49 protein-coding genes and 1 riboswitch (1 of these 50 cut by a window edge) are annotated in these 57,671 nt (G+C 47.2%); of the genes, 18 read left to right on the plus strand and 31 right to left on the minus strand.

Annotated elements, in window-relative coordinates; genetic code table 11:
- Nucleotides 1-1,756: the 3' portion of a putative bifunctional diguanylate cyclase/phosphodiesterase gene (locus J3U76_RS14615; protein ID WP_208005532.1), read on the plus strand. 542 nt of this gene lie to the left of the window's left edge; only the last 1,756 of its 2,298 coding nucleotides appear in the window; the start codon falls outside the window, past its left edge; the stop codon is at nt 1,754-1,756.
- A 24-nt stretch (nt 1,757-1,780) separates the two neighbouring features.
- On the opposite strand, the gene J3U76_RS08480 is transcribed toward J3U76_RS14615, so the two are convergent.
- From J3U76_RS08480 to J3U76_RS08505, 6 genes are all read right to left on the minus strand, one after another.
- The gene (locus J3U76_RS08480; protein ID WP_208005533.1) at nt 1,781-3,013 is read right to left on the minus strand and encodes a glycosyltransferase; all 1,233 of its coding nucleotides are present in this window, start codon (nt 3,011-3,013) and stop codon (nt 1,781-1,783) included.
- A gap of 89 nt (nt 3,014-3,102) precedes the next feature.
- Nucleotides 3,103-4,563 carry a mannose-1-phosphate guanylyltransferase/mannose-6-phosphate isomerase gene (locus J3U76_RS08485; protein ID WP_208005534.1) on the minus strand — a complete coding sequence of 487 codons (1,461 nt, stop codon included), beginning with the start codon at nt 4,561-4,563 and terminating at the stop codon, nt 3,103-3,105.
- A gap of 69 nt (nt 4,564-4,632) precedes the next feature.
- Nucleotides 4,633-5,328 (minus strand): pseudouridine synthase, encoded by a 696-nt coding sequence (locus J3U76_RS08490; RefSeq protein WP_208005535.1) that lies wholly within the window; start codon nt 5,326-5,328, stop codon nt 4,633-4,635.
- A gap of 18 nt (nt 5,329-5,346) precedes the next feature.
- Nucleotides 5,347-5,769, minus strand: coding sequence for a GNAT family N-acetyltransferase (locus tag J3U76_RS08495; RefSeq protein WP_208005536.1), 423 nt, complete (start codon nt 5,767-5,769; stop codon nt 5,347-5,349).
- A gap of 173 nt (nt 5,770-5,942) precedes the next feature.
- A complete protein-coding gene (locus tag J3U76_RS08500; RefSeq protein WP_208005537.1) occupies nt 5,943-8,270 on the minus strand; it encodes a Tex family protein in 2,328 nt (775 codons plus the stop codon).
- A gap of 342 nt (nt 8,271-8,612) precedes the next feature.
- A complete protein-coding gene (locus tag J3U76_RS08505) occupies nt 8,613-9,014 on the minus strand; it encodes a DUF4168 domain-containing protein (protein WP_208005538.1) in 402 nt (133 codons plus the stop codon).
- Nucleotides 9,015-9,108: 94 nt separating this feature from the next.
- On the opposite strand from J3U76_RS08505, the gene J3U76_RS08510 reads away from it, so the two are divergent.
- Both J3U76_RS08510 and J3U76_RS08515 read left to right on the plus strand, forming a co-directional pair.
- Complete coding sequence (locus J3U76_RS08510) at nt 9,109-10,713, plus strand: sensor histidine kinase (RefSeq protein WP_208005539.1); 1,605 nt, start codon at nt 9,109-9,111, stop codon at nt 10,711-10,713.
- Nucleotides 10,714-10,715: 2 nt separating this feature from the next.
- Nucleotides 10,716-12,101 (plus strand): sigma-54-dependent transcriptional regulator, encoded by a 1,386-nt coding sequence (locus J3U76_RS08515; RefSeq protein ID WP_208005540.1) that lies wholly within the window; start codon nt 10,716-10,718, stop codon nt 12,099-12,101.
- A gap of 156 nt (nt 12,102-12,257) precedes the next feature.
- Here the strand turns inward: J3U76_RS08515 and greB are convergent, their stop codons facing one another.
- The 4 genes from greB to J3U76_RS08535 all read right to left on the minus strand — a co-directional run bounded on the left by greB (nt 12,258) and on the right by J3U76_RS08535 (nt 16,661).
- A complete protein-coding gene (gene greB / locus J3U76_RS08520) occupies nt 12,258-12,743 on the minus strand; it encodes a transcription elongation factor GreB (protein WP_208005541.1) in 486 nt (161 codons plus the stop codon).
- A gap of 114 nt (nt 12,744-12,857) precedes the next feature.
- On the minus strand, nt 12,858-13,343 hold the full coding sequence (locus J3U76_RS08525; RefSeq protein ID WP_208005542.1) for an Lrp/AsnC family transcriptional regulator: 486 nt from the start codon (nt 13,341-13,343) through the stop codon (nt 12,858-12,860).
- Nucleotides 13,344-13,732: 389 nt separating this feature from the next.
- Entirely contained in the window at nt 13,733-14,266 is a 534-nt protein-coding gene (gene sodC / locus J3U76_RS08530; RefSeq protein WP_208005543.1) for a superoxide dismutase family protein, read from the minus strand.
- A 94-nt stretch (nt 14,267-14,360) separates the two neighbouring features.
- On the minus strand, nt 14,361-16,661 hold the full coding sequence (locus tag J3U76_RS08535) for an FdhF/YdeP family oxidoreductase (RefSeq protein WP_208005544.1): 2,301 nt from the start codon (nt 16,659-16,661) through the stop codon (nt 14,361-14,363).
- Between the two features lie 181 nt (nt 16,662-16,842).
- Here J3U76_RS08535 and J3U76_RS08540 point away from each other — a divergent pair, with 181 nt between their 5' ends.
- On the plus strand, nt 16,843-17,751 hold the full coding sequence (locus tag J3U76_RS08540; protein ID WP_208005545.1) for a LysR family transcriptional regulator: 909 nt from the start codon (nt 16,843-16,845) through the stop codon (nt 17,749-17,751).
- A 104-nt stretch (nt 17,752-17,855) separates the two neighbouring features.
- The gene (locus J3U76_RS08545; RefSeq protein ID WP_208005546.1) at nt 17,856-20,384 is read left to right on the plus strand and encodes a sensor domain-containing protein; all 2,529 of its coding nucleotides are present in this window, start codon (nt 17,856-17,858) and stop codon (nt 20,382-20,384) included.
- A gap of 41 nt (nt 20,385-20,425) precedes the next feature.
- Here the strand turns inward: J3U76_RS08545 and pckA are convergent, their stop codons facing one another.
- The 3 genes from pckA to hslR form a co-directional block, all read right to left on the minus strand.
- Entirely contained in the window at nt 20,426-22,039 is a 1,614-nt protein-coding gene (gene pckA, locus J3U76_RS08550; RefSeq protein ID WP_208005547.1) for a phosphoenolpyruvate carboxykinase (ATP), read from the minus strand.
- Between the two features lie 168 nt (nt 22,040-22,207).
- Entirely contained in the window at nt 22,208-23,071 is an 864-nt protein-coding gene (gene hslO / locus J3U76_RS08555; RefSeq protein WP_208005548.1) for an Hsp33 family molecular chaperone HslO, read from the minus strand.
- Nucleotides 23,072-23,327: 256 nt separating this feature from the next.
- A complete protein-coding gene (gene hslR, locus J3U76_RS08560) occupies nt 23,328-23,723 on the minus strand; it encodes a ribosome-associated heat shock protein Hsp15 (protein WP_208005549.1) in 396 nt (131 codons plus the stop codon).
- A 170-nt stretch (nt 23,724-23,893) separates the two neighbouring features.
- On the opposite strand from hslR, the gene nudE reads away from it, so the two are divergent.
- Both nudE and cysQ read left to right on the plus strand, forming a co-directional pair.
- A complete protein-coding gene (gene nudE, locus J3U76_RS08565) occupies nt 23,894-24,451 on the plus strand; it encodes an ADP compounds hydrolase NudE (RefSeq protein ID WP_208005550.1) in 558 nt (185 codons plus the stop codon).
- A gap of 2 nt (nt 24,452-24,453) precedes the next feature.
- Complete coding sequence (gene cysQ, locus J3U76_RS08570) at nt 24,454-25,293, plus strand: 3'(2'),5'-bisphosphate nucleotidase CysQ (protein WP_208005551.1); 840 nt, start codon at nt 24,454-24,456, stop codon at nt 25,291-25,293.
- 46 nt (nt 25,294-25,339) lie between these two features.
- Here the strand turns inward: cysQ and metJ are convergent, their stop codons facing one another.
- On the minus strand, nt 25,340-25,672 hold the full coding sequence (gene metJ, locus J3U76_RS08575) for a met regulon transcriptional regulator MetJ (RefSeq protein ID WP_208005589.1): 333 nt from the start codon (nt 25,670-25,672) through the stop codon (nt 25,340-25,342).
- A 197-nt stretch (nt 25,673-25,869) separates the two neighbouring features.
- Between metJ and metB the strand changes: the two genes are divergently transcribed.
- Nucleotides 25,870-27,030 carry a cystathionine gamma-synthase gene (gene metB / locus J3U76_RS08580; RefSeq protein ID WP_208005552.1) on the plus strand — a complete coding sequence of 387 codons (1,161 nt, stop codon included), beginning with the start codon at nt 25,870-25,872 and terminating at the stop codon, nt 27,028-27,030.
- Nucleotides 27,030-29,465 carry a bifunctional aspartate kinase/homoserine dehydrogenase II gene (gene metL, locus J3U76_RS08585; protein ID WP_208005553.1) on the plus strand — a complete coding sequence of 812 codons (2,436 nt, stop codon included), beginning with the start codon at nt 27,030-27,032 and terminating at the stop codon, nt 29,463-29,465. The genes metB and metL overlap by 1 nt, the downstream gene beginning before the upstream one ends.
- 372 nt (nt 29,466-29,837) lie before the next feature.
- Here metL and J3U76_RS08590 read toward each other — a convergent pair whose 3' ends face one another.
- The 7 genes from J3U76_RS08590 to J3U76_RS08620 all read right to left on the minus strand — a co-directional run bounded on the left by J3U76_RS08590 (nt 29,838) and on the right by J3U76_RS08620 (nt 37,841).
- The gene (locus J3U76_RS08590) at nt 29,838-31,259 is read right to left on the minus strand and encodes an aspartate ammonia-lyase (protein ID WP_208005554.1); all 1,422 of its coding nucleotides are present in this window, start codon (nt 31,257-31,259) and stop codon (nt 29,838-29,840) included.
- 472 nt (nt 31,260-31,731) lie between these two features.
- Nucleotides 31,732-32,157 carry an NUDIX hydrolase gene (locus J3U76_RS08595; protein ID WP_208005555.1) on the minus strand — a complete coding sequence of 142 codons (426 nt, stop codon included), beginning with the start codon at nt 32,155-32,157 and terminating at the stop codon, nt 31,732-31,734.
- A gap of 68 nt (nt 32,158-32,225) precedes the next feature.
- On the minus strand, nt 32,226-32,492 hold the full coding sequence (locus tag J3U76_RS08600; protein WP_208005556.1) for a GlsB/YeaQ/YmgE family stress response membrane protein: 267 nt from the start codon (nt 32,490-32,492) through the stop codon (nt 32,226-32,228).
- Between the two features lie 276 nt (nt 32,493-32,768).
- Nucleotides 32,769-33,854 (minus strand): DUF1513 domain-containing protein, encoded by a 1,086-nt coding sequence (locus tag J3U76_RS08605; protein ID WP_208005557.1) that lies wholly within the window; start codon nt 33,852-33,854, stop codon nt 32,769-32,771.
- The gene (locus J3U76_RS08610; protein ID WP_208005558.1) at nt 33,854-34,882 is read right to left on the minus strand and encodes an imelysin family protein; all 1,029 of its coding nucleotides are present in this window, start codon (nt 34,880-34,882) and stop codon (nt 33,854-33,856) included. Before J3U76_RS08610 ends, J3U76_RS08605 begins: the two co-directional genes overlap by 1 nt.
- On the minus strand, nt 34,879-36,267 hold the full coding sequence (locus J3U76_RS08615; protein WP_208005559.1) for a di-heme oxidoreductase family protein: 1,389 nt from the start codon (nt 36,265-36,267) through the stop codon (nt 34,879-34,881). The genes J3U76_RS08610 and J3U76_RS08615 overlap by 4 nt, the downstream gene beginning before the upstream one ends.
- A 311-nt stretch (nt 36,268-36,578) precedes the next feature.
- Nucleotides 36,579-37,841 carry an imelysin family protein gene (locus tag J3U76_RS08620; protein WP_208005560.1) on the minus strand — a complete coding sequence of 421 codons (1,263 nt, stop codon included), beginning with the start codon at nt 37,839-37,841 and terminating at the stop codon, nt 36,579-36,581.
- A gap of 306 nt (nt 37,842-38,147) precedes the next feature.
- Here J3U76_RS08620 and J3U76_RS08625 point away from each other — a divergent pair, with 306 nt between their 5' ends.
- The 4 genes from J3U76_RS08625 (at nt 38,148) to zapB (ending at nt 40,839) form a co-directional block, all read left to right on the plus strand.
- On the plus strand, nt 38,148-38,612 hold the full coding sequence (locus tag J3U76_RS08625) for a tRNA (cytidine(34)-2'-O)-methyltransferase (protein WP_208005561.1): 465 nt from the start codon (nt 38,148-38,150) through the stop codon (nt 38,610-38,612).
- Nucleotides 38,613-38,700: 88 nt separating this feature from the next.
- Entirely contained in the window at nt 38,701-39,648 is a 948-nt protein-coding gene (gene fieF, locus J3U76_RS08630) for a cation efflux pump FieF (protein ID WP_341534325.1), read from the plus strand.
- 3 nt (nt 39,649-39,651) lie between these two features.
- Complete coding sequence (gene cysE, locus J3U76_RS08635; RefSeq protein WP_208005562.1) at nt 39,652-40,434, plus strand: serine O-acetyltransferase; 783 nt, start codon at nt 39,652-39,654, stop codon at nt 40,432-40,434.
- 153 nt (nt 40,435-40,587) lie between these two features.
- A complete protein-coding gene (gene zapB / locus J3U76_RS08640) occupies nt 40,588-40,839 on the plus strand; it encodes a cell division protein ZapB (protein WP_208005563.1) in 252 nt (83 codons plus the stop codon).
- Nucleotides 40,840-41,044: 205 nt separating this feature from the next.
- On the opposite strand, the gene rraA is transcribed toward zapB, so the two are convergent.
- From rraA to priA, 6 genes are all read right to left on the minus strand, one after another.
- Nucleotides 41,045-41,554, minus strand: coding sequence for a ribonuclease E activity regulator RraA (gene rraA / locus J3U76_RS08645; protein WP_208005564.1), 510 nt, complete (start codon nt 41,552-41,554; stop codon nt 41,045-41,047).
- A gap of 109 nt (nt 41,555-41,663) precedes the next feature.
- A complete protein-coding gene (gene hslU / locus J3U76_RS08650) occupies nt 41,664-42,995 on the minus strand; it encodes an HslU--HslV peptidase ATPase subunit (protein ID WP_208005565.1) in 1,332 nt (443 codons plus the stop codon).
- A 45-nt stretch (nt 42,996-43,040) separates the two neighbouring features.
- Nucleotides 43,041-43,571 carry an ATP-dependent protease subunit HslV gene (gene hslV / locus J3U76_RS08655; RefSeq protein WP_208005566.1) on the minus strand — a complete coding sequence of 177 codons (531 nt, stop codon included), beginning with the start codon at nt 43,569-43,571 and terminating at the stop codon, nt 43,041-43,043.
- 81 nt (nt 43,572-43,652) lie between these two features.
- Entirely contained in the window at nt 43,653-44,234 is a 582-nt protein-coding gene (locus J3U76_RS08660; RefSeq protein WP_208005567.1) for an SPOR domain-containing protein, read from the minus strand.
- Nucleotides 44,235-44,237: 3 nt separating this feature from the next.
- Nucleotides 44,238-45,995 (minus strand): arginine--tRNA ligase, encoded by a 1,758-nt coding sequence (argS, locus tag J3U76_RS08665; protein WP_208005568.1) that lies wholly within the window; start codon nt 45,993-45,995, stop codon nt 44,238-44,240.
- 118 nt (nt 45,996-46,113) lie between these two features.
- The gene (gene priA / locus J3U76_RS08670) at nt 46,114-48,312 is read right to left on the minus strand and encodes a primosomal protein N' (protein WP_208005569.1); all 2,199 of its coding nucleotides are present in this window, start codon (nt 48,310-48,312) and stop codon (nt 46,114-46,116) included.
- 142 nt (nt 48,313-48,454) lie between these two features.
- On the opposite strand from priA, the gene rpmE reads away from it, so the two are divergent.
- Complete coding sequence (rpmE, locus tag J3U76_RS08675; protein WP_208005570.1) at nt 48,455-48,670, plus strand: 50S ribosomal protein L31; 216 nt, start codon at nt 48,455-48,457, stop codon at nt 48,668-48,670.
- 343 nt (nt 48,671-49,013) lie between these two features.
- The gene (locus tag J3U76_RS08680) at nt 49,014-50,258 is read left to right on the plus strand and encodes a malic enzyme-like NAD(P)-binding protein (protein WP_208005571.1); all 1,245 of its coding nucleotides are present in this window, start codon (nt 49,014-49,016) and stop codon (nt 50,256-50,258) included.
- A gap of 106 nt (nt 50,259-50,364) precedes the next feature.
- Here J3U76_RS08680 and trmA read toward each other — a convergent pair whose 3' ends face one another.
- On the minus strand, nt 50,365-51,477 hold the full coding sequence (gene trmA, locus J3U76_RS08685) for a tRNA (uridine(54)-C5)-methyltransferase TrmA (RefSeq protein WP_208005572.1): 1,113 nt from the start codon (nt 51,475-51,477) through the stop codon (nt 50,365-50,367).
- A gap of 241 nt (nt 51,478-51,718) precedes the next feature.
- Here trmA and J3U76_RS08690 point away from each other — a divergent pair, with 241 nt between their 5' ends.
- The gene (locus J3U76_RS08690) at nt 51,719-52,246 is read left to right on the plus strand and encodes an ATP--cob(I)alamin adenosyltransferase (RefSeq protein ID WP_208005573.1); all 528 of its coding nucleotides are present in this window, start codon (nt 51,719-51,721) and stop codon (nt 52,244-52,246) included.
- A gap of 14 nt (nt 52,247-52,260) precedes the next feature.
- Here the strand turns inward: J3U76_RS08690 and J3U76_RS08695 are convergent, their stop codons facing one another.
- A complete protein-coding gene (locus tag J3U76_RS08695; protein ID WP_208005574.1) occupies nt 52,261-52,620 on the minus strand; it encodes a hypothetical protein in 360 nt (119 codons plus the stop codon).
- A gap of 8 nt (nt 52,621-52,628) precedes the next feature.
- Nucleotides 52,629-53,969: a sulfite oxidase gene (locus tag J3U76_RS08700; RefSeq protein WP_208005575.1), complete on the minus strand. Its 1,341-nt coding sequence runs from the start codon at nt 53,967-53,969 to the stop codon at nt 52,629-52,631.
- A gap of 212 nt (nt 53,970-54,181) precedes the next feature.
- Nucleotides 54,182-54,386: riboswitch (cobalamin riboswitch) on the plus strand.
- Nucleotides 54,387-54,424: 38 nt separating this feature from the next.
- Here J3U76_RS08700 and J3U76_RS08705 point away from each other — a divergent pair.
- Nucleotides 54,425-56,257, plus strand: coding sequence for a TonB-dependent receptor domain-containing protein (locus J3U76_RS08705; RefSeq protein WP_208005576.1), 1,833 nt, complete (start codon nt 54,425-54,427; stop codon nt 56,255-56,257).
- A 102-nt stretch (nt 56,258-56,359) separates the two neighbouring features.
- Entirely contained in the window at nt 56,360-57,181 is an 822-nt protein-coding gene (gene murI / locus J3U76_RS08710; protein ID WP_208005577.1) for a glutamate racemase, read from the plus strand.
- Nucleotides 57,182-57,190: 9 nt separating this feature from the next.
- On the opposite strand, the gene J3U76_RS08715 is transcribed toward murI, so the two are convergent.
- Nucleotides 57,191-57,655, minus strand: coding sequence for an RNA recognition motif domain-containing protein (locus tag J3U76_RS08715; RefSeq protein ID WP_208005578.1), 465 nt, complete (start codon nt 57,653-57,655; stop codon nt 57,191-57,193).
- Nucleotides 57,656-57,671 lie beyond the last annotated feature (16 nt).

The following is a 57,671-nucleotide window of genomic DNA, read 5'->3' on the forward strand; positions in this document are numbered from 1 at the left end:
TATTAAGCGTCGTCATCATAATGAACGTGAGCTACAAATTTCTGCTACCGCTTTTGAAGTAAGACAAGTGATGATAGTAGCCGATAAAGACCGTCGTATTTTAAGAGTAAACCGAACTTTTACTACCGTTACCGGTTACGAGGCTGAAGAAGTGGTGGGTAAAAGTACGAGCATATTTCACTCTGGGCGCCATGATGCTGCTTTTTATGAACAGATGCAGCAGCAGTTAGCCGCCGCTGGGCGTTGGCAAGGAGAAATATGGAACCGCCGTAAAAGTGGCGACGTTTATCCCGCTTGGCTATCAATGAGTGCGGTGCGTAATGCTCAGGGTAAGATCACTCATTATGTCTCATCAATGGAAGATATTAGTGAGCGTAAAGCGGCTGAAGCACGTATTCATCATTTAGCCTCATTTGATGAGCTTACCGGCTTACCTAATCGCAGCTTACTTTTTGACCGAGTTCAACAGGCCATTAATTTCACAGAAAATAATAAGCGTTATGCTTGTTTGCTGTTTATTGATTTAGACGGTTTTAAAAGTATTAATGATCTTTATGGCCATGAAACGGGCGATCAGGTGTTGTTAGAAGTGGCAAGGCGACTCAGTCGTGTGCTTTATTCTAACGATACATTGGCGCGTTTAGGGGCTGATGAATTTGTGATTATGACAGAGAACTTAAGTGTCTCGCACGAACCTGCCTTAATGCGGGCTGAGCAATATGCGATGCGCGTCAATCAGTTACTGAGCCAGCCTTATCAGGTAGCCGATAATAAGCTATATAGCAGTGCCAGCATTGGGGTTGTTTTATTTAAAGATGCCAGCAGTGCCAGCATTGGGGTTGTTTTATTTAAAGATGCCAGCAGTTCGAGTAATGAGCTGATACAGCATGCGGAAATTGCCATGCATCAGGCCAAAGCATCAGGTAAACAAAGTATACGTTGTTTTGACCCTGCCATGCAGGAAGAAGTGAATGCGCGCCTATTATTAGAAGACGATATTCGCCGTGGCTTACAGGCCCAAGAGTTTATCCCTTATTTTCAGCCCCAGTTAAATGAGTTAGGCCAAGTAACAGGGGCAGAAGTGTTAGCACGTTGGCAGCATGCCGAGCGCGGGCTATTAACCCCTAACTACTTTATTTCAGTTGCTGAACAGGCAGAGTTAATTGAGCAAATTGATCTACAAATGCTCCGCCAAGCGTGTTTGCAGCTGGCATTATGGCAACAGACCTCCACAACTAGCTCACTGCGTTTGGCGGTTAATTTAAGTGCACGTTTGCTCTACAGAACAGACTTTGTAGAAATGATATTGCAGTTTTTAGCAGAATCAGGCGCCGATCCGCGTCAGTTAAAGCTAGAGCTAACAGAAACCATGCTGTTTGATGATATGACCACCGCCATAGCGCGTATGCAGGAACTAAAAAAGTTAGGCATTCGCTTTTCTATCGATGATTTTGGTACTGGCTACTCTTCGTTGGCGTACTTACAAAAGCTGCCACTTAACCAACTAAAAATTGATCAGTCTTTTGTGCGAGCGTTACTAATAGAGGATAGCAGTGAGGCCATCATTAAAGCCATTTGTGCATTAGCCGACAGCCTAGATTTAGAGGTGATCGCTGAAGGCGTAGAAACCCAAGCACAATACCAAAAACTGCTCAGCTTAGACTGCCTACACTTTCAGGGCTACTTATTTGGCCGCCCTATGCCGCTGGCTGAATTTGAAAGCTGGCTGAGCCAGCAGCCAAGCTCCTCTTCTTAGATATACTCATAGGCGAGTTTGCTGTTAACGTCTTGGTAAGGCGTTTTTAGCGGCAATCCATTGTGACATATACTTGGTGCTCATCATGCTGTGATGTCGTAGCATGCTGCCGGTAAAATTCGCTAATCTGTGTTCATCAAGCTGATGGGCTATTTGCTCAATATGGCTAATTAACGCAGCCCCTAAGGTCGCGCCATTATATCCTTGTTGTAACAAGGCAGTGCCGTGCAGTTGCGCTTGTTGCCAGCGTGTTTGATCTTGATATAAAGCCACCGCAGCATCGGCCAGCGCTTGAGCATCTTGGGCAATCGTGCCAGGCCAAGGTTTGTCGCCATGCATGCCTTCGCTGCCAATAGGAGTGGTAACACTGGGGGTTTGCATGATCATGGCATCTAATAACTTGCCTTTAATGCCGGCACCAAAGCGCAAGGGGGCCAAGCATACGCGTGCTTGCTCCATCACGCTAAAGGCATCATCTGCCCAGCCTTTGATTAAAAAGCCGGTTTTAGGATTATGTAAGGCGGTGGCTTTGGGGGGCGGGTAAGATCCATAAATATGCAGCTCGGCGCTGGGAAGCTGCTTGCGGATCAGTGGCCAAATTTGTTGTAGATACAAGACGGCATCCCAGTTAGGGGCATGGCGAAAGTTACCTATGGTCATAAAATGCTGGCGCTGGTCAAAGTGTGCGGTGTGAGTCGGTAAGTTGGCTAAATCAACCATAAACGGCAGGTGATGTAATAAGCGAGCATCAAGCTTAAAGGTGTCTTGCAGTAGTTGCATTTCAACATCAGAAATAATCAGTGACAGATCACAGCGCAAAATAGCGGCAATTTCTCGCTTGGCAATATCACTAAATAAATCCGCTGTGCTCATGGCACGTTCGGCCTTATGGGCTTGGTGGCGCGCCTGACGCAGACACTGTAAATCTTCGGTATCGAGTATTTTTAAGGCCTTTGGGCACTGCTTTTCTACTCGCCAGCCAAATTGTTCTTCCATCATAAAACGATCGAACATTACGATATCTGGCGCGTATTGGGCGATATAAGTATCGAAACTGTCACAGTTTAGTGTGATCGCTTGGCTACTAATGCCCTCAGCATTTAAGTCAATCATGTGTTCGGTTGGCTGTGCTGGGGTGGCAAATTCAACCTGCCAGCCTTGTTGTTTATACAGCCGCAAAATCGACAGCATATGGCTACCCGCCGCCGAGGAGTTAGGTTCGGGCCACACATAGCCAATCACCAATACTTTTTTCATTAATAACCTTCTTTATTTAGCCGACTGTAAAAGATCAAAAAGCTCTTTACCACGGAATCCACAGAAAAATAGCTTTAGTTTTAGTGTATTTAGCTAACTGCTTTGTGTTCTCGGCCATAACTGTCTGCAAAGCGCTCTATGTCGTCTTCACCTAAGTAAGCCCCAGTTTGCACTTCTATTAATTCTAATGGCGTTGGCCCTGCATTTTCTAGGGCATGTAACTCGCCGACGGGAATATACACCGACTGATTCTTGGTGACGAAACGTATTTGCTCGCCTTGGGTAACCTTAGCCGTACCGCTTACCACTACCCAATGCTCGGCGCGGTGCTGATGCCTTTGCAACGACAAGCGCCCACCCACATTTACAGTAATACGTTTTACTTGATAGTGCTCGCCATTGTCTATGGCATCAAATTTACCCCAAGGGCGGTGGCATTCACGGTGCAAAATATGCTCGCTGCGACCATCGGCTGCCAACTGTGCCACCAGCTGCTTGATATCTTGCTCATGGTCTTTATGTGCCACTAATACCGCATCTTTGGTCTCTATAATCACCACATCTTGCACCCCTAATGCTGCAACTAATCGATGTTCAGCCATAATCAGGCTTTGGCTCACCTGCTGGGTGAGCACATCGCCGCGCAAGGTATTGCCTTGAGCGTCGGGGGTGAGTTGTTGTGCTAATGCTGACCAAGAGCCGACATCATTCCAACCTGCATTAAGCTCAACCATTGCCGCGTGGGGGGTGTGCTCCATAACGCCATAATCAATAGAGATATTAGGGCTGGCAAGAAAGGCTTCTTTATGGAGGCGAATAAAGTCGAGATCGCGTTCACTTTGGGCTAAAGCCGCTTCACAGGCGGCTAATATTTGCGGCTGACAATGCACTAATTCTTGCAGGTAGCTCTTGGCATTAAACATAAAAATGCCACTGTTCCAATAATACTCACCACTTGCCACATAATGATTGGCGGTGTCTTGGGCGGGCTTTTCTACAAATTGGCTAACTTCAAACCCAGTGGTATCTGTAATGGCTTCCCCACATTGAATATAGCCATAACCGGTTTCGCCATGGGTGGGTTTAATGCCAAAAGTAACCAGCTTGCCGGCGTTTGCTAGTGGTAGTGCCGCGCGAATGGCAGCCTGAAAAGCCGACGTATCTGTTATCGCATGGTCGGCGGGCAGCGCCAGTATAATAGCATCGGCATCTTCTGCTTTATGTGGCACGGGTGTACAAGCAATCTGTTGTTCGGCATACAAGGCAGCTAGCGCGAGCGCGGGTGCAGTATTACGCCCCTCGGGTTCTAGCATTATTTGCGCCTGTATATCCGGTAATTGTCGTACTTGTTCCGCCGCTAAAAATCGGTGTTCTTCATGACAAATAAGCAGTGGCGTTTGTATGTCTAGCCCTGCTAATCGAGCGAGTGTACTTTGCAGTAGAGAAACGTGCGGCGTGAGTAGAGGCAAAAATTGCTTAGGGTGCTGCTGGCGAGACAGTGGCCAAAGTCGGGTGCCGTGGCCCCCTGCCATAATCACTGGAAATAACATACAGAAACTCTTTTACGTTAAATAACAGAAGATAGGGCCAACATTAGGGTTGGGCCGCTTGCTTACAGCTTACAGCTTAACGCTATCATTATTGATTTCATCTTGCGTTAAATAACGCCATTTTCCTACCGGCACATCTAAGCAGATTTTGCCAATTTGCTCGCGGTGTAAGCTCACCACTTTATTACCCACGGCGGCAAACATGCGCTTTACTTGATGAAAGCGCCCCTCGGTAATGGTTAACCGTACTTCTTTGGCGCCAACTTGCTGTAATTGAGCTGGCAGAGTGAGTTTAGTTTCACCTTGCAATGTTAACCCTTGGCTAAACACTTGAGCGGTGTTGGCTGCCAGCGGGTCTCTTAACTGTACCCGATAGGTTTTGCTACAACCATAATTGGGATGCGTGAGCTGATAAGACCAATGCCCATCATCGGTTAACAGCACCAAGCCTGTGGTATCGGCATCGAGCCTCCCAACTAAGTGTAACTCTGCAGATTCATCCATGGTTAGCCAGTTAAAAATAGACGGATAAGCGCCATCTTTATGGGAGCATAAAGTGCCTGCAGGCTTGTTAAACATAAGATAGCGCGCAGGGCGAGCAACGAGAGGCTGACCTTCTAGGGTAATCTGGTTGTTCTCATGTACTTGCTTGGCGATGTCAGTGATCACTATATTATTCACATAAACCTGACCCGCTGTAATTGTGGCTCTGGCTTGAGTGCGATCTAATGCAGTACTGCGGCAAATAAATTTATCGAGGCGCATTTAATACCTCAAGCTGCATCATGCTAAAAATTGTTCCATCGCTAAATGTGGTATGCCCGCATCCATAAACTCATCACCGTAGGCGGTAAAACCGAGTTTGGCATAAAAGTCGACCGCATGAGTTTGCGCGCCTAAATATACTTTTTGATAGCCTAAGCGTGTGGCTTCGGCCACCAGCGCTTGTACTACTTTGGCACCTAAGCCTTGGCCTCTGTGGCTTTTTAAGATGGCAATACGGCCAATATGACCATCATCTAACATACGGCCAGTTCCCACATATTGGCCGTCTACCGCCACTAGTACCTGTATGGCTGAGTCATCTCGCCCATCAAATTCAAGCGCCAGCGATACCCCTTGCTCTTGCATAAATACTGCCTCGCGAATGGCGCGAATAGCTGGGCTATGGGTGGAGTCGTAAGCCACAATCTGAATATCTGACATAGTGGTCCCTTGGTTAAATAATATTAAAAGTTAAATATTTTTTGCCACAAAGTGCAGGCAAGCGGTAATAAGAGCCAGCTATAACGCAAGCTCAGGGTCATCGCTTAAAAACCAACAGCAAGTATCGGGCTGCTGTTGGTTTTTCTGAAAGCTGACGGCTGATCGCTATAAAATCATTTCTTCTTCTGCATAGCCGCAGCCAGTGCCGCCCCCATGGCGCCTTGTGGTGCAGCGGGCTCGCGACGAGCAGGGCGCTGATTGCTTTGCGGTCGCGCAACATTGGTTTTGCGGCTACTGTTGTGATCTGGGCGAGCTTGGTTGCCATTGCCGTGTTCGGCAGCGGTTTGTTCTAGGCGCATGGTTAATGCAATACGTTTGCGTGCTAAGTCCACTTCCATGACTTTAACTTTAACAATATCACCGGCTTTAACCACTTCGCGGGGGTCTTTAATAAAACGGTCGGTGAGCGCCGAAATATGCACTAGCCCGTCTTGATGTACGCCAATATCCACAAAGGCACCAAAGTTAGTGACGTTGGTCACCACTCCTTCTAGCAGCATATCGGGTTCAAGATCGCTTGGTTTTTCAACGCCTTCCATAAAGCGAGCGGCTTTAAACTCGGGGCGCGGATCGCGCCCTGGCTTATCTAGCTCTTTTAGAATGTCTTGTACCGTGGGCAAACCAAAGTCGGCGTCTGTGTAGTCTTGCGGGTTAAGTGACTGTAATAAAAGACTATTACCAATAATGCTCGGCACAGCTTGCTGTTGCTGCTCAACAATGCGCTTAACAACGGGGTAAGCCTCTGGGTGGACGGCTGAGGCATCAAGCGGGTTTTTACCGTCACGAATGCGTAAAAAGCCGGCACATTGCTCATAGGCTTTTGGCCCCAAACGCGGCACTTTTAACAGTTGTTTACGCTCGGTAAAAATACCGTGCTCGTTACGATAAGCCACAATATTGTTGGCCAAGGTAGGAGTCAGGCCCGACACACGAGTTAGCAAAGGCGCCGAGGCCATGTTGACGTCTACGCCCACGGCGTTCACACAGTCTTCTACTACCGCATCTAGGTTACGCGCCAGTTGGGTTTGTGACACATCGTGCTGATATTGGCCCACACCAATACTTTTAGGGTCGATTTTTACTAATTCAGCCAGCGGGTCTTGCAGACGGCGGGCAATGGAGACAGCACCGCGCAGTGACACATCTAAATCGGGAAATTCATTGGCCGCCAGCTCAGAGGCAGAATACACAGAGGCACCGGCTTCGCTAACCACTATTTTTTGCAGCTTTAGCTCGGGCGCTTGTTTCATTAAAGTTTCAACTAAGCGCTCAGTTTCGCGAGAAGCGGTGCCGTTGCCGATACTGATTAAGCTCACCTGATGAGCGCGACATAAGGCGTCCAGAGAGCGTAAACTTTGCTCTACTTTCTTAAAGGGTTCAAACGGATAAATAGTATCTTGCGCCAATAACTTACCTGTGCCATCAACCACCACCACTTTTACCCCGGTACGAATACCCGGATCTAGCCCCATGGTCACGCGCGCACCTGCGGGAGCTGCCATGAGTAAGTCTTGCATATTAAGGCCAAATACCTTGATGGCTTCTACTTCTGCGCGCTCGCGGGCTTGGCCGAGTAATTCGGTTTCCATTTGCAGCGACAGCTTCACACGCCAGGTCCAGCTAACAACGCTCGCCAACCAAGTATCAGCGGCGCGATCTTGGTGTTGCCAATCGATTAAACGACTAATAATGGCTTCACAAGGATGGCTGCTCGCTTGGGTGTCTACTACCAAGCTTAAGCTAAGCACGCCTTCGTTACGGCCGCGTAACATGGCCAGTAAACGATGCGAAGGTACACGGCTAATGGGCTCTTGATGCTCAAAATAGTCTTTAAATTTAGCGCCTGTTTGCTCTTGCCCCGCGCTTACGCGAGATTGTAATTGTCCGTGCTCTTGTAAATATTGGCGCACGGCGTCTAGCACATCTGCCTGTTCGGCAAAGCGCTCCATTAAGATATATTTAGCGCCATCTAAGGCGGCTTTCTCATCGGCTATGCCCGCTTCTGCATTAATAAAATCGGCTGCTAGGCGCTGCGGATCTTGGTTGGGGTTGTTAAATAGCGAGTCTGCTAGTGGCTGTAAACCGGCTTCTTTGGCTATTTGCCCTTTGGTGCGTCGTTTTGGTTTGTAGGGCAGATATAAATCTTCGAGCCGGGTTTTGGTGTCGGCGGTTAATAACTCTTTTTGTAGGGCGTCGGTGAGCTTACCTTGTTCGGTAATGGAATTGATGATCACACCCCGTCTGTCTTCTAGCTCACGCAAATATCCGAGCCGACTTTCTAGGTTACGCAGTTGGGTATCATCTAAACCGCCTGTGGCTTCTTTTCGATAACGTGAAATAAAGGGCACGGTGGCGCCTTCATCGAGTAGCTTTACTGCCGCATCGACTTGCTGTTGCGATACGGCCAGTTCGGTGGCCAAGGCACGGTTTATATTTGTCATCAATAAAAGCTCCGGGCAGCATGCGTGCTACCAAAATGAAAAGGCGTACTAGCTAGACTAGATAAGTATTTAAATAAGCTATTAAGGCAAAGTTGAGCCAGTATGCGCTTATTATGGAACAGAAGTGTGTTGCAAAGAAGAGGGAGCCCTTAGGGAGCTGTCAGCTTTAAGCTGTAAGCGGTCAGATAAAAACAAACCCCGGGCTTTAGCTGCGGGTTATGCGCAGTAAAATATTTTTGTTCAGTAGCTGAATGCTTAAAGCTGACCAGAGGGCGAAGCCAGACAACAAAAAGGGACCCTAGGGTCCCTTTGTTTATACTCGCTTAATAAGGTTAAGCGATATTACTGTAGGGCGCTAACGCGCTCTTGCAGCTTGGTGTCGGTTTGAATGCGCGATGCGATAGCGTTATAGGTGAGGGCATCCAAATTATGTTCTTTTACAGCGTCCAGCATTTGCTCTTGTGCTTGCATTTGTAACTGCTGGGCTTTTTGTTGATCCGTTTCTTCATTCAGTTTTTTCGTAAACTCGTCACGTACTTTAGCCACATCTTGATTAGCGGCAACAAACTTTTTCAAATCACCATCTGTGATGGGGCCTGCTTGTTGGCCTGGTGCAGCTTGTTGAGTAGGAGCACCATTTTGCTGTGCGGGTGCTGAAGCAGGGGCCTGTGCCATAACGGCTGTGGCGCCCATACCAAAAGTGGCAAAGGTGATAGCAGTGGTGAGTGTCTTAAGCTTATTCATAATAAAAACTCCTATTATTAAACAGTCAGTTAATAGGTTGCAGAAGCTGTGCCAACTTTTTGTTTTCTAGTTAAATCTTTGAAATGTAAGTGTTTTGTTGTTTTTAGTGACAGTGTGGCTAAGTCGAGTGGTGTTTTTTATCGATTATTGTGTGTATAAATTACACATGAGAAAAAAGTATCCGTTTAAAAACAACACACCTGCCATTGAGCCAACCCCCAACACTGACCGCAAATGGGGCGTGAGTGGGTTGCAGCGTACGCTGTTAATCTTTGTCGTATTGCCGTTGGTCTTACTCACCGCGCTGGGTATTCGCTTTGGGCTGGGGCAGGCTAATCAATTTCAAGAGCAACGTCTTAAAAACGATCTTGAGTTGGTCGGGCGTGCCATTAGCATTCCGGTGGGCACCGCCTTAAACAAGGGCGATCTCGATGCCGTGGAGCTGGCGTTAGAATCGGTATTTGTGCTGGGTGAAATATATGGCGCCTCGGTATTTGATGTAGATGGCAACCGTGTTGCGTCGGCAGGGGTAACAGAAACCGATTTAACCCGCTCTATTATTCCTGAGCGCATTCGCACCACGGGCCAAGGGCAAGAGGCTTTTAGTCGTGTTAAAGGGCGTAATGTGTTTTCCCATTTTCAGCCATTGTTTGATACTGCTGGCCATATACAAGGTTTGGTGCAAATTACCCGCCGCGCCAGTGACTTTGGTCGGGCTCTTGAGCAACTCACCATTATCGCTTGGGCGTTATGGGGCGTGTTTAGTTTAGTGATACTCGCCAGTGTACTACTGGGGCATTATGGCGGCGTGGGGCGCTATGTTGATAAGTTGCTGGCGCACATGCGTCGCGTGGCCGACGGTGATTTATCTCATCGGGCGGCATTAAATGGGCCTAAAGAAGTGGCCAGTTTAGCGAATGGGTTAAACCAAATGTTAGACAGCATAGAGCAGGCGCACAGAGAGTTAGATGCCCACCGTGCGGCAGAAACCCAATTAGTGGCACGGCTAAAAGATAACGAAAAAATGGTGGCTATTGGCAGCATGGCGCAAGGCATTGCCCATGAACTGGGGGCACCACTGAGTGTGATTGATGGCCGAGCGCGACGCCTAGAGCGGGTGGGAACTTTAAATGAGCAACAACAACGTAACTTAGGGGGTATTCGCTCTCAGGTTGATAGGCTCACCCGCACCGTACGCCAGCTACTAGATTATTGTCGCCCCGCTGCCACTCAGCCTCGCAAGTTAACCGTAAATGCCTTAATACAAGATGTACTTGCTGCTATTGCGCCTGAGTTTGAAGCTAAAGGTTGCCAGTTAAGTACCCAGTTACCCGAGCGTCTGCCCGATGTATTGGCCGATGCGGGTCGCTTAGAGCTGGCATTACTTAATTTATTACGTAATGCCCTGCAGGCCGCCGAAGGTGATATTGGAGTTTGGGTGGCCGCAAATAGCCAATGGCTGGTGATCCGCATTATTGATGATGGCCATGGCTTGCCCGAAGACTGCGCGCCCGCTCAGCTGACCGAGCCCTTTTTTACCACTAAATCACCCGGCGAAGGCACCGGCCTAGGATTGGCGATTGTGCAAGCCGTAGCTGAAGAGCAGGGCGGTTATTTTGCCTTAAGTAATCACCCAGACGGCGGTTGTGAAGCCTGTTTAATGTTGTCACTGGCTCCCGCGAATAAGAAGGAGGCATAAGCATGAAAGAGGCGCAATATATTCTGCTGGTTGAAGACGACAGTGGCTTGCGAGAGCTGTTGCAAGAAGAGCTAGAGGCGGAAGGCTATAGTGTGACCGCCTGTGGCGATGCCGAGCAAGGCTTGGCATTATTACAACGTCACCCTCCAGATTTATTGATCAGCGACTTGCGCTTGCCCGGAGCGAATGGTTTAAGTTTGCTACCAGCACTTAGTGGCAATGATATTTTGCCTGCGGTGTTAATTATTACCGCCTTTGGCTCGGTACAACAGGCGGTTAAAGCGCTGCAAGCCGGGGCTGATGATTTTTTAACTAAGCCATTAGAGATGGATCATTTCTTACTTACTGTGGCTAAGTTATTAGAAAATCGTCGATTGCGTAGTGAAGTGCAGCATTATCGCAGTTTGCTCGCAATAGAGCAGTTTAATGGCATTATTGGCCAAAGCTCGGCCATGGCGCAGTTGTTTCATCAAATTCGCCAAATTGCCTCCGCCGACGGCCCAGTATTAGTACAAGGTGAAAGTGGCACCGGTAAAGAGTTAGTGGCGCGCGCCTTACATGATCAAAGTGCTCGCAGCCAGGGGCCTTATATGGTGGTGAACTGTGGTGGTATTCCCAGTGAGCTAATGGAAAGCGAGTTTTTTGGTCATGCAGCGGGCGCTTTTACCGGCGCGCGTACTCAGCGAGCCGGCTTATTTCAACAAGCTAATGGTGGCACCTTATTACTGGACGAGCTAGGTGAAATGCCACTTACCTTGCAGGCCAAATTGCTGCGCGTGCTGCAAGATGGCAAGGTGCGGCCTGTGGGGAGCGATCATGAAATTCAGCTAGATGTGCGCATTATCGCCGCCACTAACCGCAACTTAACCGAGGCGGTGAGTGATGGCAGCTTTCGGGAAGACTTATTTTATCGCCTAGAAACTTTTGCTCTGCAAGTACCGCCCTTGCGTGCGCGGGGTGATGATATACAGCGGTTAATTGGCTTCTTTTTAACGCAGTTTAATGCACGCCAACAGCGCCATGTAAAAGGCTTTAGCGATGAAGCACTGGCATTGCTGCAAGCGTATCCATTTCCGGGCAATGTGCGTGAGCTACAAAATGCGGTAGAGCGCGCCGCTACCTTTACGGACAGCCCATTAATTGAGCCACACCATTTACCGCAGCGCATTTGCCAGCAAGCCGAGCCGGCATTATCGGGCGAGTTTGGGGTACTGGAATCAAGTGCGGCTCAAGCAGTCTGTGATGAAGACGTCGATAGTATGGCAACGCTTGAGACCATACAGCGGGAGTATATTCACCGAGTGCTTGCCGCAACCGGCAATAATAAACGCCGCGCCGCCGATATTCTCGGCATCACCCGCCGCACCCTGTATCGTTGGATAGAATAGGCCTTTCGGCAGCCATCAGCTTTAAGCGGTCAGCTGTCAGCTAAAGATAGAGCCAAATCGAGATCCTAAAGCGAGCTCAGGAAGACGGCAAAACGGCTAACTTTGTAGATTGGCGCTTTAGCTGTTGTTTTTAACTGATCGCTTATAGCTGACAGCTTACGGCTGCCCGAAGGGCTGATATTGAATTTTATTCACATACCACTCTTTAATGCCTGATGGCGTTTGCACCAAGACTTCGTCGTCTACTTGCTTGCCAATGAGTGCGCGGGCCATGGGGGAGTTGATGGTAATGTAGTTATTTTTAGGATCGATTTCATCCGTGCCCACAATGCGATAGCGCACTATGTCACCCGCGTCATTTTCCAGCTCAACCCAAGCGCCAAAAAACACCTTGCCGTCTTGGCGTGGGTCATAATCAACAATTTGTAGGGCGTCTAGACGCTTCATTAAAAAGCGTACCCGGCGGTCAATTTCTCTAAGACGCTTCTTGCCATAAATGTATTCAGCGTTCTCACTTCGGTCACCGAGTGCCGCCGCTTCCGATACCGCTTGGGTGACGGCGGGGCGTTCCACTTTCCACAGCTCTTTTAACTCTTCATCCAGTTTATGCCAGCCGGCGCGGGTGATCAGGTTGGTTTTCATCCGTTTTCATCTCGTTAATGGCCAAACAAATAGAGCAACATTGTGGCTGAGCAGGACAGAAGAAGAAAGTACCTCAGCGGCTTTGAGGCATTTCTCCGTCGGCTTGGCGTGTTATTAGCCTAAATGATCCAGTGGTAGGGCGGTTTCGTGTTTAATACGTCGTAGCACAAAGCTTGAGCGTACGCCGGTTACGCCGCTTAAGCGGGTGAGTTTGCCCAGTAAAAACTGCTGGTAATGCTCCATATCACGCACTATCACTTTTAGCTGATAATCGGCTTCCGTGCCTGTGACTAAGTCACATTCTAATACTTCCGAAAAATCATGAATGGCGGCGTCAAAATTTTCAAATCGCTCAGGGGTGTGCCGATCAAGTGAAATATGAATATAGGCTTGTAAGCTTAAGCCCAGTTGCTGGGCGTTGAGTAAGGTCACATGATCGGCAATTAAGCCGGCATCTTCTAATGCTTTTACTCGCCGAGAACAAGGCGAGGGCGATAAGCCGATACGCTCGGCCAGTTCAAGGTTGCTAATACGGCCATTGCGTTGCATTAGCTCTAAAATACGTCGATCGGTTCGGTCGAGTTGCACGAGATTGCTCAAGGTTATTGCCTAATGAAATTATTTTTTGTTATGGAGATTATAAGGGGTGAATTATTGCTAATAAAGTGTCATCTACCCTTTTATTAGCAACCACTCACCCTAAGTGTTGAGCTATGATAGTTCCATCTTCTGGAGACAAACAGACCGATACCTTCGGAGCCTGTTGCTCACTAATTTAAAAGATTGGTAAGCGCCACAAAGGCTGCATTTTAAGAAAATGTTAGGCTGGGAGCAGGGCCACAAGCCCAATGCATAAGATACGCCCAAGAGGCACAGACAACGGCAAGACCGATAAAAAGAGCACCTTAAGGTGCTCTTTTTTATGGCTGGCAGTGGCGTGTTTAACTTATCTGCCTGAGTATTTTAACTGACGGCTATGTGAATTGTTGTTAGTTAATAATACCGCATGCCATGCGAGCGCCGCCACCGCCTAAGGGTTTTGGGGTATCGCTAAAGTTATCGCCGTTGGCGTGTAGCATAATAGCATGGCCCTGAATTTCGGTGATTGCGGTTAACTTTGGGGCTAAAACCGGGGTCTTGGCATGGCCTTCGTTATCCACATACAGGGCGGGTAAGTCCCCTAAGTGGCCATTTACATCATAAGGACCTAAATGTTGGCCTGTGTCTGTGGGATCAAAGTGGCCACCTGCAGCACCTGCGGGTACCACTTGGCCATTATCTTTCGTTTTAGGCCCACAGTCTGGGTGCTGATGCACATGAAAACCATGTAAGCCTGGGGTTAATCCCGATAGTTGGGGGGTAAACAATAAGCCGTAATCGGTTTCACTGACCGCAATGGTCCCCAACTCAAGGGTAGTGCCTTGCTCATCCACCTGGTGAACGTCAATATCTACGTTTTTAGCAAAGGCTGAACCACTAATGGTTGCTGCTAAAATAGTGGTCGTTAATAAAGCATGCTTCATTTTAAAACTCCTATTTTATCAAGTAGTTTCGTCAACTAAGCTTAGAGCAAGCCCCACCAATATTCGACCCTTGTGACGGTATAAGCCAGATCTGCTAAATAATGCGCGCTGTCGTTTGCTTGGTAATAAGAATGGCAATGGATTTAGAAGTAGGGGTGTCTGAGCCCTCACCCACGCTGTGTAATGGCACCAAAGGATTGGTTTCTGGGTAGTAAGCCGCCACGTTACCCGGCGGAATATCATAGGCAACGATTTTAAAGCCACCAACTTTACGCTCCACATTATCTAACCAAATACTGCTTAACTCGACCCAATCGCCGGCTTTAAGCCCGCGGCGCTTAATTTCAATTGGGTTCATAAACAGCACCATGCGTTGACCATAAACCCCACGGTAACGATCATCCATACCATAAATAGTGGTGTTGTACTGATCGTGAGAGCGCAGCGTTTGTAAGGTAGAAAGCACACCTGCTGCTTTGGCGGTAATCGCCTCGGGAATTAACTGACTTGGCAGAGGATCGGCGCCAAAGTTGGCTTTGCCATTGGCGGTTTGCCATTGATAACGGGCGGCACTGTTGCCTAAATAAAAGCCGCCCGGCTGGGTTAGCCTTTCATTTATGTTTTCAAAGCCGGGTAGGGTGGCGGCAATATGCTCACGAATTAAATTATAATCTTGTGCTAAGGCGAGCCAGTTAAGTGGCTTGCTGCCTAAGGTAGCCTGAGCAATACCGGCAACAATGGCGGTTTCTGAGCGCAGGTGTGGGCTATTAGGCTTGGCCACGCCCTCAGAGGCATGCACCATGCTAAATGAGTCTTCCACGGTAATAAATTGTGAGACACCGTCTTGCATATCTCGCTCGGTACGCCCAAGGCAGGGTAAGATCAGCGCGGTTTTACCGGCCATAATATGGCTGCGATTCAGCTTGGTACTAATTTGTACTGTGAGATCGCAGTTTGCCAAGGCTTGTGCGGTGGCCTGGGTATCGGGTGCAGCCGCGGCAATGTTGCCACCGAGGGCGATAAAGACCTTAGATTGACCGTCCAACATGGCCTGAATAGCAGCCACGGCATTATGACCGTGCTGGCGTGGCATAGGCTGGTTAAAGTGTTGCTCCATGCTATCTAAAAAGGCGGCGCTGGGTTGTTCATTAATACCCACGGTTCTATTGCCTTGCACGTTGCTATGGCCACGTACTGGGCATAAACCGGCACCCGTTTTGCCTAGTTGGCCGCATAACAGCTGTAAGTTGGTCATTTCCCGAATGGTGGCCACTGAATGTGTATGTTGGGTAATGCCCATGGCCCAAGTGATGATCACGCGTTTGGCGCCGGCGTACACAGTTGCTGCCTGAGTTATTTGCGCTTGCGTTAGGCCAGACTGCGCTATAATTTGCTGCCATGGCGTGGCATCTACTTGTGCTAAATAGGCGGTGAGCCCTTGTGTATGCTCGGCAATAAAGTCGCGGTCAAAAATGCCGGCTTTACCTTCCGCTAACGCGGCCTTATCCCACGCCAGTAATTGCTTTACCATACCGCGTACCGCGGCCATATCTCCACCTAAGCGCGGACAAAAGTAATGGCTAGAAATGCGCGAGTCTGATGTTGTTAGCATATCTATTGGGCTTTGCGGATCAGCAAATCGCTCTAAACCTCGTTCTTTTAGGTTATTAAAGCTAACAATGGCGGTGCCATTACGGGCCGCGTTACGTAGACTGTGTAACATGCGAGGGTGATTCGTACCTGGGTTTTGACCAAACACAAAAATAGCATCGGCGTGGTCAAAGTCTTTTAATGTCACTGTTCCTTTGCCAACACCAATCGCTTGGGTAAGGGCAACGCCGCTGGCTTCGTGACACAGGTTTGAGCAATCGGGAAAATTATTAGTTCCAAAACTGCGGCCAAATAACTGATAAAGATAAGCGGCTTCGTTGCTGGCGCGACCTGAGGTGTATAGCTCTAACTGGTTAGGATGTTCAAGCGCATGTAAGTGACGGGCAATTAATGCAAAGGCATCCGGCCAAGTAATAGGCTGATAATGATCGGTGTCTCGATTAAGCACCATGGGCTGTTCGATACGACCTTGGTACTCCAAAAAGTAATCACTTTGACGCTGTAAATCGCTAAGGGAGTGCTGAGCAAAAAAAGCCGGTGTAACCTGCTTTTTAGTGGCCTCCCAACTAATGGCCTTAGCGCCGTTTTCACAAAACGAAAAATGCTTACCTGGCTCGTCTCCCCACGCACAGCCGGGGCAGTCGAATCCTTTTACCTTATTCGCTCGTAATAAATTACGAACATTGGCTGCCGGCTGCTTGCTCCCCAACACAAAACGCGTGGTAGAAGATAAGGCGCCCCAGCCACCCGCTGCGCCTTGATAGGGTTTAATTTTTTTTGACATAACTATCTTCCGCTACGGTTGCTGGCTGGCATAAAAAGATACCACTCAGCCAAATAAATGAATAATAAGAGTCTAGACAGCGGATGAGCGAGGATCTAATTGAAAAAACTGATAGCAAGATAGATATTGTTTATCAACTATAAAGTTAATCATCTTTTTTATTGATGAAAAAGGGAGTGCCATGGACATAAAGCAGCTGCATTATCTGTGTGCCTTAGCTAAAACGCGCCATTTTGGGCGTGCGGCTCAGGCTTGCCATATTACTCAACCCACGCTGTCGATGCGTATCAAGCAACTCGAAACTGAATTGGGCGTGTTATTAATTCACCGTGGCAAGCAGTTTGAAGGTTTTACCCCAGAAGGCGAGCGAGTATTGGCACAAGCGCGCGTGTTGTTAAGCCATTACGATAACCTCAAGTTAGAGGTGGCAGCCATGAAGGGCAGCCTAACCGGCACAGTGCGCTTAGGGTTAGTACCGCTAAGTTGTATGGATTTAAGCCCCATATTGGCGCGTTTACATCAGCGTTATACGAGCTTAAATTTTGAAATTAATGACATGACGGCAGATGATATTTTACAAGGTCTAGAAAATAACAGCTTAGACATAGGTGGCGGTTTTTTTGAGCCAGACGTGTTAGCCAAGCTAACAAGTTTAGCGCTACCAGAACAAGGTGTGGTGCTTGCTTTTGCTGCATCTTGGGGTAAGCAGATACCTAACTGCCCTACGGTATTTGATCTTGCCAAATTGGCGGTGTGCTTACCTAAAGAAGGGATGTATTTTAGGCGTTATCTCGACACTATTTTTGCCCAACAGGGGATAACACTTCAGCCTGTGCTGTCTTCTAATTCGGTCTATCGCTTAATGCGAGCAGTGCACTCGGGTCTTGGTTGTGCGCTTATTCCGGCGGGTAGTGTGTTATTTACTGAATTGCCAGGTGTTGAAACGCGACCACTAGTATTACCCGCTATGGCAAGAACCGGCGCTTTGGTGATGCGCAATGATGATCAGGCAAGCGTGCTAGCTAAAGGCTTCTTTGAGGCGGCTAGGGATTATTGGCATTTATCGAATCAATTCCACATAAACCATTAAGCTGTTCTATGCTTAACAATTAGCTTTTAGTACTAGAGGGGAGTGAGCAAGTCCTTGCTCACTTAATGACAGGCAGCCATACAATAATAACAGTGAGCACGGATATGCGACGGCAATATAATCAGGATGATTCATTGCGCACTGTAGTCGATATAACTGCCCAAGATTTAGGGGGGTATGATTGGCGACAATTGTGCGAACGGGCCGCAGAATGCGCGAATGCGGAGGCTGCTTGTTTTGCTTTTTGTCAGGCAAGTGAAACTGCGCCCTCGTTAGCCATGGGGCGGCATTGGCCCATTACTATTAGACCGAGCTTAACGGAGTATCGCGATATTTGGCAACAAGAACGCTTTTATCAGTCGGTTATTAAGCTGAGTAAAGGGTTGGCTGGATATTATTTAGCGGTGCCCATTCAACGCGGCGCCCTCAGTGGCTTGTTATTACTTAAGTATGCAAACAGTAGCCAGGTGCTAAGTGGCTCTCAGCGGCAATGGTTAGATATTTTAGCGGTGCAGGGCGCCTTGCTATGGGGTGAGCGCCACGGAAGCCTGCGCCAGCATAGGCGTGAGGGAGCAACACGGCGCTTATTGAGTCGCCTTAAAGTGATCTTTGACCACGTGCCTATTCCTATTAATGTGTTTAATACGGACGGCAAATGTGTGCTGTGGAACCGTGAGTGTGAAAGGATATTTGGTTGGAGTTTTGAAGAGGTTAGGCAGCATCCTGAGCCCATCAGTTTGTTCTACCCTGATCCGATAGAGCAACAGCAAGTAAAAATGGCATTTAAGGAGCACAGTAGTTCTCGATTTCGCGAGTGGCACCCAAGTAATAGAGCTGGCGATAAGCTAACAGTGTTGTGGGCCAATATTATACTGTTAAACAACGATATGCTGTCAGTCGGTCATGATATTAGTAAGCAAAAAGAAATGAACCGTCGCCAGCTGCTAGCGGCCAGTGTCTTTGAGTCGAGTTACAATGGCATTATGATCATTGATCTCGACCATAATATTACCCATATCAACCCAGCATACACGCGTATTACAGGGTATTCGCTTGCGGAGTCGGTGGGGCGCCTGCCTAATTTTCTACAAAATAATCATCTTGATGATGCACTTTATCAAGAGCTCTGCCAGCATTTTAAAGAGCATGAACACTGGCAAGGTGAGCTCTCAGCACTGCGTAAAAATGGTGAAACCTATGCACTATTATTAGCTATTTCTAAAGTAAAAGATGAGCATAATCAGCCGCTTAATTACGTTGCTATATTTTCCGATATTACTTATTTAAAAAATCATGAAGCTGAATTGAAGCATCAAGCTTGCCACGATGTATTAACGGGTGTGCCCAACCGGTTACTGTTTGGTGAGCTATTAGAGCAAGCGATTTCGGCAGCTGAGCGCCATCAAGGGCAGCTTGCGGTTTGTTATCTTGATTTAGATGGCTTTAAGTTGGTGAATGATAATTTAGGCCATGCTGCGGGTGATAAATTATTGGTTGAGATCAGTCGTCGTTTAGGAGGCGTAACCCGAAGCTGTGATGCCATGGCGCGTTTAGGAGGAGATGAGTTTGCGCTCTTGTTTACTGAGTTACACAGCAGCTTAGAATGCGATGAAATATTAACGCGGGTACAGAGTATTATTCACCAACCATTTGAGCTAGAAGGGCAAGAGGTTCAGGTTTCAGCCAGTATTGGGGTTGCCTTATACCCACAAGATGCCAACGAAGCGGAGTTACTACTACGATATGCCGACCAAGCTATGTATCAAGCGAAACGTTTAGGTAAACATACTCATGTGTTTTTTGATGCCAAGCTGCATCTGCAAGAACAAGATCGTAGATTACAATTATCACGGATTAAAAGCGCCTTTCAGCAAGGTGAATTGCTGCTTTATTATCAACCCACTATTGATCTTTTTAATCGTCAAGTGATAGGGCTTGAAGCTTTATTGCGTTGGCACGACCCCAAACGGGGCTTACTTACGCCCTCTGAATTTTTGCCGGCCCTGGTGGGGACGAGTTTAGAGTTTGAGTTGGGGATGTGGGTCATTGAGCAAGTACTGAGCCAAATGACAATATGGAGCCAACAAGGGCTGTTATTTAAGGTGAGCTTTAATGTGAGCCGTGGCCAGCTGATGCATGGTAATTTTAGTCATGAGTTAGGTCGCTTATTGGCCAAGTATCCTTTAGTTCAGCCCTCGTTATTAGAGCTGGAGTTTCAAGAGTGCGCGGTGTCGGCAGATATTAATGCGGCAGTGGCGGTGTTACAAGGTTGCCGCCAGCTAGGAATTTGTGTGTCGTTAGATAACTTTGGTACTGGGTATGCCTCCTTAAGTCATCTTAATCAGTTACCTGTCACTACCTTAAAGATAGACCGCAGTTTTATTACCAATCTGCTCTCTAATGCCCATGACGTCAGTATGGTTGAAAGTGTGGTGCAATTAGCATCAGCACTAAAAATGACGGTAACAGCGAAAGGAGTAGAGTCAGTGGAACAAGGGACGCGTTTACAACAGCTAGGCTGTCGGTATGTGCAGGGGTATGGTATTTCTCAGCCATTACCTCCAGAGCAGGTATTAGATTGGCTAAACCAATGGAATAGCCAACCAGAAAATGCCAACCATAAAAAAGGGTGAGACTAAGCTCACCCTGTTAGCATCAACTCATTAAAAGAGTATTACAGCTGTGGCCCTGCGGCTATTAGTGCTTTACCTTCAGGGGTGTCGGTAAATTTATCAAAGTTATCAACAAAGAGTTGTGCCAGGTTTTGGGCTTTCTCGTCCCACTGGCTTGGGTCTGCATAGGTATTACGAGGGTCTAAAATAGACGTATCTTCTACCCCTGCCAAATGAGTGGGTACGGCAACATTAAAGTAAGGTAGTTCTACAAATTCGGCATCTTCGATAGAGCCATCTAAAATGGCGTTAATAATAGCGCGAGTGGCTTTAATAGAAATACGCTTGCCTGTGCCGTTCCAACCGGTATTCACTAAGTAAGCTTGAGCTCCTACCGCATCCATTCGTTTCGCCAGTACTTCAGCATACTGAGTGGGGTGCAAGCTTAAGAAAGCAGCACCAAAGCAGCTAGAAAAAGTAGGAGTAGGTTCGGTAATACCGCGCTCGGTACCGGCCAATTTGGCAGTAAAACCAGATAAAAAGTGATACTGAGCTTGCTCACGAGTGAGTTTGCTCACTGGCGGTAGTACACCAAAGGCATCAGCGGTTAAGAAAATGACTTTTTTAGCGTGCCCTGCTTTAGAGACCGGCTTAACAATATTATCAATGTGATAAATAGGGTAAGAGACACGGGTATTCTCGGTTTTACTACCGTCGTCAAAATCAACAGTACCGTCTGCTAATACAGTCACGTTTTCGAGTAGTGCGTCACGACGAATGGCAGCGTAGATTTCGGGCTCGTTTTCTTTACTCAACTTGATGGTTTTGGCATAGCAGCCGCCTTCAAAGTTGAACACGCCATCGTCATCCCAACCATGCTCGTCATCACCAATCAATGCGCGATTAGGGTCGGTTGACAGGGTCGTTTTACCGGTACCCGATAGGCCAAAGAACACGGCTACATCACCGTCTTTGCCTACGTTGGCAGAACAATGCATAGAGGCAATACCTTTTAGCGGTAATAGGTAGTTCATCATAGAGAACATACCTTTTTTCATTTCGCCGCCATACCAAGTACCACCAATTAACTGAATACGCTCGGTGAGGTTAAAGGCGACAAAGTTTTCGCTGTTTAGGCCCTGTTCTTTCCAGTTTGGGTTGGTGCATTTAGCGCCATTCATCACTACAAAGTCAGGTACAAAGCTCGCTAATTCGTCTTCATTAGGGCGCACAAACATATTTTTTACAAAGTGCGCTTGCCACGCGACTTCAGTAATAAAACGAACGGCTAAGCGGGTATCAGGGTTAGCGCCGCAAAAAGTGTCAATAACAAATAACCGCTTGCCAGATAGCTGCTCTGTCACCACGCCTTTTAGCGCGGCCCAGGTGTCTTGGCTCATGGGCTTATTATCGTTTTTGCCTTGGTCCGCCCACCATACAGTATCGCGAGTAATGTCGTCGCGTACTATGTATTTATCTTTGGGAGAGCGGCCAGTAAAAATACCGGTATCAACGGCAACGGCACCTAGGCTGGTTTCGACCCCTTTTTCATAGCCGGTTAAATCAGCTTGGGTTTCTTCAATAAATAGCTGTTCGTAAGAGGGGTTATGCAAGATCTCATTTGCATTGTGAATACCGTATTCAGAAAGGCCGAGCTGCTGTGCCTTGGATGTCATTGTTATCTCCAAAAAGAGCGAATGGTTACGCATGGATAAGATTGTGATGTATTAGGCAAGATTAGCAGCAAAGCAGATTTATTTAGGGGATCAAGGTCAAAATTTAGAGTTTTGCATGGGTAATTAATCTAAAAAGGGGCACAAAGCCCCTTTGTATTGTCAACGATGTTAGTGGATTGTCGGTGGTGTTTTGAAGAGATTTTGCACGTCTGCTGGATTAAAATGGTAGTTTTGACCACAATAATCGCAGTTCATCTCGATTTTCCCTACTTCGGTAACCACATCGGTTGCTTCTGCTTCACCTAATTGTAGCAAGGCTTGTTCACATTTTTCACGAGAGCAGCCGCAGTGAAAGCTGACCGGTTGTGGATCAAAAACCCGTACCGCGTCTTGATGATACAATCGGTAGAGAATTTCATGCGCATCTAGGCCGAGCAGCTCTTGAGCTTTAATGGTGTGAGTGAGTGCTTCTAAGTGCTCAAAATCACCTTCTTGGGCATTAGGCAGCGCTTGTAGCAAGATACCGGCACACTGAGGCTGTTCTTGTTCGGGGTCGGTAAACAGCCAAATGCGCGTCTTAAGTTGTTCAGACTGAGCAAAGTAGTCTTCTATGCTTTTGCTAAGAGAGCCTTGGCTCAGCTCTACAATGCCCTGATAACGCTCGCCATCATTGGGAGTGATGGTGATGGCTAAATAGCCCTTACCCATCAGCTCAGCTAAATTATCAGAATCAGGGAGCTCACCTTCCCAACGTGCTATGCCGCGTAACTGTTGGTTATTATCGCCATTAACCACAGCCAAAGAGACGGGCCCGTCGCCTTGCAGTTGTACGTTAATGTGACCTTCAAATTTGAGTGTTGCCGTGAGCAGGCTGGTGGCTGTTAATAACTCACCAAGTAGTCGTTGCACGGGGGCGGGGTAATCTTGAGATGCCAGTATTTGCTGATAACTTTGTTGCAGCTGTACCAGTTCGCCGCGCACTTCATAGTTGTCAAACAGGTAGCGGTGCAATGTATCTATTTGTTGAGTCATAAAATCCTGTCTCGGCCTAGGGCTCTTGGTTTAATGCTAAAAGGTTCTACTTATACAAGTATATCTTAAATATGGGGACAAGATCCCGACTAACAAGAGCATGTGCGCTATACGTTGTAGCTTATGCTCTGGACTTTTTCTTTAGCTGATAGCTTACGGCTTCAAGCTTACCGCTCCCCGCTGTACGCCTTACGTAAAGGCATTCTGCTGTTTTATGTCGTATAGCGTATGGCGTATCACGTACAGCTTTGTTTGGTTATTCTTGCCCATGTTTAATTTTTAGCAAAGAGCGGCGTTCTTTTTTATCGGGCTTGCGCTGCGGGCTGGGTGCAAACTGACTATTGAGCTTGCGCGCTGCGGCATTTTGTTCACGCTTTTTAAGGCTCTCTGGGGTTTCTTGATATAGCAGCTGGGCTTGCTCGGCTTTGCCTCTGTGCTCTGATAACTTAAGTATCTGTACTTCTTTTTCATCGTGCCCTTGGCGCACACGAACTAAAGCGCCCACTTCTATGACTTTGCTGGGTTTGCTGCGTTGGCCATTATAATGCACTTTGCCACCATCAATCATGGTGCGAGCTAGGCTGCGGGTTTTATAAAAGCGGGCCGCCCAGAGCCATTTATCTAGGCGAACGCCAGCAGTCACTTCCTTCATGATTTTTCGCTCTGTAATCTGGAACTATGATAAGCGGATGATAGCAGATGCGAAAGCGTGAGGTTTAGTCATGCTGACATAATAGTGACCTAAGATGCTATTCGGGGGCAGACGTTTAGGCTCAGTTGCGATAATCTTTAACTAAGCTGAGCCAACCATGGAACAGAAAGATGGCAGATAATAAACACAAGCCCCAAATACTGCATACAGAATTGGTGGCCGAAAGCCGATTATTCAAAATTGAGTCGCTACATCTTAAGTTTAGTAATAATGTAGAGCGGGTTTACGAGCGCATGCGTAGCAGCGGGTGTGGCGCTGTGATGCTGGTACCCATGTTGGATGATAAGACTATTTTATTGATCCGAGAATACTCCGCAGGCAGTCATAGTTATGAGTTGGGCTTTCCTAAAGGCTTAATCGACCCTGGTGAAAATGCCATGGAGGCGGGTAATAGAGAGCTGATGGAAGAGGTGGGTTATGGTGCGAGACAGCTCACACACTTAAAACAAGTCAGTCTAGCGCCTGGCTATTTTGGTAGTCGAATGGATATCTTATTAGCCCGAGATCTGTATCCTGAACAAAGAGAGGGGGACGAGCCAGAGCCACTTGAAGTGGTGCCTTGGCCACTGGATAACTTAGATCAGTTGATGGCCCGGCCTGATTTCAGTGAAGCACGCAGCATTTGTGGATTATTTCTGCTGCAAGACTGGCTCGATAAAAAGGAGTAAGCATGGATATCTCTGCCTTGTTACCTAAGGTTATCGCCGCAGCCCGAGAGTCTGGCGGTATTATTTTAGCCTTGTATAACACAGGGCAATATGAAGCTGAAAATAAAGACGACGATAGCCCGGTCACCAGTGCTGACTTGGCTGCACATGACTATTTAAAGTTGGCACTAAAAGAGATTGCCGATATTCCAGTATTATCGGAAGAAGGCTGTGATGTGTCATTAGCTGAGCGCAGCAGTTGGTCTCAATATTGGCTGGTTGATCCGCTAGATGGTACTCAAGAGTTTATTGCTGGCAGCGGTGATTTTTCTACCATGATTGCCTTAATTGAACACGGAAAGCCGGTGCTGGGCGTGGTATATGGGCCGGTTAATGATCTGCTGTATTATGCGGTGTCGGGCCAAGGTGCTTTTAAGGAAGCGAATGGTAAAACTCGAGCGATTTCGGCCAGCCACTATGATAAAAGCCAACCACCGCGCCAGCTGCGTATTACGGTGAGCCGCCGGCAAAATGTGGACTGGGTGCGTGCCTGTTTAACCAAAGAGTTAGACTACAGCTTGGTACCCTTGGGCTCTAGCTCATTAAAGTCGTGCTTGGTGGCTGAGGGAGGGGCGGATATTTATATGCGTATCGGCCCAACTGGCGAGTGGGATACGGGGGCGACGCAATGCATAGTAGAAGAAGCGGGGGGACGTATTTTAGATTTATATTTAGCGCCGCTAAGCTATAACTGTCGTCACACCTTGATTAACCCTAACTTTATTACCATGGGTGATACAGCCTTGCCTTGGGCTGATATTTTGGTTGACCCAGAAGGTCATGGCCGGCAAACAAAGCCGTAAGCGATTTAACTGACGCCTTAAGGCTTACAGCTGTCTTTTGAGCTGTTTACTCGTCGTCGGCTATTTCAAAGTCTTCTATTTCAATACCTAGCTCGGCCATAATTTTACGCGCGTGAGCAGGAATTTGATCTTGCATATCTTTACGTAAGTCTTCGTCTTGTGGCAGCGGCTGCCCCGTGTAAGCGTGCAAAAACGCCTCACACAACAATTCACTGTTAGTGGCATGGCGTAGGTTATTAACCTGACGGCGCGTACGCTCGTCCGTTAATATCTTCAATACCTTGAGCGGTATGGATACGGTGATCTTTTTTACCTGTTCACTTTTCTTGCCGTGCTCGGCATAAGGGCTGATATAATCGCCGTTCCATTTTGTTGTCATCATTTACCCGCATCAAGGTTAAAAATTCGAGCGAGATTGTAACCTCTACATTTTATATTGGCAATCCAACAGTTAAGAGGTTTAGACGTCTAGGTGGCTTGACGGCCTGTGTGAGCTGGGTTACTGTCTTTGTAGACAACTTTATTATGATAAGGGTTAATAGACCCTGACGCTGTTTAGTGGGCAAAGGAGCAAATATGCCAGATTACCAGACTCAAACTCATGCCGTTCGTACCGGTATCGATACCGACACTCAACATGGTGCTGTTACGCCGCCTATTTATCTGAGTAGCACTTTCTCGTTTGCCGATTTTGATAAACAGCGTCGCTTTGATTATGCCCGCTCGGGTAACCCGACACGCCAAACTCTAATAGATGCACTGACCTTGCTTGAGAAAGGCGCAGGTGGTGCGGTTACGGCCAACGGCACTGGCACCATTAACCTGATTGTGACCTCGCAGCTTAATGCCGGCGACTTACTGATTGCCCCGCACGACTGCTATGGCGGTACCCATCGTCTGTTTAACGCCTTTGCTAAAAAAGGCCACTTTAATGTGGAATATGTTGATCAAACAGATGAAGCCGCCGTGGCTGCTGCTATGGCGAAAAAGCCAAAAATGTTGTGGATTGAAACGCCATCTAACCCGTTATTACGGGTGGCTGATATTGCTGCTCTCTGTGCTGCAGCTAAAGAAGTGGGCGCCTTAAGTGTGGTGGATAACACCTTTTTATCGCCGGTATTACAGCAACCACTGACCTTAGGCGCAGATTTAGTGGTGCATTCCACCACCAAATATATCAACGGTCATTCCGATGCTTTAGGGGGCGCGCTGGTAGCCGCCGATGCCGATCTAGCCGAAGAGCTGCGCTGGTGGGCAAACTGCTTAGGGGTGACGGGGCCGGCATTTGATAACTATCAAACCTTGCGAGGCTTGCGTACGTTAGGGGTGCGGATGCGCCAGCATTGTGAAAATGCCGATACGCTATTAGCGTATTTACAGCAGCAACCTAAAGTAAAAGCTGTCTATCACCCCAGCCTGCCAGACAGCCCAGGTCACGAAATAGCGGCACGTCAGCAGTCGGGTTTTGGCGCCATGTTAAGCTTTGAATTAGATACAGATGATGCGGGCATGCGGGCATTTTTGGCCGAGCTGCAACTGTTTTGCTTAGCAGAATCCTTAGGTGGCGTAGAAAGTTTGATTGCGCACCCGGCAACCATGACTCATGCCGCTATGCCAGAGGCGGATCGTCTTGCTGCAGGCATTACTAACCAGCTGTTGCGTGTGTCTGTAGGGATTGAAGATGTGCGCGATTTAATCGCTGATTTTGACCAAGCATTTAAGGTGTTAAACACGTAATGACCCAGTACCAAGATGAGGCTGTAGCGGCGCAACGTCCGGTGCATAAATTTGGTGGTAGTAGTTTAGCAGATGCGCCAGGCTTTCATCGGGTGGCTAACATTATTGCTGATCAGCCCACACAGGGCTCCTTGGTGGTGGTATCAGCAGCGGGTAAAACCACCAATCGATTAATTGAATTACTCAATTTATTTATTAGTGGTGATAGTGCTGCCGCTCCAACATTAGAGGGTATTTATAGTTTTCAGCAACAGCTAATTATCAGCACATTAGATGATGAGCAGTCGCCGTTACTGGCGCAATTAGATGAAGATATTCATCGCATTGCCACTGTGCTAGAAGAGCAGCAGCTAGATAAATACCAACAACACTTTATTCAAGCATTTGGCGAGGTGTGGTCATCACGCTTGCTGGCGCAGGTATTAATTAACCAAGGCATAGCGGCCGCCAGCTTAGATGCTCGTCGTTTTTTGCGAGTGAGTGGCTCACCGGTGCAAGTGGATGAGGAGTATTCTCGCCAACAGCTACAGCCTATTTTGGCGGCCCAGAGTGAAGAGGTCATGGTGGTAACTGGCTTTATCGCGGCAGATGCCGACCATAGAACTTGTTTGTTGGGACGCAATGGCTCTGATTTTAGTGCCACCTTACTTGCCGAGCTGGCTGGCAGTACAGAAACCACCATTTGGAGTGATGTGCCTGGTGTGTCTAGTGCTGATCCGCGGCGGGTACAAGGTACTCAGTTACTGGCGCGACTGTCATTATCGGAGGCGGCTGAGCTGGCGCGGTTAGGTTCGCCTATTTTACATAGCCGAACCTTGGGGCCTGTTGCTAACAGCCAGCAACAATTAACGCTGCGCAGCAGCTATCATCCTCATGATGGTCATACCCGTATTTTACGCCAACACCCGCGAGAACCTGGCGCACGTATTGTGACCTCGGTAGATGATGCAGTATTAATTGAGATGACGATTTCTGATCGTTATCAAGAAAAAGTAAATGCGCTCACCGACTGGTTAACTCGCAAAGAGTTGGCGCCTTTGGCCTGTAAGCGCCGCCCTGAGCGTAAACTGTGGCAAATTGCTTATACGCCAGAGCAAGCTGTGCAGGCCTTCTCTTTATTACGTGATCATCAACCCGCCGGCGGCTTTGAAGACTTACAAGAACGAGAAGGCTTTTCGCTGGTAGCGTTAGTAGGTAAAGGGGTGACATCTCAGCCTGAACAGTGTTTGCACTTTTACCATGCCTTAAATGAGCAGCCATTAGAGTTTATTCAGCCGGCAAAAAACGGCCTAAGCTTAGTGGGTATTGTGCGAAAAACTCCCCTCGACCCCTTGTTACAGTTATTACACCAAAACTTGTTTAGTCGCCCTAAGCGGGTGGGGCTATTGTTATTTGGTCGTGGCAATATCGGCAAGGCTTGGCTTAAGTTGTATCAAGAGCAAAAAGCACGCCTAGAGCAGCAGTTAAATGTAGAGTTAACACTGTATGGCGCGTTTGGCTCTCGTGGTGGTACTTTTTCTAGCGAAGGGCTAGCGGTTGAGCAAATACTGAACGACTTTCAGCCGCAAGCGCTAGAATGGCCAAATTGGTTAGATAATTTAGCCGACCATGGTTTTGATCAGCTAATTGCACTGGATTTTACTGCATCTCAACAGCTAGTGCAGTATTACCCCAACTTAGTGGAACAGCATATTCATATTGTGGCCGCAAATAAATTAGCGGGCGCCGCTGAGCAAGCTTTTTATTTGCACCTCAAGCAATGCTTGGCGGAACATCAGGTGCAATTTTTAAGTGGCGCCACTGTGGGGGCGGGGTTACCGGTACAAAGCAGTATTAAACAACTGCAACAATCAGGCGAAACCATTAGCGCCATTAGTGGGCTTTTTTCGGGGACCTTAAGCTGGTTGTTTCAGTACTTTGATGGCAGTCAGCCGTTTTCTGAGCTGGTATTACAAGCCTGGCAGCAAGGGCTTACCGAGCCTGATCCCCGAGAAGATCTAAACGGCCAAGATGTGAAGCGCAAACTGGTTATTTTGGCGCGCGAAGCAGGATTTGACTTAGATCCGGCCCAAGTAAAGGTGCAAAACTTGGTGCCTGAATCTTTGACTGCTGTCGATCAAGAGGGCTTTTTTAATCAGCTAACGGCATTAGATGAATCCTTAACCGAAGCGCTGAGCGCGGCACAAGAGCAAGAGGGTGTATTGCGCCATGTGGCGCGCTTTAATGCGAAAACGGGCGAGGCAAGTGTGGGGCTTGAGGTGGTTAAGGCCGATCATGCTTTTGCCTACTTACGCCCTTGCGATAATGTGTATGCCATTCAAAGCACGCACTATCGACAGAATCCGTTAGTGATCCAAGGGCCAGGTGCTGGACGAGAAGTGACCGCTGGCGCCATGCAGGCAGATTTATGGAATCTACTGGCCAGTTTTAAATAAATCAGCGCCGAGCACCAAGCGCCCGGCTAAAATAAAAGAGCTGCCTGTCACGACAAACAGTCGCCACCAAAACATGAAGAAGAGACAGTAGGCAGAAACAATGAGGATCATCAAACCAAGCGAGTTGGCGAAGGCAAGCCTGCTTGCACTATGGCACTCTACAGACTTGTGACTAAGTGACAGGCTCTGAGGCACAAGCTCTACCCTCTTTGATCAAAAAAGGCTCCCAATCGGGAGCCTTTTTATCTGTGAGGTAAAGAGTAAAGGGGGTAATGGTAAGAGAAACACCTAGTCTTCAGGTAGGGTACACTTTCTGCCATCTTGATGTTATCTGGTCCACTTTACCCTTCACACCTTACGCTTCATTTTTAATTACGAGCTTTGTAGCATGGCTTTAGGCGATAAAATTTCGGCTAACTGCTCATCAGTCAGTAAGTCTTCTTTACGTACTAACTCGGCAACACCCAAACCACTTAGTAAGGCGTGGCCGGCAATGCGGCTGGCATTGTCATAACCAATATGAGGCACCAATGCTGTAACAATACCTATGCTGTTTTCTACATGTTGATTACAGCGATCTTCATTGGCGGTAATACCTCGAATACACAGCTCATCTAGCATCTTAATAGACTGACTTAAAATACGGCAGTTATTCAGCAGATTGTAGATGATCAAGGGTTCCATGGCGTTAAGCTGTAGCTGGGCGGCTTCTGCTGCCATGGTAATAGTAGTGTCGGTACCCATAACCTGAAAAGCAGTTTGGTTCATTGCCTCAGGAATAACTGGATTGACCTTGCCGGGCATAATAGAAGAACCTGGTTGCATGGCTGGCAGGTTAATTTCAGCCAAGCCGGTGCGTGGGCCACTAGAGAGTAAACGTAAATCGTTGCTCAGCTTAGATAACTTAACCGCCAAACGCTTAAGGCTACCAGAGAAAGTCACAAAGGCGCCCATATCGGCACTGGCGGCAATTAGGTCGTCGGCCAAGCTCACCGGTAAACCACTAATATCGGCTAACTCGCTAACGGCAAGGCTTGCGTAACCGCTAGGTGCATTAATGCCGGTACCAATGGCGGTGCCGCCTAAGTTTACTTCACATAATTGTGCACAGGCGTGATCGATACTGGTGCGTTCGCCGCCTAAATCGCTGGCAAAAGCGTGAAACTCTTGGCCTAAGGTCATAGGAACCGCGTCTTGCATTTGGGTACGGCCCATTTTTAGCACATCACTAAATTCTTCACCTTTAGCAGCCAAGCTCTTTTGGATATTGCCAATGGCAGATTTTAAGCTTTGTGCAGCAAACACAATGGCTAAGCGAGCCGCGGTAGGGTACACATCATTGGTGGACTGTGAGCGGTTAATGTCGTTATTTGGGTGTAAATGCGTGTATTGACCGTATTCGTGACCTAATTTTTTTAAGCCGATATTGGCAATCACTTCATTGGCATTCATGTTGGTAGAAGTACCGGCACCGCCTTGAATTAAGTCGACAATAAACTGATCGTGATGCTCACCGTTAATCAGGGTTTGGCAGGCATCTTGAATGGCACCGGCTTTTTCATCGGTTAATAAACCGTGGCTGTGATTAGCACGCGCTGCTGCTGCTTTTACCATGGCCAGTGATTTTACCAACTCAGGGAAGTGGCTAATGGGCATGCCGGTAATATCAAAGTTTTGTTTGGCACGTTGGGTTTGAATACCATAGAGGGCATCAGCGGGAACGGCCTGATCGCCCAACAGATCATGTTCAATTCGAGTATTCTTTTGCTGCTCTGTAGTGGATTCGCTAGTCATAAGTCCCTTTGCCGTTAGTTAAGTTAAAGTTAAGTCCCGTGCTGCAATTAGCAGCACACGCCCAAGAAACACTCATCCTTGTTAGCCATTAAATAAAGGAGAAAATGGCGGGTGAATGAGTAGATGGAGCGAGTGGGAGGAGCTCTTAGATACGCACTTTTTTAGCATAGCTATTCATATTCAGGATCGCTTTTTAGCGAGTTTATGAGGCTATAACTTGGCGTCTGCGATATAAAACAAAGTTAACGATAACGAAATAATACGCGCTTTTCTAGTCTTGATTGTCATAGGCTTACGGTATATTGCCAATGTTGAATGCTTTTTGTACGAAAGTGCAGGGTGTTAGGCAAGAATACAGCTTAATAATAGTGGCGAGTTTTTTGTTATAAAGCATGATTACTTAACAAATTAGCGCTATTTAGTAAGCATAAAAAATCAGGTTGTTATCTTTAAAATTGTGACTAAAAACACATTAATGTGCTCTTGCACTTTCAATAATGTTAACCAGATCAGGACATAAAGGCGAGGGTAGGTTAGCGGTTGAAAACCAGCCTACCGCCTCGGCGTCATCTGCGGCTTGGGCTTCACCACTGATATAGTCACCATTAACCGCCACCATCACATAATGATGTGTTAGCTGATTATTATTGTTATGTTCAAGCACATCAAAACAGGCAAAGGGCGTTTGCATGTCGGCGGTAATAGCGGTTTCCTCTAATAGCTCACGGGCAGCCCCCTGAGCCATGGTCTCGCCCCATTCCAGCTTACCGCCGGGAAAGCCCCAATGTCCGGCATGGGGAGCAAATTTTCGCTTTACCAGCAAGACTTTATCTTGCTGCCAAACGATGGCAATCACGCCCACTTTTGGTTTTAGGTTATGTTGGGGTGATAGTGCCATTTATACTCCTGATTAAAAATAGGATTATCCAGTAAAAGTTAACTCAAAGCTTATTGCTTGGTGTTAAGTTAGCGTTTTAACACCCGGTAAATAAACAACAAGATCAATGCGCCAACCACGGCGGTAAAGAAGCTGGCCATATTAAAGCCACTGACAGTGCCAAAGCCCAGTTCACGGCCAATACCAAATTCTTTGCCAATCCAGCCGCCTAAAAACGAACCGGCCACACCCAGTAAGATGGTCATGATCAAGCCGCCGCCATCACGACCTGGCATCAAAAACTTAGCAATCAAACCGGCAATTAAGCCAAAAAATATCCAGCTTAAAATATCCATTACATAACTCCTATTTAAACACTAAAAATCTCTCGCAACAGAATCCACAGAACCCACGGAAAAATTAAGATGGGATAAGATCGAAAAGTCACAACATATTTTAATGGTAAGAGCTCCCTTCATTCAGGCTGGGTGTTTAGCTCTTACCCATTAAGCTTTTATCTTGGTTTTGGCTTTTTCCGATTTTATCTTTATTTTTCTGCGAGTTCCGTGTTCTTCCGTTGCAAAAGTCGCTCTTATCTTTAGTTACTGATGGTTAGTTTTGCTGTTAAGGCGTTAGGCGTCAATAAGGGCCCAGTGATTGTCCCACTGATATTGCGAATAAAAGCGCTGCTCACGACCGCTACTGTCGAGTTGGCTAATACCGCCTTGGCCACTGCTAAGCCAGATTTGGCCATTATCGGCGGCAGCACCTGAGGCATCGGGCAGGGGAGAAATGCGAATGAGTTCTCCACTGTCTCTGTGCCATAAGCCATAGCAATTACCCGGTGGTGAGGTAGCGGCAATTAAGGTGTCGGTAACGGCAATACTGGCAATGTAGTGATTAAACCGCGCCCAATCTAGGGTGTCGCCGCCTAAAGGCCGCAGTGCTTGGCCGGGCTTGTGGTGCACGATTAATGGTGGGTAATCGTCTGGCTCGCCACGATATTGCTGACCGGTAAATACCTCACCTGCTTGAGTGATAGCCAAATGGCGAATAGATAATTTAGGATCGCTTAAATGGGCCTGCTCTAAAATATGTCCAGTTTGGGCATCTAAATAGGTGAGGCTGGGCGCCATGGTAGCTAAGTTTAGGGGCGCTCGACCTTGGGTATGCACCCCGCCTACGCCAACCACTAAATTACCATTGGGCATTAAACGAATTTCATGCGGGCCAATGCCAAAGTCAGTGAACTCGTTAATCTTGGTGAGGCCTTGCTCGCTAACGTGATAAACTCCAATTACCCCTTGGCTGGTTTGGCTGACTCCTTCTGTAGTAAATAGAGTACGACCATCGGCACTAAAGGCGCCATGGCCATAAAAGTGGCGGTTGGTATCAGCCGAATACAATTGTAATAGCTCACCATTCACATGATTAAATAAACACATAAATTGCCCAGGGCGGCGGGCATGGCACACCGCCAGTGGCAAATTAGGGTGTACGGTAATACCGTGGCCGCGTGCGGGTAGAGGCAGTTCGTAGCGTAAACTGCCATCCATATTGAGCGCTTGAGCAACAAAGCGATGTTGGGCACGTCGTCCGCCGCCAATTACATAGGCTTGCTGGGGTGGCCTTGAGCCTGATTGCGCACAGCCTATTAGTCCTAAACTGCTTAATACACCTGCGGCGGTAATACATTTTAAAAATTGCCGCCGTTGCATTAGTCACCATCCGTAGCATTAAAGCCCAAGCTTAGCCCCAGAACGCTGGGTAGACGCTGCTTTAGCTGATAACCCAATTGGTCTAAAGACATGTTAAAGCGCAACAGCTCGGCATAATTATCTGCTTTAAGGCTATAGGCTAAGCTGTTACCGCTGGGTAAGTGCGTTAAGGCACTGGCAAAGGCTTCATCGACGGCGGTTGCGCTGGCGTGATGTCCAGTGTTGAGCAAATAACTACGAATACCCCCTTGGCGATATTCTTGCTCTAGTGAGGTAAGGCTGGTCCGTAAAAAGTGCAGTGATTGCTGGCTGCGCCAGGCTTCGGCAAACAAGGGGCGCGGATTTTGTGCGGTATTGAGCGGCAATACTAATTTCTTTTCAATGCGATCATAACGATGCGATAACTGACCCAACATTTGCGTGAGTAACACCGTCTTGCCGCCTTGCTCCGCCATTTGTGCTAATTGCTGCTGATAACCGGCTTCATTATGCCAAGCGGTTTGTAATTGCTTGGCATTATTGGTGAGCGTTTGGGTGATAGTGGGCAGCAGCAGGCATTGCTGCGTAGCACTGAGCTCGCTTTCTAACAGGTACTCGACGGCACTCAAGGTGGTGACAACGCCGCGATCGGGGGCGGCTTTACCCTCGGCAACGGCGGCCAGTTGACGACGCACTTGCTTGCCTACCGTGTCTTTTTTGTCGGGCCAAAATTGAAACGCATAGCTCAACCCCTGCGCGTCTAAGGGGGTGGCACTTTGCCCTTGGTGCGCACTCCAGGCGGCAAAGCTGCTGCGCCATGCTGTTTTAAGCTGGGCTAATGCGGCTGGGCTGGCATCGGTTTGACAGTAATCGCGGGTGCTTTGCTGCAACTGGGTTAGCTGCGAGGTGAGCTGATCTGCTTGTTGGCGCATTAAGCTAAGATGTTGAGTGGTTAGCTGCGCTAAGTCGGCATTAGGGTGAGGTTGATGCTGGCAGGCGCTGAGTGTGCCCACAGTGGCCAGCAATGTAACTAAGCATGATATCTTCATAATGATTCCAAAAAGGCGATAAGTTGGGCGCGCTCTGTGCTATCCATGGCTATCACGCTTTGTTTGGCGGCTTCTGCCTCGCCACCGTGCCACAGTATGGCTTCTAATAAAGTGCGGGCACGACCATCATGTAAATAAAAGGCATCTTCACTTCCTGCCACTTCTGCGGCATAGCCCAGCCCCCATAGCGGTGGTGTGCGCCATTCTTGGCCGTTGGCTAAAAACTCAGGTCGATGATCGGCCAGTCCTTCGCCCATATCGTGTAATAACAAGTCGGTGTAGGGGTAAATTTTTTGCTGACTTAATGCCGGGCTGTTATGTGTGCCTGTAGTGTAAGAGGGGGTGTGACAACGGCTGCAACCCAAGGCTAAAAATAATTGCTCTCCGGCAATTACTTCGGGGTTATTAAGCCCGCGTCGCATCGGTACCGCCAAGTGTTGGCTATAAAAGGTGACGGCATCCATGATGTCTTCGCTGACTTCCAGCTCGCCGCCGTTGGGGTAGTTATCGCAAGCTTGAATATCGGTGCAGTCGTCAGCTAAAAATAGCGCCGAGGTAATGCCCATGTCACCGGCAAAAGCGCTGGCATTTTGTTGGCGTAGGCTGGGTTGACCGGCTTTCCAGCCAAAGCGTCCTATTACTGTGGTGCTAGCTTGATTATCCCATACTCGGTTTGCACGGCCACTAATGCCATTACCGTTAGCATCGTTTGGGTCTTCTTTTGCTAATAAATCGGTTTCACTAATGGCCTCTAATAATCCTAGCCCTATCATAGGTGGGGCAATACGGGCCGAGAGTAGGGTATTGGGGTTTAAGTCGCCATAACCAAGTTGAGTGATGTTAACGGTGGGGTCGCGTAGCTCAACCTGAGTGCCATCATTTAAGGTGACGTTATGCGTGTGATAGTGAATATTCACCTTGCCTTCTGGGGTTGCACCGGGAATAGCCATATCTTGTAATTGGCCACCATAGTGTGGCTCGTTAATAACCCCGTGTACCCTTAACCACTCTTGTTGCTCTGGGCTACCATCACTAGGAATCGACAAGCGTACTAACATAGACACTGCATTATCTGCCAGCTCGTGTGGCGGGTGACCACGGCCATCTCTAATATGACAACCCTGGCAGGCATTGGTATTAAATAAGGGGCCTAAGCCGTCTCTGGCATCTGTGGTGGCGGGGGCGGTTACCCAGGGGTTGCGAAAAAAGCTATTGCCGACTGAGAAATCCAGCCGTTTATCAAAGCTTAAATTGGCGGCAGGCATAGAAAATGCGTTACTGCCGCTTTTATCTGTGGTGGTTTTACCGCCGGATTGCAGTGGATTTGCTTGAGTATTGATCGCCAAGCTGGCGCATAACAGTGTAGTTGTGAGTCGTAACCACATAAAAATTCCAAGATAAAAATTGTGCTGAGTTAAGGGCGAAGAGGGAAGTCCCCAGTCTTGAGGTCGAAAAAACGATTTTTGGCAACGGAAGAACACGGAATCCACGGAACAATAGTGATCAGATCTGAAAGTGACTCAAATGGTAAGAGCCAAACAGTACACCATCAGAGAATGAGTCCTTACCTATAAAGGCTCCTATTCACTTTTCGCTCTTATCTCCGCTTAATTTTTCAGCGCCTTTCGCGTTCTTCCGTTGCAGGTATGGGCTTTTGGTTTAAACCATTCCCCCCTCACCCCTCACGTTTTACAAATTAAAACTCATGATCAGCTGTGTCTGGGCTTAAGTTAGTAATACCAATGGTATTGGCGGCTAATTCAATGGCGCGGGTTTGATCCACTAAAGCGTCAATAGAGTCTTGTACTAGTTGATTGCCGCTTAAGTTATCGGCCGCAATTAACTGATCAAAATGCACATTGTTGACTTGTGCAGATTGCACCAATTGATACACAGTTTGCTCGCTGGTGCGCATTTGCGTGTCAATTTTTTTAGCGGCACTGCTGTCTTGCTGGGCGACCAGTTGTAATAAAGACGGGCCTTGCATGATATTGCCATCCACGCGCTGGTACTCACCAAACATCAAGTTAACAATGCCTTTCTCATTGTAATAATGAGAATTATGGGTGTTATCCGAGAAGCAGTCGTGCTCATCTTCTACTGAGTTGGCAACCAAGGCGACTTTCATGCGCTCGCCGGCCAGCTCACCCAAAGATAAAGAGCCCATGCCAAACAATATGCGGCGTAAGCCTTCTTCGGCTGGCAAAGCGGTGAGTTCGTAACGATAATTATCTTGTTCACCTGCTTGCCACTGCTCGCTCATCCAACCTAAATCACTGATCAGCAAATCGCTGGCCGCTTGTAAGTAATCACGGCGACGGTCGCAGTTACCATTAGTGCAGTTCTCACCCAATACATAATCGGTATAAGGACGCTCACCGGCACCTGCTCCAGTACCCTTTAAATCTTGGCCCCACAGTAAAAACTCAATGGCATGATACCCTGAAGCCACGTTGGCTTCTGAGCCGGCTATCTCGTTGAGGCTCGCCAATAGCTCAGGGGTTATGTCGCTCACATCTAAATGCTCACCGCCTACTTGTAAATATTGACTGGCAATGATATTGGCGGTGGCCCCTTCATTGCCTAGCTCATGTTGATAACCTGGTGCCACATAATCAATCAGGCCTTCATCGAGTGGCCAAGCATTTAACTGACCTTCCCAATCATCAACAATAGCATTACCAAAACGGAAGACTTCCGACTGCTGATACGGTACGCGCGCAGCAATCCAAGCGCTGCGGGCTTGGGCTAAAGTATGTTCGCTGGGAGCGGCTAATAATTGCTTAATCGCGATATCTAGCTGCTCGGCTGTGCTTAGTGAATCGCTATATACCGCATGGGCGATATCAGCATAATGCTCAACTACATCTTGTTGAGTTACAGCTGGCGTATTGGTTTGGGCGCAACCGCTTAGTAGGGCACCAATGGCAGTGGCCAGTGCCAGTTTTTGGTAAGGCATTTGAATATCCTTATAGAGATGAGTGTGAGAATGGTTTGTATTATCGAAGGCAATAATAGCGTTTATCGGCGAGTGGCCGCAAGAAGTAGTCAGAAAAATGTGAGAGGTTAATAAGGGATTTAAAGCAAGGATGATGGTGCGATACCAGCTTAAGTAAAACTATAATCGTATTCTCAGTCAGAAACTTAGCAGTCACAAACAATGCAGCGTAAAATATGCAGCAAGTCGACGGAGTCATACTAATACGGTTGGCTTGTTGTTAGGCGCTGTGCGCTATATTCACTCTTCACCAGCAAAGAGAAACCCATGTTTGATATTGCACTGTACGAGCCCGAAATTGCCCCCAATACCGGAAATATAATGCGTTTGGCGCGTAATAACGGCTGTCGTTTACACCTGATTGAGCCCATGGGCTTCACCTTAGAAGAAAAAAGGCTACGCCGAGCGGGCTTAGACTATGCGGATTTTGGGCGTATTTTTCAGCATGCTAATTATGCTGAGTTTTTGCATGCCGTTGCAGGACAGCGTATTTTTGCCTGCACTACTAAGGGTAGCCGGCTACATCATAAAGCCAGTTATCAGGCGGGGGATGTATTACTATTTGGCCCCGAAACCCGTGGCTTACCCGACAGTGTGCTGGCCGACATTGCCCCTGAGTTGCGTATTCGCATTCCGATGCAGGCTGATAGTCGCAGCTTAAACTTATCTAATGCAGTGGCTGTAATAAGCTACGAGGCTTGGCGCCAACACGACTTTATAGATGGGCAATAAAACAAAGCTGTCAGCCGTAAGCTTTAGGCTGTAAGTTAAAGAAAAACAACTGAAAACATAGAGTGGCCTTAGGGGCAAGGAGTGTAGTGTGAACTGGGGAGATGAAGAGGTGGACAACAACGCAAGCTATGAGCGACTCGTCACCCGGGCGGCTAAGGCGGCGATGGTTGCGGCCGGTTTGATGATTATTATTAAGCTATTAGCTTGGTTTTATACCGACTCTGCCAGTATGTTAGCTTCATTAACCGACTCGCTATTAGACATTAGCGCCTCTTTTATCAATTTAATGGCGATTCGCTATGCGTTAGTGCCTGCGGATCAAGAGCATCGCTTTGGTCACGGAAAAGCTGAGTCTTTAGCTGGGCTGGCTCAGTCGGCTTTTATTAGTGCTTCGGCCATGTTTTTGATGATCACTGGCATCTCTCGATTATTTAATACCCAGGCCGTAAGCCATGCCGGCCTTGGGCTGTGGGTGATTATACTATCGCTCTTGCTTACCCTAGTACTGGTGCTCTATCAGGGCTATGTGATTAAAAAAACTAACTCAGTGGCTATTAAAGCCGATCAGCTGCATTATCGTTCTGATCTCTTGCTCAATGTGGGGGTACTATTGGCTATTGGCCTAGCTTGGTTAGGCTTTCATTGGGCAGATGCGTTATTTGCACTCTTGATTGGTGGCTATATCCTTAAAGGTGCGTTAAAAATTGGGTATGATGCAGTACAAATGCTGTTAGATCATCAATTGCCGGATGCTGAGCAAACGCGCATTATTGAGGTGTGTTTAGCAGTAGAAGGTGTACATGGTTTACATGATATGCGCACTCGACAATCTGGGCAAACACGATTTATTCAATTGCACCTTGAGTTAGATGATAATCTAACACTGGTAGAGGCACACGGCATTGTGGTGCAAGCCGAACAAGCATTAGAGCGGCTATTTCCTAATACCGATATTATTATTCATATGGATCCGTTGTCGGTTCTTCCCCCCGATGGGGATATGAAAACATCACACTTTACAGCAAACAAGGTTTAACCCATGGAAGAAGGTATTCAAGCGAGTACTTGGTTGCGCATCCGCGAAGAAGCGCGCTGGATGATTGTAGAAGAGCCTATGCTCGGTAGCTTTTATTATTCCACCATATTGAATCACGACACACTGGAGTGCTCGTTGAGCTTTATTTTAGCCAATAAGCTCGAAAGCTCGGTGATGCCTGCTATTAGCTTACGTGAAGTGATAGAAAGCGTAGTAGAGGCCGATCCTGATATTTTAGAGAGGGCTGCCACCGACATTTGTGCAGTACAAGAACGCGACCCAGCGGTTGATCTTTTCTCTACCCCTTTGCTGTATTTAAAAGGCTTTCATGCGCTGCAAGGATACCGGATTGCTAATTGGTTATGGCGTCATAACCGCCGTGCACTGGCAACCTATCTGCAAAATCAAATCTCAGTAGTGTTTGGGGTCGATATACATCCGGCTGCGCGTATTGGTAAAGGCATCATGCTGGATCACGCTACCAGTATCGTTGTGGGTGAAACCGCGGTAGTCGAAGATTATGTATCTATTTTACAAAGTGTCACCTTAGGTGGTACCGGCAAGGCTGGCGGTGATCGACATCCTAAAATTCGAGAAGGGGTCATGATAGGCGCTGGCGCTAAAATACTCGGTAATATTGAAGTGGGTACGGGCGCTAAAATAGGAGCGGGTAGCGTAGTGCTTGAACCTGTGCCCGCGCACACCACAGTTGCTGGCGTGCCAGCACGAGTAGTAGGGCGCCCTTGTTCAGATATGCCCTCTCGTGCGATGAATCAAAATATTTAATAGTCGTATAAATGTTGATTACTGATGCAAATCAGATTATTTAAACTAAATTGTCGCAGCGTGAGTATTAGCGACTTGTTGTCTATCAAAGGCCGCTGTATCCTCCGCGTGTGAGAGGCCAGTGGGTCGACTAAGTATTTTAGGGGTGAGAGCATGTCTTTTGATGTATTAGAAAAGCTAGAAAAGAAAATTCAAGTAGCAGTGGATGCCATTGACTTGTTACAAATGGAAGTGGAAGAGCTGAAAGAGCAAAACGCTAAGTTGGATGAAGAAAAGCAACAGCTTGCACAAAACCAAACGCAGCTTGAGCAAGAAAATCAGCAGTTAAAGCAGCAGCATGAAGCTTGGCAAGATCGCCTGCGCGTATTATTAGGCAAAATCGATCAGGTTGAAGAAAACGTTTAAGACAGCTGGGAGCGTTAAGCTAGAAGCTGGAAGTAAAAAGGCCAACCCTAGGGGTTGGCCTTTTTGTTTGATTTAGCTTCCAGCTTCCAGCTTCCAGCTTCCAGCTTCCAGCTTCCAGCTTCCAGCTTCCAGCTTCCAGCTTCCAGCTTCCAGCTTCCAGCTTCCAGCTTCCAGCTTCCAGCTTCCAGCTTCCAGCTTCCAGCTTCTAGCTCTCGTCGTCGTCTTCTTCGTCTTCAATATCTAGTGGTTCAGGAGAGAGAATAACCCCTGTGGTATCCGCATAGATATGATCGGCAGGAAGGAAAGTGACACCGCCAAAATTCACCGGCACTTGGTACTCACCAATGTCATTATCGTCGCTACCCACCGGAATAGAAGCCAAGGCTTGAATACCAATATTAATATCTTCTAGTGCATCCACTTCACGCACGCTGCCATAGCAAATAATGCCTTCCCAGCCATTATCTGCGGCGGTTTCAGCAATGCTTGCATCGATTAAGGCGCGGCGCAATGAGCCACCACCATCAATAAGCAGCACACGCCCTGCGCCTTCTTCTTTAACGGCTTCAATAATGAGACCGTTAGACTCAAAGCACTTTATGGTCGAAATGGTGCCGGCAAAGGAGTTTCGGCTACCAAAACTTGCGAACATGGGTTCAACCACATCCACCATATCACTATAGATATCGCACAATTCAGAAGTATTGTATTCCATGGTATCAGCCACATTCAGGAAACAAGATACTATTAAGTATAAGGTGATAGGAGCGGTTTTCAATCACTATCGTGCCCGTGAAGGTATAACCGCTCTTATATTGACAGCGCTAGAGGATATAACGGCTGAGATCTTCGTCTTCCACTAAGTTCTTTAGATAACGATTAACATAATCTTCATCGACTAAAATGGTTTCACCTGATTTATCAGAGGCTTCAAAAGAAAGCTCATCTAACAAGCGCTCCATAATAGTGTGTAAGCGACGAGCACCAATGTTCTCTGTACTTTCATTAACGCGCCACGCCGCTTCCGCTAAGCTGCGAATACCGGCTTTGCTAAACTCTACCGTTACCTTTTCTGTGGCCAGTAGTGCTTTATATTGCTCGGTAAGTGACGCATTGGGCTCTGTTAAAATACGCTCAAAGTCATCGGTATTCAGTGACGATAACTCAACGCGAATGGGCAGGCGGCCTTGCAGCTCTGGAATTAAGTCAGACGGCTTAGCCACCTGAAATGCACCTGAGGCAATAAACAGCATATGATCGGTGCGTACCATACCGTGTTTGGTATTAATGGTGCTGCCTTCAATTAGCGGTAATAAGTCGCGCTGTACCCCTTCACGAGACACATCGGGGCCTGAGCTTTCGCCACGCTTACAAATTTTATCAAACTCATCAATAAAGATAATGCCATGATTTTCTACTGCATGAATGGCTTGCTCTTTGAGTTCTTCGGGGTTTAGTAGCTTGGCAGCTTCTTCTTCTACCAGTAATTTAATGGCGTCTTTAATTTTCATTTTACGCTGTTTACTGGTTTGGTCGCTGGACAAGTTTTGGAACATACTTTGTAGCTGATTGGTCATTTCCTCCATACCGGGAGGTGCCATAATCTCTACGCCAACCTGAGGAGTGGCCACATCAATATCAATTTCTTTATCGTCGAGTTGACCTTCGCGCAGCTTTTTACGAAACACTTGGCGAGTGCTGCTGTTATCTGCTTTTTCTTCTTCACCACGGCTGTTACGAGGGTTAGGTAATAAAGCATCTAAAATACGCTCTTCGGCTGCTTCTTCGGCGCCATGACGGTGTTTTTTAATCTGTAAGTCGCGAGTCAGCTTCATAGCCACATCAGTAAGATCGCGGATGATGCTGTCCACTTCTTTACCTACATAGCCTACTTCGGTGAACTTAGTCGCTTCTACCTTAATAAAAGGTGCATTGGCAAGCTTAGCCAAACGGCGGGCAATTTCAGTTTTACCGACCCCAGTTGGACCTATCATCAGAATATTTTTAGGGGTGACTTCTTGGCGCAACTCAGCAGGCAGCTGCATACGACGCCAGCGGTTACGTAGCGCTATGGCAACGGCACGTTTTGCCTCAGACTGGCCAACAATGTGCTTGTCCAGCTCGTGAACGATTTCTCTTGGAGTCATATCAGACATAATAAATCCTATAAAACGGGCTCGAATCATCCAGCCCTCAGCAAATTAGTGGTCGTAGTCCAGCGTTTCAATGGTTTGGCTGGTATTGGTAAATACACAGATGCCGCCAGCAATAGTGAGGGCTTTTTCTACTATTTCGTCGGCGTTTAAGTCGGTATTTTCCAACAAAGCAAGAGCGGCAGATTGAGCAAAAGCGCCACCAGAGCCAATGGCAATTAAGTCTTGCTCGGGCTGAACCACGTCGCCGTTACCGGTAATAATGAAGGAGTTTTTGTCATCGGCGACCGCCAATAAGGCTTCTAATTTGCGTAAGGCACGATCGGTGCGCCAGTCTTTTGCCAGCTCTACTGCGGCGCGCTCTAGGTTGCCTTGGTGAGCTTGTAATTTGGCCTCAAAGCGCTCTAGCAGAGTGAAGGCATCGGCGGTACCACCGGCAAAACCGGCGAGTACCTTGCCGTTATATAGGCGATGCACCTTGCGTGCATTGCCTTTCATTACGGTATTACCCAATGAAACTTGGCCATCGCCGCCAATCACTACTTTGCCATTACGGCGCACGGAAACAATCGTTGTCACTAAAAACCTCACTTGACTGTGTAGCCAGTCTCACTGGCAAAAATGTCACTTACACAGAAATGGGGACGATAGTGAGTGAGATCAACCCTCCCAGAACCAGATTGCACAATCACTGACGGCTTTTGCTTTAATCAGCTTATGTTTATGTTGTTCAGCCAGGCGCTTGCTGTCATAAGGTCCTAAAATCACCCTATGCCAAGCACTGCCATTTTTATTACGAATTTGTGCGACTAGCCCCTGAAACGCAATTTTTGCTTTAAGTTGCTCTGCTTGAGCGGCAGATCTAAAGGAGCCACATTGCATTAAATAAGGGCGAGTCGATTTTTTGACCTCGGGCACCTTCACCACTACCTCTTTGTTTTCTAACTCTTCGATATAGGTCCACTTTTCGGTGGGCTTTTGATCGATAGGGTTAGTAGCAACGGGTGGCTTTTTGGCTGGAGTCGTTTGGGTTGCTACGGGCGCCACAGCGGGCTGTTTATCTGCGGCTCCTTTTACAATATAAATCAGATAGCCCAAAGCACCGGCGACCATAACCAGCAAAATAAGTGGCAGTATGGGGAGACGCCGTGATTGAGAGGCACGAGCTCGTGCCCCTCCTTTTTTGGCTGTTTTCTTGCCTTTAGCTTTTGGCTTAGTGCGCCTAACATAATCCTTAGCCATGGATTACATACGCTCCATGGTATCGATACCCAGTAACGATAAACCTTGGTTAAGTACTTTAGCGGTAGCAGCACATAAGCGTAAACGGCTGTTGCGCTCCTCTACCGTGACTCCTTCTTTATTAATTGGGCAGGCCTCATAAAAGGTCATAAAGGCGCCAGACAACTCATAAAGGTAGAGGCACATTAGGTGAGGTAAGCCTTTATCGGCCACTGACTTAATGGCGTCATTAAATTGCAACAACTTATTAGCCAGCGCCTCTTCAGCGGCTTCAGTAATAATTACTTGGCCTTGTAAGTTGGCATCGGTCACAATACCGGACTTGCGAAATATCGACTGAATGCGCGTATAGGCATATTGTAAATAAGGAGCAGTATTGCCTTCAAAGGACAGCATATTGTCCCAGTCAAAAATGTAATCTGTGGTGCGGCTTTTAGAAAGGTCGGCATATTTAACTGCGCCCATGGCCACACGGCTAGCAATCTCTGCCTTTTCAGACTCACTAAGATCTGTATCTCTTTTAGCTAATAAGGCTGAGGCTCTTTCTTGAGCTTCATCAAGCAGATCAACCAAGCGCACCGTGCCACCGGAACGGGTTTTAAAAGGACGACCATTTTTCCCCAGCATCATACCAAAGGCGTGATGCTCTAGGCTAACCGACTCGGGTACATAACCGGCCTTGCGTACTATGCTCCACGCTTGCATTAGGTGTTGATGTTGGCGTGAATCAATAAAGTACAATACGCGATCGGCTTTTAGTTGCTCATAGCGATATTTAGCGCAGGCAATATCAGTGGTGGTATAAAGGTAACCACCATCTTTTTTACGAATGATCACCCCCATGGGGTTACCGTCTTTGTTTTGGTACTCGTCTAAGTAGACGACTACTGCGCCTTCGTCTTCTACCGCTAAGCCTTTGGCTGTTAGGTCATCGACTATGTCGGCCAGCATAGGGTTATACATGCTTTCGCCCATTACATGTTCAGGCGTTAAAGACACATTAAGGCGGTTATACACGGCTTGATTATGTTGCAGCGTAATATTAACCAACTTTTGCCACATGGCTAAGCAGTAGGTATCGCCACCTTGCAACTTCACCACATAATTACGGGCACGCTCAGCAAATACCGCATCGGCATCGTACTTTTGCTTTGACTCGCGGTAAAACTGCTCTAAATCAGATAAGCCCGAATCAGCTACGTCTGGGTTTTCTTTTTCTAGCTCTTCTAGATGCGCAATGAGCATGCCAAACTGGGTGCCCCAATCGCCAATGTGATTGGCTCTAATCACATTGTGGCCTTGAAACTCTAAGGCGCGTACCACGGCATCGCCAATCACACTCGAACGTAAATGTCCTACGTGCATTTCTTTGGCTACGTTGGGTGCCGAGTAATCCACCACTATGGTTTGTGGCTGCTCTGCTACCGGTACATTAGCGCGGTCGTCAGCCACCATGGCATCAATTTGACTGCCTAACCATTGGCTGTCTAAAAAGAAGTTAATAAAACCGGGGCCGGCTAACTCGGTTTTGGCCACCAACTCTGAGTGCGGAAGGTGATCAACTAGCAACTGGGCTAACGCACGGGGATTTTGCTTGGCAGGTTTTGCCAACAGCAACGCCAGATTGGTGGCCAAGTCTCCATGACTCTTATCTTTGGTTCTGTCTACTTGAATACGCGGATCCAGTTCGGCAGGCAGTGTGCCTTGCGCTTGCAAGGTAGATAGCGATTGTTCAAGTAACGACTGAATATGTTCTTTCATCTATATTTCACCAAATTAAGAATTAGGATCTGCTGACCCCGTGGTTGAAGCTAACCCGAATAGGAAATTCTACTCATATCAGATGCAGAAAACCACTGCCAAGACACAAGGGAGTGCATTACCACAGCTCAGAAGGGTCGATATCCAGTGACCAACGCACTTTTCTAGCCGACACCAAGGTATCTATGATTGCCAACGCCAAGCGACAGGCGCCTGCCAGCTCTCTTCTATTATCTGCTTGCAACAATAACTGATAGCGATATTGTCCGGCTTTACGCTCCATTTGTGCACTCAGTGGCCCCAAACAGAGCACTGTGGCGGGCAATTGTGGCTGTAACTGCTGCACTAATTCATATAAAAACGTGTGCACCTGTTTGGCGTTAGTGGCTTGAGCGCGAAATAAAGCTTGAAAGCTAAAGGGCGGGAGCATGGCGGCTTGGCGCTCTTGCAAGGCACTGTGCGCAAAGTGCTGATAGCCCTGATTGGCCAAATCTTGTAACAGGGCATGTTCAGGCTGGTGAGTTTGCAATATCACACGGCCAGGTTTACTGGCGCGACCGGCTCGCCCAGCCACTTGAATATACAACTGAGCAAAGCGCTCGGTCGCTCTAAAGTCGCTAGCAAATAAAGCACCATCGGCATCTAACATGGCCACTAAAGTGACATCAGGAAAGTGATGACCTTTGGCTAGCATTTGGGTACCAATTAAAATTTGATATTGACCATTGCGAATGCCCTCTAAGTGCTGCGCCAAGCTGCCTTTACGCCGAGTATTATCGCGATCGATACGAATAATACCGTATTGTGGGAATAACCCAGTTAGCGCCTGTTCAACTTGTTCTGTGCCAAGGCCAGTGCCAATAAGCTGAGCATGACCGCATTTTGGACAGCTGGGAGGGAGGGGGCGTTGATAATCACAATGATGGCAGTGCAAACGTGATGGGCTTTGATGCCAAGTAAAGTGCGCGTCGCAGCGTTCGCAGTCAGCCAGCCAACCACAGCCATGGCATAACAGCGCAGGAGCATAGCCGCGTCGGTTTAAAAACAGCATCACCTGATTGCCTTTGGTTAACTCTTGCCCTAAGAGTTCAATCAACTGCGGAGAGATACCGGCATGCATTTGTACGCCCCGGCTATCTAGCAATAGGTGTTCGGCCACGGTGGCGGTGCCAGGGCGTTGACTAAGAGTTAACCGCTGATATTTGCCGCTTGCAGCATTATGTAAGCTTTCAAAGCTTGGCGTGGCCGAGCCCAGTACAATGGGAATATCTAACTGATGAGCGCGCAGCAAGGCGAGATCTCTGGCGTGATAACGAAACCCCTCTTGTTGCTTAAAAGAGGTGTCATGCTCTTCATCAATAATAATCAGCCCCAAACGGGCAAAGGGAGTAAGCAGAGCAGAGCGAGTGCCAATGATAATCGCCGTGCTGCCATCTCGACACGACAACCAAGCGTCTAGCCGCTCGCGTTCATTCATCGCGGAATGTAGCGTGCTAATGGGCAAGTTAAAGCGCTGTTGAAAGCGGGCTATGGTTTGAGGGGTGAGACCAATCTCAGGCACCAGTACTAATACTTGGCGACCTGCCTCTAATACCGCTTCCATGACTTGCAGATAAACTTCAGTTTTACCCGAGCCGGTAATGCCTTCTAATAAAAAAGGGCTAAAACCATGAGCGCTTTGAATAACACTCACCGCTAATGCCTGCTCTGTGGTTAATTGAGGTTTATCTTCTTCAGTGGTCAGATGCTGGGGGGCACGCCAGTCTTTAGGCTCTGGAATTTGCTCGCGCTTTTCTATGAACTGTTTTTTGGCCAGTGCCTGCAAAATAGCACTGCTAATGCCTCTTACTTGTAGTTCACCGCTGGTAAGTGGACCCTTTTTCAGTAATGTTAGCGCCTGTTGCTGTTTTACGGCTTGTGCAGACACAGCAGCCTGTTGATCCAATAAATGCCAATAAGAAGAGCTACGATAAGTGGCTGCTTCGCCTTTGCGTAGTAGCGTCGGCAGTGCTTGAAAATATACTTCACCCGGAGCATGTAAATAATATTGTGCAGCCCAAGCCAGCAGTTTTAACTCTGCCTGATCTAAAATGGGCGTTTTATCCAGTTGGGCAGTAATGGGTTTGAGTTTGCTTAACGCCACATCCGACTCTATTGGATGAGATAATACCAGTGCCGTGAGCGAGCGAGCACCAAAAGGCACAGTGACCCTACAGCCTGGTTCAGGCAGGGGAAGGGAGCAGAGGTAGTCAAATTCTCGCCGCAGCGGAACGGGCAGTGTAACCTGCACTAATGCTTGGGCACTTGGTGTTGACATTGATGAATTATCCTTCGTTAATCCTTGCCTGTAAAAAAGCGATCCTATACTATTCGCATCCGTCACAAAATGTGAACCATTACGTGTGGTGTCTGGCATTGGATCAGATAGCGACACGGCCTACAAATCTAGAGGTTTTCCCATGAAGCAAGGTATTCACCCAGAGTACAACGAAATTACAGCTAAATGTTCTTGTGGTAACGAGATTAAAATTGGCTCGACCTTAGGTAAAAACCTAAACTTGGACGTTTGCGGCGCTTGCCACCCTTTCTACACTGGTAAGCAGAAAATGGCTGACAGCGGCGGCCGTGTTGACCGCTTCACCAAGCGCTTCGGTGCACTTGGCAGCAAAAAATAAGCGATTATTATCGCAAAAAGGGCGCCTTAGGGCGCCTTTTTTTATTGGTAAAATACTAAGCCAAAGATGATTTTTAGTAAGATGAATGCTGGGTGCTTATGCAAGTTAGTGCTAGCTTATAATAGAGAAATCTGCTGCATTATGAATTAATCCTATTGTTTAATAGTGATATTTAGGCGCTAGTCCAAAATAAACGCTGCTAGTGGCAAAAATAAATAAAGCAATGTTTTTTACTAATCAATATCAAATAAGTTGATTACTATCACATTGTACAAACATTGTGATAAACTGCTTCATACAAAAATCATCTAAATATCAATAATTACATCAGGGTACTCGTAGAATGTCCGATTTCCGTCAAAACGCACTCGATTATCATGCCTTTCCTACTCCAGGAAAGATCTCCGTTGAAATCAGTAAGCCGGCAGAAACCGCCAAGGATCTCGCCTTAGCCTACAGCCCAGGTGTGGCAGAGCCAGTACGTGAAATAGCGGCTGACCCAGACAATGCCTATAAGTATACGGGTAAAGGCAACTTAGTTGCTGTTATCACTAACGGTACAGCGATTCTTGGTTTAGGTAACTTAGGTCCTTTGGCTTCTAAGCCAGTAATGGAAGGTAAATCGTTACTGTTTAAGCGTTTCGCCAACATCGATTCTGTCGATATTGAAGTAACACACCGCACCACTGAAGAATTCATTCAAACCGTTGCGTCTATTGCTGATACTTTTGGTGGTATCAACCTAGAAGATATCAAAGCACCTGAGTGTTTTGAAATTGAAAAGGCGCTGATTGAGCGTTGTAACGTACCTGTATTCCATGATGACCAACATGGCACCGCTATTGTGACAGCTGCCGGTCTGATTAACGCACTAGAAGTACAAGGTAAGCGCATTGAAACGGCGCAAATCGTTTGTATGGGAGCGGGTGCCGCTGCCGTTGCTTGTATGCAGCTATTAATTAAGTGTGGTGCACAGCGTGAAAACATCTATATGTTAGACCGTAACGGTGTCATTCATTCTCGCCGTGAAGACTTAAACGAATATAAAGCACTGTTTGCTAACAACACTGATAAGCGTACGCTTGAAGATGTTATTGATGGCGCTGATGTATTTGTGGGTGTATCAGGCCCAGATGTATTGCCAGTTGAAGCCGTGAAAATGATGGCAGATAAGCCAGTTATCTTTGCATGTTCAAACCCAGATCCAGAAATTAAGCCAGAGCTAGCACACGCTACTCGCCAAGACTTGGTAATGGGTACAGGTCGTTCAGACTTTCCTAACCAAGTTAACAACGTACTGTGCTTCCCATTCATCTTCCGTGGTGCATTAGACGTTCGTGCTTCACAAATTAATGATGAAATGAAAGTTGCAGCAGTTGAAGCGATTCGTGATTTGGCGAAAGAGCCAGTACCACAAGATGTATTGGATGCATCTGGTTACGAAAAGCTAGAGTTTGGCGCAGACTATGTGATTCCTAAGCCAATGGATCACCGTTTACTGCCTCGCGTAGCACGTGCCGTTGCTATTGCCGCAGTAGAGTCTGGCGTTGCCGGTATCGAATTACCAGAAAACTACATGCAAGACTAATTAGCTCACCCTTCGGTAGTGATTAACCGAAGCGACAAGCAAAATAAAAAAGCACAGCCACTTGGCTGTGCTTTTTAGTTTCTATTAGTTGCTTACGGCTTCCAGCTTACGGCTTTCTTTTAAGATATACCCCAGCTTCAACATGGTGGGTATAGGGGAATTGATCAAACAGCGCAAAGCGCTCAATGGTGTGAGTATGGGATAAGGTGGCTAAGTTATGGGCCAAGGTGTCCGGGTTACAAGAGATGTACACAATATTATCGTATTCTTGTACCAATTTAACTGTCTCTTCATCTAGCCCTGCTCGGGGTGGATCCACCAAAATGGTGTTGCAGTCGTAGCTTGCTAAATCAATACCTTTTAAACGGCGAAACTCCCGTACACCGCGCATCGCCTGAGTAAACTCTTCTGCAGACATACGTAAAATGGTCACATTATCAATCTGGTTAGCGGTAATGTTATATTGTGCCGATTTTACTGATGAGCTGGCAATTTCGGTGGCTAACACCCGATTAAAGTTAGCAGCTAGCGCCAATGAAAAATTACCATTACCGCAATAAAGCTCTAATAAGTCACCGGTTGCGCCTTGGGTCACATCCAATGCCCAGCTCAGCATCTGTTCATTCATGCGGCCATTAGGCTGAGTAAAGCTATTTTCTACTTGTTGATAAATCAGTTGCTGCTTGCCCGCTTCTGTATCTAACTCTAATTTTTCCAGCACATAATCTTGGCCTAACACTAATTTTTGCTTGCGTGCACGGCCAATAATACTGGCATTTACCCCTTGGGCCTGTAGCTGCTCACGCACCAGCTGCATGCCTTGTTGCCAAGCATGGTCTAGCTGGCGATGATATAACAAGCTGATCACCAGTTCGCCACTCAGTGACGACAAAAAATCCACCTGAAACAGGCTTTGGCGTAGTGCTGGCTGATCTTTAATCAGCGTCAATAACAAGGGCATCGCTTGGTTAATTAAGCGTGACGCCACCGGAAACTGATCCACCCGATATTGTTGCTTAGTGGCCTTGTCAAACATGATGTAATACAAGTCATCACCCTGATGCCAAACCCGAAACTCAGCACGCATTCGATAATGTTCTGGCTCAGAGGCAAATACATCTAGGCTCGGAGGGTTAAAAGGTGCAAAGGTCTCTTGCAGTTGTATCACTTTTGCATCCAACTGCGCCTGATAGGTGTGCGGATTAACCACAGTGCTCATGAGTCTTGCCTCTGATAAAAATTAAACGCAGATTCTAGCACGACCCAGCGCGTGAAGGGTGAAGAGAGCAGAGGAACACTTAAAACCTATTTTACAACGAAACCCGCCAACCCCACACGAAGGGCAATGTTGAATGCTTAATTTTGAATGTTAATTAATTTCATCACTCATCACCTTCTTTTCGGTGGATTCCGTGGCAAAGAGTCTTTAATCTTCAATGTTGTCTTAACAAGGAGCTCAAATGCGCCGCAAAAAGCCTGATGATTTACGAGAATGGTGTTATCCCTTTATTTTTGAAACGCGCCTTACCTGCGATTACGAAATTCTCACCGACGAACTCTGTTGTCATATTGGTGTAGTGCTTTCTATGTTGCCAGAAGAGTTTACCGATATTCGAGAAGATCTTGAGCAATTACAGCCACTCATCTACAACTTGAATGGTTCAGTACGTGGCAAACATGGTATTTTTGAAGAAAATATCGAATGGCTTAAAACACGTTATACCCATTATCAGCAGGCCAGCGAAGGTAGGGTAACCGGCTTTGTATTACCCAGAGGACCAGCTCCGGTGCCGCAACTGCACTTATGCCGTTGCACGGGTAAAAAAATCGTACGTATGTTAGTGCGCTTAGAAGAAGCGGGCATTAAATTTGACGAAGCCTTACCACGCTTTGCCAATGTGTTGGCTAATTTTTTCTTTGTGCTTACCGTTGCCATTAAGCATCGGCTTGAAGTAGCAGAAGTGCCCTATATTAGTATTAACTATTAAGGGCACTTAACAGCTTAAGTATTATTGCGGTACGGGTTTTTGGGTAATTGATCTGCGCGTAGTGGTGGGCGACGTGCGTCTTCTTTCGGCCCATAAGCGCTACTTAAATACTGTAAAATAGTCTCCTCAGTCTTATCATCAAATGCCCAGAGCCCCTGAGTTTCTTGCATCCAGCGGATCATTGATAGCCAGTGCTCACGGCTGCCGCTGTTTTGCGTGACTAGGCCTGCCGAGTGACAGGCAATGCAATTATTGCGCACCGTCTCCCAACCGGGAGCCTTAATAAAACCGGTTTGTGGATCTTTTTCGGCGGCGAGAGCAGGCGTTGCCGACAGCCCTAGCAATAATAAGCCTACAACAATAGGATGTGCCATTGTGCCTCCTAGACCACTTGTACTGCGATACGATGACAAGCGTTATTCAAATAGCCTTTAGGATTCCAGCCCGGTACTACCATGGGCTGTGCTTTGCCTTCGCTATCTATCGCTCTTGCCCAAACTTCGTAATAGCCTTTTTCGGGAAAACTGAGCTCACTTTGCCAGTGTTGCCACGCCAATCGATTAACTGGAGCACGTAACTTGGCTTTTTGCCAAGTGGTGCCAAAGTCGATAGAGACATAAAGATCACTGACCTCTAAATCACCCGCCCAAGCATGACCGCGTACAGTTAAAGGTTCACCTATGGTATGGGTGATACCCGTTTTTGGAAAAGTAATGAGTGACTTAATTGGCATAGAGCCAATAATTTCCATGTCTTCATTAGGTACTTTAGTGCCCGGTGCTACCGGATATTTAGGGACACTATAAGCAGGGGCGGCCATTTTATTACCGTCGTGCACTTGGTCGCGTATCACTATTTTTTTCAACCATTTACCAGAAGTCGAAGCTGGCCAGCCACCACACACTAGTCGAAGTGGATAGCCATTTAATACTGGCAGATCTTCCCCGTTCATTGCCCAAGCAATCAAGGTTTGATCTTCTAATGCTTTAGACATAGGCACACCCCGAGAAATAGACTCTTTGCTAGGGTCACCACTTAGGTGCAAGTCGGCACCGTAATAGCCAATATAAACCGCATCTTCTTTAATACCACAAGCTTCTAACACATCGCGCAACCGCACCCCGGTAAACTTAGGGCAAGCCACAGCGCCTGTGGTCCACTGGTTACCACTGGCGGCCGGTGTGTATTCGCTACGGCCATTACCGCCACATTCAACCGTTAGCTGATAATCATAATGCGTAAAGCGAGACTTTAATTCAGCGAGCGTAAAAGTGGTTGGAGTCTCACAAGACTCACCGGCTATTTCTAAGGTCCACTTATCGGGGTCGAGTAAGCTGACATCGGGTAGACGACCATTATTACGCACAAACATATGTTTAGCGGGAGTTACCTCATCGTCTAATAAGTAAGGCGGCGTTTCAGCGTTAAGTGGTCTATCGTTTAAAACCTTTAGCCCTTCTTTACCTGGAATATCGACAAGGTCGTCAGACTGAGCAAAAGCAAGGGGGATAAACCCCGAAGACATGTTATTAGCCAGAGGAATACTCGCCCCTATGGCGGTGGCCATGGCAAGCAAGCCACTGCGTTTCAAAAAGCCGCGTCTTTCAGTATTATCTGCATTCTGCTCTAAGCTATCATGCACGCCTGTTGTGTCTGTTGTATGTTTAGTGAGCCGCTGGTCTTGCGGCGAAACTGGTGAATACTTATCAGGTTTTGAGGTCATGCCACTCTCCTGTTTAAAAATAACGATGACGTTAAAATAGGTAGAACAAACCGAAGTTAACACAAGTAAGTATTATATTAACTATTAATAACCTTAAATTAACTTTTTTGTGACAGTAGATAATATAGTGCGGAACAATCCGCTTAGCCAGATAGACATCAGTAATAAGCCCATACTTAATGGGTGTTCCTATACAGTGAGAGGGGCTTTCTCTATAATGCTCGCGCTTTGGTGCCAAATGGCATAAACGGGAATCTGGTGTAAATCCAGAACTGGCGCGCAGCGGTAACGAGGAACGACACGACAAGGGGAAACCCAGGCACTGCCAATATCGGGTGGGAAGCCGTCGTTTAGGTGAGCCATTATTTAAGGTTCGAGCCTCCAAGTCCGAATACCTGCCAAGGCATACAGGAAGGCCAATCGGCCATCACTACGCGTACTAGGAAGTAAAAAACATGTCTAAACAATGGCTGGCAGCAGTAGCTCTGTTGCCGTGGGCGGCGTTTGCCCAAAACTCAACCTTTTCTCAAAATGATGATGCGACTGACATCACTATTTACAACAAAGTTAAGCAATCTGCCACTAGCGCCCTCGCGCCTGTTGAAGTGATCACCAAAGCCGATATCGAACGTCGCCAGCCGCGTTCTTTAGTTGATCTATTAGAAACCTTACCCGGTATGCAGTTTGGTAGTCAGAATGGGGGGATAGGTCAAAATAGTAGTTTGTTTGTGCGTGGTACTAATTCTAATCAAGTACTGGTGTTGCTCAATGGCCGCCCAATGGCACAAATGGTTAACTCTAATATCGACTTTAGCCAGCTGCCGGTCAATAACGTGGAGCGCATCGAATATATTCGTGGCCCACGCGCCGCCATTTATGGTTCGAAAGCCATTGGTGGTGTGGTTAACATTATTACGACCTCTCAAGTTAACGACACTAAGCTGAGCGTCACTGCTGGTAGCAACGATTACTATGCCGCCGATGTGTCGATCAACCAGTGGGTAACCGACAATACCCGCTTGCAGTTAGCTACTGGCTATCGTGAGACTCGCGGTTATGATGTACAGCCAAATAATACCCAGTCAGATCGTGATGGCTTTGATAGTAAAAACTTAGCTTTGGGCATCGAGCATAAGTTGAATCAAGCTTGGACTTGGAATGCAAATTTTAATGGTTGGGAAAATAATTTAGAGTACGACTTTGGTGAACCGGCCTGGCCAAGTTTTACTGCTAATAAAAATAAGACTGAAACCTATCAAATTGATACTGGACTGCAACATCAAACGCAACAATTAACTAGTCAGATAAACGCTAGTTATAGCGAGTACAAAGCTGAAGACTGGAACAAGGAAGATAGGAGTAGTTACAGTAATAATAGCTTTGCTACTACTCGCTTAGATGGATTAATGCAGTATCACTATTCTGAGCAAGGTTATGGGCTAGTTGGTATTGATTGGCAGCAAGATCGTCAACTGTCTGACTCTACAGGAATCCTGCAGCCAGATCGTGATAATACCGGTGTATTTGCGTCAGTGTTGCATACGTGGAATCCCGTTTCTATTGAGCTAACCGGCCGAGTAGATGATAACGAGCAATTTGGTACTCATGGTACTTGGCAAAGTGCATTGTCACTGGCTTTAACTGAAGAGCATACGGCTACGCTGAGTTACGGCACTGGATTTAGGGCTCCAACTTTTGGTGAAATTGCTTCGGCAGAAGATGTAAATTCCCTAGAGCCAGAAAAATCGAAAAACTGGGAGTTAGGCCTTACAGGTGATTATGATTTATTAAATTGGCAGCTGAATTTTTATCGGAATGAGATAAGTAATTTAATGGTGTATTCTAATACCCCTCCTTATTCGCTTGTTAACTCAACAAAGAATACAGATGCTTTAATCAAAGGTGTTGAGTTGGTAGTAAAAGCTGATACTGGTCCTGTACATCACACCGCCAGTTATGAGTACACCAACGCTCAAGATATTGAAACTGCTAAGCAGCTACTTAACCGAGCCAAACGTAAAGCCAGTTGGACTGCAGATATTGATGTAGCTAAAGCTAATCTTTTTGCGCAGGTTTTGTACATGGGAAATCGAGAAACATATGGTGCAGTGGATAAAGAATACACTCCGTCCTACACCATATGGAACATAGGCGCACATTACCCCTTAACGCAGCAGCTGACGCTAAACGGTAAGATCAACAACCTGTTCGATAAAGACTACCAAGTTGTAAGTGGCTACGATGCGCCAGACATGGAATTCTATGTGGGTGCCGATTACCGCTTCTAATTTCTGTTAAAAGTTTAGCGCTGATTTCAAGCCGGCCTAGCGCCGGCTTTTTCATCTCTGACTTTAGCGCTATCATAGCGAATAGCATAAAGAGGGTATCCAGTGGCAAACATTCTTATTTTCGACTCCGGCATGGGCGGTTTATCGGTATACCGTGAGCTCAAAAGCCGCTTACCAGATCAGCAATACTACTACCTGTTCGATAATGCCTGTTTCCCCTACGGGGAGTTAAGCGAAACGTCTTTAGTTGAGCGTGCCGTCGAACTGTTTACCTCCTTTATTGCACAACACCCAGTCGACATTGCCATTATCGCCTGCAATACCGCCAGCACTCACGTGCTCCCCGCTTTGCGTACCCGCTTAACCATTCCCATTGTGGGTGTGGTGCCTGCTATTAAGCCCGCTGCTAAATATAGTCGCCAACAGCAGATGGCCAATCTAACAACCAGCAAGTTAGGCCATATTGGGTTATTAGCCACACCCGGTACCGTATCGCGACCTTATACAGCCAAGCTTATTGACAGCTTTGCTGCCGATTTACAGGTATCTATGCTGGGCACCACCGAGCTGGTAAAAATGGCCGAAGACAAATTATCGGGCTTACCGGTAGATATGGCGCAGCTATATAAGCTACTTACGCCTTGGCTTGGCGAGCAAGGACCCGACACTTTAGTGTTGGGGTGCACGCACTTTCCGCTGCTAGCTGACGAAATCAATCAATGTATGCCTAATGCCAAGTTAATTGACTCTGGTGAGGCGATTGCGCGGCGGGTAATCAGTCTTTTGGTGGAAGGGAAAGGTGGAGCTGAGCAAGTGAATCAAGAAGGGCGTTTATTTTGTACTCATCTAACAAAAAAAGCCCGGCAACAGGCCAGGGCTTTTAGTAAAGAAGGTTTTGGTGCACTGGAGTGCTTTATACCTTAACCAGTGCCGTTAAGCTTGAGAGTCACTGCTCTCATCTTCTTCTTTACGTTCGTTAGCTTCTCTTACTTTTAGCGTGCGCTGCTGAAACTCAGAATCATTTAATGCTTGCTGTGCCGCTAATGCTGCATCACTGGGCATTTCAACAAAACCAAAGCCACGGCGCTTGCCCGTATGCTTATCTTTCATCAGTCTCACAGATAACACTTGGCCAAAGCTTTCAAACAAGGCTCTTACCGACGCTTCATTAGCACGATAAGGTAAGTTTCCTACATATAGAGTGGTAGTGGGAATTTCTGCTGGCACAGGAGGGCGTATGGCTAACGGAATTAAAAAGCCACCTAGCAACAAACCCAGTGCAAAAAAAGCAGCAGAAAAAGAAGGCGCAGCCCAGCTAACAACAAAATAGCCAATTAGAGCCAACACGATTGCGTAAAGAGCTGACTGAATAAAAACAGGATAATGGGATAACTTCATCGGCAGTCCAATCTCA

The sequence above is a fragment of the Oceanisphaera pacifica genome (genome assembly GCF_017498065.1).
GTDB classification, from domain to species: Bacteria; Pseudomonadota; Gammaproteobacteria; order Enterobacterales; family Aeromonadaceae; genus Oceanimonas; species Oceanimonas pacifica.

Coding starts and splice junctions, on each gene's coding strand:
- nudE (WP_208005550.1), top strand. CDS start 23,894: ATGGCAGATAATAAACACAAGCCCCAAATACTGCATACAGAATTGGTG.
- J3U76_RS08660 (WP_208005567.1), bottom strand. CDS start 44,234: ATGGCTAAGGATTATGTTAGGCGCACTAAGCCAAAAGCTAAAGGCAAG.
- J3U76_RS08610 (WP_208005558.1), bottom strand. CDS start 34,882: ATGAAGATATCATGCTTAGTTACATTGCTGGCCACTGTGGGCACACTC.
- J3U76_RS08505 (WP_208005538.1), bottom strand. CDS start 9,014: ATGAATAAGCTTAAGACACTCACCACTGCTATCACCTTTGCCACTTTT.
- J3U76_RS08600 (WP_208005556.1), bottom strand. CDS start 32,492: ATGGATATTTTAAGCTGGATATTTTTTGGCTTAATTGCCGGTTTGATT.
- J3U76_RS08680 (WP_208005571.1), top strand. CDS start 49,014: ATGTCCGATTTCCGTCAAAACGCACTCGATTATCATGCCTTTCCTACT.
- J3U76_RS08695 (WP_208005574.1), bottom strand. CDS start 52,620: ATGGCACATCCTATTGTTGTAGGCTTATTATTGCTAGGGCTGTCGGCA.
- metB (WP_208005552.1), top strand. CDS start 25,870: ATGCCAGATTACCAGACTCAAACTCATGCCGTTCGTACCGGTATCGAT.
- J3U76_RS08595 (WP_208005555.1), bottom strand. CDS start 32,157: ATGGCACTATCACCCCAACATAACCTAAAACCAAAAGTGGGCGTGATT.
- J3U76_RS08605 (WP_208005557.1), bottom strand. CDS start 33,854: ATGCAACGGCGGCAATTTTTAAAATGTATTACCGCCGCAGGTGTATTA.
- J3U76_RS08715 (WP_208005578.1), bottom strand. CDS start 57,655: ATGAAGTTATCCCATTATCCTGTTTTTATTCAGTCAGCTCTTTACGCA.
- J3U76_RS08700 (WP_208005575.1), bottom strand. CDS start 53,969: ATGACCTCAAAACCTGATAAGTATTCACCAGTTTCGCCGCAAGACCAG.
- J3U76_RS08500 (WP_208005537.1), bottom strand. CDS start 8,270: ATGACAAATATAAACCGTGCCTTGGCCACCGAACTGGCCGTATCGCAA.
- cysE (WP_208005562.1), top strand. CDS start 39,652: ATGGAAGAAGGTATTCAAGCGAGTACTTGGTTGCGCATCCGCGAAGAA.
- J3U76_RS08485 (WP_208005534.1), bottom strand. CDS start 4,563: ATGTTATTTCCAGTGATTATGGCAGGGGGCCACGGCACCCGACTTTGG.
- J3U76_RS08480 (WP_208005533.1), bottom strand. CDS start 3,013: ATGAAAAAAGTATTGGTGATTGGCTATGTGTGGCCCGAACCTAACTCC.
- greB (WP_208005541.1), bottom strand. CDS start 12,743: ATGAAAACCAACCTGATCACCCGCGCCGGCTGGCATAAACTGGATGAA.
- metL (WP_208005553.1), top strand. CDS start 27,030: ATGACCCAGTACCAAGATGAGGCTGTAGCGGCGCAACGTCCGGTGCAT.
- argS (WP_208005568.1), bottom strand. CDS start 45,995: ATGAAAGAACATATTCAGTCGTTACTTGAACAATCGCTATCTACCTTG.
- rpmE (WP_208005570.1), top strand. CDS start 48,455: ATGAAGCAAGGTATTCACCCAGAGTACAACGAAATTACAGCTAAATGT.
- hslU (WP_208005565.1), bottom strand. CDS start 42,995: ATGTCTGATATGACTCCAAGAGAAATCGTTCACGAGCTGGACAAGCAC.
- J3U76_RS08690 (WP_208005573.1), top strand. CDS start 51,719: ATGCGCCGCAAAAAGCCTGATGATTTACGAGAATGGTGTTATCCCTTT.
- J3U76_RS08535 (WP_208005544.1), bottom strand. CDS start 16,661: ATGTCAAAAAAAATTAAACCCTATCAAGGCGCAGCGGGTGGCTGGGGC.
- J3U76_RS08540 (WP_208005545.1), top strand. CDS start 16,843: ATGGACATAAAGCAGCTGCATTATCTGTGTGCCTTAGCTAAAACGCGC.
- zapB (WP_208005563.1), top strand. CDS start 40,588: ATGTCTTTTGATGTATTAGAAAAGCTAGAAAAGAAAATTCAAGTAGCA.
- J3U76_RS08590 (WP_208005554.1), bottom strand. CDS start 31,259: ATGACTAGCGAATCCACTACAGAGCAGCAAAAGAATACTCGAATTGAA.
- J3U76_RS08490 (WP_208005535.1), bottom strand. CDS start 5,328: ATGCGCCTCGATAAATTTATTTGCCGCAGTACTGCATTAGATCGCACT.
- priA (WP_208005569.1), bottom strand. CDS start 48,312: ATGTCAACACCAAGTGCCCAAGCATTAGTGCAGGTTACACTGCCCGTT.
- pckA (WP_208005547.1), bottom strand. CDS start 22,039: ATGACATCCAAGGCACAGCAGCTCGGCCTTTCTGAATACGGTATTCAC.
- sodC (WP_208005543.1), bottom strand. CDS start 14,266: ATGAAGCATGCTTTATTAACGACCACTATTTTAGCAGCAACCATTAGT.
- cysQ (WP_208005551.1), top strand. CDS start 24,454: ATGGATATCTCTGCCTTGTTACCTAAGGTTATCGCCGCAGCCCGAGAG.
- J3U76_RS08495 (WP_208005536.1), bottom strand. CDS start 5,769: ATGTCAGATATTCAGATTGTGGCTTACGACTCCACCCATAGCCCAGCT.
- rraA (WP_208005564.1), bottom strand. CDS start 41,554: ATGGAATACAATACTTCTGAATTGTGCGATATCTATAGTGATATGGTG.
- metJ (WP_208005589.1), bottom strand. CDS start 25,672: ATGACAACAAAATGGAACGGCGATTATATCAGCCCTTATGCCGAGCAC.
- J3U76_RS08705 (WP_208005576.1), top strand. CDS start 54,425: ATGTCTAAACAATGGCTGGCAGCAGTAGCTCTGTTGCCGTGGGCGGCG.
- hslO (WP_208005548.1), bottom strand. CDS start 23,071: ATGACTCAACAAATAGATACATTGCACCGCTACCTGTTTGACAACTAT.
- J3U76_RS08625 (WP_208005561.1), top strand. CDS start 38,148: ATGTTTGATATTGCACTGTACGAGCCCGAAATTGCCCCCAATACCGGA.
- J3U76_RS08615 (WP_208005559.1), bottom strand. CDS start 36,267: ATGTGGTTACGACTCACAACTACACTGTTATGCGCCAGCTTGGCGATC.
- J3U76_RS08545 (WP_208005546.1), top strand. CDS start 17,856: ATGCGACGGCAATATAATCAGGATGATTCATTGCGCACTGTAGTCGAT.
- J3U76_RS08620 (WP_208005560.1), bottom strand. CDS start 37,841: ATGCCTTACCAAAAACTGGCACTGGCCACTGCCATTGGTGCCCTACTA.
- J3U76_RS08515 (WP_208005540.1), top strand. CDS start 10,716: ATGAAAGAGGCGCAATATATTCTGCTGGTTGAAGACGACAGTGGCTTG.
- hslR (WP_208005549.1), bottom strand. CDS start 23,723: ATGAAGGAAGTGACTGCTGGCGTTCGCCTAGATAAATGGCTCTGGGCG.
- trmA (WP_208005572.1), bottom strand. CDS start 51,477: ATGAGCACTGTGGTTAATCCGCACACCTATCAGGCGCAGTTGGATGCA.